We start from the raw sequence: 57,671 nt of genomic DNA on the forward strand, positions 1-57,671 counted from the left end.
GCAGGTGAAGCTAGAAGAGTTTATCCACTTCTACAACCACAACCGAACCCATCTTGCCCTCAACAAAGAAACACCCATCCCCTCACCAATCCTCCGCAAACCGCGAGATGGAAACTGCCACCTGGAATCCACTCCGGTGTTAGGTGGTTTCTACCACACCTACTCCTGGAAACAAGCGCTTAAGAGAGACTAATCTCTTTTACACTTCGATTTTCTCTCATTGTTTGCAACCTTTGCCTAAGAATCTTTTCTATACAAGAGAAGGATTCCTTATGCCCTAGCGATCAACGGAACACGAATTTTTGGAGCAATGTCTTTGGCTTGACTAGAAATCGATGACTTCCGTTTGTTTTTTGTCTTCAAAATTGTTCCCGTTTGCATCCAGCATCTAACTTAACGAACATTTTGTTCGCTATTATAGTTTTGGCGAGGCTCAGGATCAAAAAAATAAAATTACTCTATTCTGGAAAGTTCATGACGCAAATCCTTTTCGAAATCATCCATGTTTGGTATAACACCTTTATCTGATGGTGTATAAAATACTCCTATTAAAGTTTTTCGCTCTTTGAGACTTGGAAGTAAATCATCAAACAATGAATCCAGCTCTATTTTCTTAGGCTTAAACTCTAACCATTCATTTTTCGTACATATAGATGAATATTCATAAGCAGGCCATAATGGAAAAACATGCTGTCCATCATCTGTTCCTGCTAAAGCCCAACCTGCATTGTATAAACCCCACACGCATCTTTGATCAGCTGCGACTTTAATAAAATGCTCATAGCGTTTTGGGCCAGGTAGAGACGTAATAATATCGATTTGTTTTTGAGTTATTTTCATAAAGTAGACTTTTTATCTTGGACCTCTATCTTTGTTTTTTCTGCCATTATCATCGTATTTATGTTGTAGTTTATGTAAATCTCTATCTTGCAAATTTGAATACTCATAGTCATATCCCTTTGCAGCTTCTCTTCCTCTTTCATGTGCTAAGTCTTTACCAGGAGGATTTCTAATGGTATCCCTTTTGCCTTTATCGATAGCATTTTGTTCTTGCTTAATCCATCCTCGATCAGCAGAAGATACTTTCGGGTCATCACCAATTTCTCTAAGACGTTTCTGTCTACCTGTTCTTCCTGAATTACCACTATTTATAGAGCCTTTCGATTTAAGTCCAAATGGCCACGCAGCCAAACTGAGAACCCCTGATCTCACTGCTTCCTTATAGTCAGAATTTTCAAAGCTAGCCCCTGATTGAATAAATTGACTTATCCCAAAATTACTGAGTTCCCTATCGAGATTTGGTGACTCTTTTAAATAAGCATTCATCTCGGAAAACGGCTTAGGATATAGTAACCCTACTCCTGTAAGGGGTGCACAGGTTTGATTATGCACCCAAACCCCAACTTCGCCCACGAAGTAGGTATGATACTCATCCACCTCAAAGTTATAAACTGTTTCAACCCGTTCGTCAATGGTGATATCAGTTATAACCAGTTCCTTTCCATCCGCACCAAGAGCCACATCACCAGGATGTAAGTCTTTCGCCTCTACCCAATCAGTAGTTTCTATAGAGAACTTCTCTAAGGCATTGCCTTGTTTTTTCACACGGAACGGGTGATTCCAAGTGGTTTCGAGTACAGTTCCGTCTGCAAAGGAAACAGTGTAAATAGCATCCGTTTGGCGGATAAAGGTGTTCACTACCTTGCGGTAGGAGACTTCTCCTGTTTCGTCCGATTTGGATAGAACAACATCTCCAACTTGGATGTCTTCAATGTTCTTGAGTCCTACTCTGGTATGAACTTTGGTTCCAGCAACGAAGCAAGTCCTTGCTGTAAAGACTGTATTGCCTTTAGCATCTTTTTCCATCCAACCAGAATGGTCGCCGAATTTGCCTCCTAGTTGGTCTGCAAAATCGGTGATATTTCCCCAAAGTCGTTCATCCCACTCATCTCTGGTTTTATGTTTATCATTTCCTGTGGCATAATTTTGAACCTCTTTTTCTTTATCGAGCTTGTCCCATTCTTCATCTGTGTATTTTTGACCCCTTTTCGCTTCAAGGGAAAGACGCTTCGCACGGTCGACTTCCATTGCTTTACCGTAAACATTGTCCCCAATGCCTTCCATAGTACCCATTAGCGCTGATTGGTTGAGTGCAATCCCGTTTGTATAACCCTGGCTTACTTGTGAATACCCAAAGCCGTTCGTGCTGCTGTAATTTGCTTGGAAAAGATTTGTACCACCACTGACGTTGATTTCTCCATCTGGTGTCATTCCTAATGAAAAGGATCTACTGAAGTCCTTTGAACCATTCTTAAATGTTTCGCCTTCAAAGTTATAATCAAGGGATACCCCACCTCGTTGAGAAAGAGAGATTGTCCCCGATTCTGAACCTAATTGATTTCCTAAAAAGTTTTTACCGAACTCTTTGCTTGCTTGAACTCCAAATCCGTCTCTTTCGTTGAATGTGAGAGATGCAGAACCAGTCCTTTCATTGTTGTTATTATAATAACTTTTTGAAGCAAAGGCTCCATAACCTTCACTTTTAGAATAACTAACCCCCGTTGTATACCCGCTTTTGGTTGCAATGCCGACGCTTCCTGCAAATCCATCATTCTGCGACCATCCAACGCCCAGTGCCAAACCATATTGATTTTTGTAGCCTGCAGCCACACCAAAACCACCAGATTTACTATAATTCACGCCAACGGAAATATCATAACATATATCTCCACATGCTTCAGCAACGCCAGTTAAAGCATTCCCAGCACCGACTAACAGATCTCCGCCATATTCACTCCCAACGACAGAACCTGCAAGTTTCAGTAATTCCCCGGTAGATTTTGCATTGAGGTTCAGACTTGCTCCAAATCCATCTTTTTGTGAATAACTGACTGACTGGCCATAGGCCCCAACGCTTCCACCAAATCCTTCCGACTCGGAATAACTAAGATTTACGTTTAAGGCAGAACCGCTTCCAGCCATCAAACCTGTAACAAACCCACCAGCACCCGCTACAAGGGCAGACGCAATACTTCCCGAAGAACTATAGGCTTCCATCGCTTGCATTGCACCCAACACAAGACCAGCTGCCAATCCACCTGAAGCAAAAGTTGCCGCAAGAGCTACACCTGTTTTAATGATGTCTTTATTTTTATAAACCGTAGCGGCAACAGATGGACCAAACACTGCACCAGCACCTTGTGCCATCGCGTCATTGTTAAACGCCTCCCCCTCTGCCTTGATCTCGTTGTATTTTTCCTTCATTTTAAGGATAGGATAGAACTGGTTGAAGTGGTGAGTTCCGAAGGTTCCTCCCACAGTAGGCCCAACCAAATAACCTGAGTTCTTCGCTGATTCGATCATGGCTTCTTTGCCTTTTTCATCAGCTGAGTTAAACTCAAACATCTTTTGAGGATCTGTTGCAAGCTGACCTAAAGCAGATTGGGCAGCTTGGGCGACTCGTGCCATAGCCTTTGGATCAAACATGGTTACAGCAATTTCACGGTTTTCTGATTTTTCAGGATCAAAGGTTTGTTTGAAGTCCGTTTGCATTTGGTTACGAGCCAGTCTCACCATCATATTGAGTTCGGCACTTGCAGGACCACCTTTCCCTTGAAGAGCCTGGAAATCGGTCAGATCCCATTCCTTTCCATTGGAATCTTTGACCGTAGGCAATTTATCAGGTTTCATATAAAAGTAAGGAGCATAGGTAGGAAGAATCTGATAGGATGGATTTCCCATCTTATCGACAGCAGACCTCACATACCCTGATCCCATCTTGATAAAACTATCCTGCAATAATTGCATCGTTAACTGTTCATCAAGTGCTTTGTTTTGTTCCTTTATCGTTGCTTCAAAGGTAAGTGGCAATGACCAAAGGGAATCCAATGTTTGAAGGACTGCCATTTGTTTACTGCGATCCTCCATCTCCTTTGTCATCGACTTCATCTTCTCTACATTGGATTCGTCGTATTTGGATTTTTTCAGTTCATCCACAAAGAACTGAACATCGGCATACATCCCTTGTTCTAACATACGATTGTCTAGAACTTGGGGTTTGCTATTCATGATCGTGTTTAGGATTTTGTTAGCATTGTTTTGGAGAAGGACTGCGTTTGGTGCCTCTCCCATATTAGCGATGGTTTTTTGGATCTCAGCATATACCTGATCAATCTCAAACTGATCACCTTTTCTTGCTTGGTTCAGCAGGCTTACTTCCCAATCTGTTTTTTTCTTCAAAGCCTCTTCGATGCGAGCCATATGTTCGGCTTTGCCTTTGTCGGTTTCTTCTTTGAAGTCACGTCTCCACTGGTCCCAAGATTGGTTAAACGATGTCAACATATCGTTAAAACGAGCCGAACCAGTATTCATCAAATAATTTACGTTTTCAATCCAGTCTGCTTTTTTGGCTTGGAAGTCTTTTTCTTTATTGTCCCAAACTTTGATTTGGTATTCACGCTGCTGGCTTTCGTTTATTTCATAGAGTTGGTCTGCAACGTTACCTTGACCATAATAGTCCTCTACGAGCGTCTTATACATGTCGTATTCTATGTTTTTTCCAGTACCACCAGTTACTTTGTTTAATAGGTTGGTATAAAAACGATCACGATCGTCTAAAATTTCTCGTTTGTCTGCTTTAACACCGCGTACGATGGCTGCTTCTTGAACAGCATAATACTCTTCTTTTTCAATTGTGTATTGTGTTTTAGAAATGGAAGCAAGAGAGCCAACAAACTCGTCAGCCGAGGTCATAATATTGACCATACGACCATCATCTGCATAACCAACATTAGAGCTTGTGGAAGGAGAACCTGCGGTAACCACTCCGTCTCTTATATATAGACCATAAGAATCCTTAACGGCTCTTTTTTGGATGATAGGGTCACCGTTTTTACCAACAAGACGGTCTACCGATAGTGGTTCTTTCCCACCAGTCCAATTAATGGTTCCATTTTTCAACTGCCCACTAGCACCGGTTAAAAAGGCAATATCACTATCTTCCAGTCCGGTATCAATATAGCCGCCTTCACCTTTTAACATGTTAATAAGCTGTTCGCCGGTAGAAATATCGGTATATTTGTTGAGTTCTTCTTGGAGGGTTTTTAATGTATTGGCTTGTTCTCTGGCTGTGTTAACCCTATTATCAATTGCAATTTTGCTATCTATCCAAGTTTTGTTACGAGTGATTGCTTCCATTCCCGTAATCGGGTTCCCCAGAGATAAAAAGGCAAAAATTAACATGGCCCTGCCCATTACATTGCCAAGGGCATAATTCATTTTTGCCTCATATTCCCCATAGGAATAGGAAGTCATTCGGTGGTAAGCACTCTCCCCAGCAGCGTTAAAATCTAATACCCAAACACCATCAAATGCTCGTTGTGCGGCAACGGATTCTGTTCCATTTCCATAATTAGTTACGTAACCATTGATATTGATACTTGGGTGGATGTAGGCAAGTCCTCCTGAATAATTAGGTGGGTTTGTACCTCCCCTTCCTCCGTGGATAAAATCCCAACCACCTATTTTGTTCGTGGCAATTCCATCGGCAATTTTGTAAAACTCTCGGAGCCTAGTTTCTTCACTTTTATAGCCAGAATTGTTAAAATCCAAACGACCATCCAGGACGGCAGGGTTTAGACCAGTACCCACTAAAGAACTCATAGTGCCTTCTAAACTGGCACGAGCAGAATTGATCTGCCTTTGGAGTTCTTGCATTTTGTCTTTGATTTTAGTTTCTGCAATGCTAAAGCGCATCGCACGTTCTGCCCATTCTTCTGCTTCGGCTTTGTTTGCTGCCACTGCAGTGTCCGCTTGCAATTCGCTTAACTTCATGCGATCATCAGCGCGTTTTTGAAGCAGGGTGATTTCTGCAAGTTTGTCTGTGACAGCTTTTTCAGCGTCTTGGTAACGTTTGCGAACTAGTTCCAAAGGAGAGGTTAGCGCTGTTTGGCTTTCTCCAGAAATCCCATCGTGAGTTGAATAATCCTTGATGGTTACATAGTCGTAAACAGCAGAGAGTAAACTCATCTCATTAGAAGATTGTTCGAGTAAGTCGTAAGCTGTTTTTACTTGTTCTTGTTTATTATTATATTCGTTTTGTTTTGCTGTAACTACTGTTTGTTGTGTCTGGAATCCTAGTTCTGCGGTGTCAAAGTCAGCGAGTCTTTGTTCGTAGATATCTTTATATTTTTCTAATTCAGCAAGGTAATTGCCGTTTGCTTGTTGTTTGATGTTAAAAATAACACCAATTTCTTCCCCTGCGGTAACAATACTAGATGCATTGGAACTTACACTTCCCTTGGCTTGGTTTGTCAATGCATAAGGATCTTCATTGGCAAATCGACCTGGAAGGTTATTTTTTACATAATTATCTACAACTTTCCTTGCGTTATCAAATCCACCAAGGAACTCATATTCTAGATTTTCGTTTTTGGAATAAACGGCGTCACGAACGCTATAACCAGAATTTTTGATTTCTTTTAATAATACTTTGAGAGATGGGTTTTGATCTTCTTTGGTTGTATCATACGAATAACTGTTGTATTCTTCCACGATAGCCAAGAAATTTCCTAAACGATGTTCAGCTTGGAACTCTAGTTCTCTCAGTCGGTTGGAAACCTGCACACTTTCTGTTGGTGTAGCTTGTCCTTGTGGAGTAATCTGAGTATAACTTAAGTAAGATTCTACTTTTACTGCTTTGTTTGAAATATCCCAAGCTAGTTTTTTCTTATCTTCCTCGCCTTTATATCCAATACTTGCAACTGCAAGTTTGACACTTTCTTCTTTTAAAGAGTTTGCCAGGTCAGAAAAACCTGTTTTGTAAGAATAGGAATTCAAATACACTCCCTGCTGGATCACAAAGAACGGATCGATTCCATTGGCATGGGTTGGGTCATAAAGCCCAGCTTGGCTTAGCAAAATGGATTGTTTTTCTTCTTCTGTAACAGGGCTTCCCAGTTTACCACTAGCAGAGGTTATATATTCATCAATATTCTCGCCGGAATACGACCTAAGGAGATAGTTCATCCTTGTCGCTTTTGTAAGAGCGCCAATCAGATTCGACTCATATCCGTTAGTATTCAACCAATTAGCAAGACCCGCTGTGTCTTCAGGGGATAAATCCTCTGTCCAATTTTGATAATATGTATTTAATAAATGATATTCTTTGAGGGAATCAGGAAGGTAGGTAGATGGATTTTTGGATCCCCTCTCTCCTGCGTATGTCATCACAGTATCTCTATCAGAATCACTAAGGCGCATAAAACTTGCGAACTCATTGGCAAGAGTTTGGACCCCCATATCCACATTACGAGTTGCGTAATCTTCAAATGTTGCAGTTAGGATATAGTTTTTTAATTCTGCCGGATACTGTGCGAGATTTGGAATCGTTCCTTGGGCCAAGGAAGTTTGGATGCGGCTAAGAGATTGTCTTAATGCAAGTTCTTTACCTGCATCTCTTAGGTCTTCGTCGTATGTCAGTAATAGGCTATCTACTTGTGCTAAGTTGGATGTTCTTAATAATCTTGCTTGTAGATCATATGGTGTGATCAGTTCTTCGATTTCTGCGATTTGTTCTTCTGTTAAGGCTACTCCTAAAAAATTTGCTGTTCTTTCAAGTTTGCCACTCGGTCCCGGTAGAACAAATTTTCCACTTTTTACATCCGATAAAAATTTCTCTATAGTTCCATTGTTTGTTATGGTTCCTAAATATGCCTTGGCCAAAATGACTTTTTGGTTTTCCCAGGCAAAGGCCTTCAAGTTGTCCATTCCCGCAATGACAGAAGAATCCAAGTTATATCCCGATTGGTCTAACTTCGTTTTTAGTGTTTCAAATTTTGTAAGTGATGCACCAATTTGATCCAAAGACTGATCGAGAGGCATACCTTGTGCCTCTAATCCATCGATCATGGACCTTAACTCAGCAAATACTCTTGTTGCTTCTTCTGCTGTTTCTCTCGTTGTTTTGGACTCTTCGTAATCGGTTTTGAGTTTCGCTGTATCTGCTTTTTCTGCTGCTGATAAGTTTTGGTAGTATTTTAGCCCTGCCATTTCTTTCGTAAATGTTTCTGCATTCGCAAGAGATTCCCAAAGAGAAGCATTCACTTCTTCTCCGCGCGCGGCTTTTGCAGTCAAAAATTCACGAATCCCTTTAGTATAACTAATCAAGTTTTCTTGGCTGATTGTGTTTTGGTTTGCAGCAGATGCATACACCACAATCCTTTCATCTAAGTTTTCAAGATAATCTTCCCCAGCTTCTTCCGAATCTTTTCTTCGGGCATACAGAGCTAGATATTGGTCGGAAAAAGTAATTCCTTTATACATAGTTTCGGAAAAGGAATTTAATGTAGCGAGTTGTTCCAATTGATTAGAAACTGAAGTTTTTTGAAACATTGCCTCAGCTTCCAAATCTGCCAATTTTTCTTGGATATTCACGCTGATACCTAATGGCCCATCTTGAAAAACAAAATGATACTTTGGTCTTCCTTCCGCTGAATTAAAATAATCGTAAAAACCTGGTAAGGCGGAATTGATTTTACCAAAACTTGATATAGTCAAAAGAGTTTTGTCTGCAATTCCAATGGAAGATTTATATTCTGCGAGTAAACTTTGTGACTTTTCAGTTGCCTCTTCCAATTGGATGGTGAGTTCACGTACATAGTCTGTGGCTTGCATTTGTTTTGCAGAAAAGTCTTTTAATTTTTCTGATACATCTTCTGCAAGTTCTGCATATTCTTCAGTTCCAGGAGTCGCCGCTCTCCAAGTAGCCAATATTTGCATGTAATCCGCATGTGTTGATTCCAATTCCGACTTGATCGTTCCCCAATTAGTAATCATTCCATCTAGGGAAGTTTTTATCGTTTCTAGTTCTGAATAATCCAATCCAGCAAATGGTTTTTCATATCCAGTGAGCTGCAAATTTGAATCTAGGATAGGTTGGGATGTATCTTCAAAATCTTTTAATGTTAGATACTGTTCCAGTTTTTGAATCTCAGCAGCGTACCCTGTTCTTTTTGTATCATTAAAGAAGTCCAAATAACTAGGATATTCACTTTCTATTGCCACATGTCTCGGGTTCAAGAGTTGAGATTTTTCAATGATTTCTGCAGCACTGTTGTCTATGTTTAAGATTTTGTTAGTAATTTCTGTGTGGATTGCGAGCCCTTCTTTTTCTCCGAAGATCTCAATGAGTTTACCAACATCAAGTAATGAACTCAACTGTGCACGAGGAGTTCCTGGATTGTTTGCTAAATGCCCAGATAATAAATTCGCACGACGAGTCTCTTCGCTAGAGTCTCTGTCTGTTGAATTGCCAATTCGGAAGGAATCGCTGAGTAATCTGGATGCAGTGATATCATCAAGTCCAGATACAGCATCATGTAGTTCTTTTAATAAACCTGTAGCTTTGTTTTCTTGTCTTTTGAAGTATTCTTCTTTCAGTATACTCAATACTTCTCCGGATCGAACTCGGGAAACAAAATCATCAACTTTTTGAGATACTGCAATTTCACGAGCCACTTGTCCATTGGCTGCTTGGAAGAAAAAGGATTCTCCATATGAAAAACTCTCTTTTAAGAATTTCTTTTCGTTGGCAGATCCGTTCCATCGAATTTCTTCCCTTTCTGTGGCAGTATATTCTTTACCACTTTCATAGAAGGACAACAATGCATCTGCATAATCTTTTTGTCTTCCCATGTCTTCAATAAAATCATCGTATCCTGAACCTGCTATATAATTGGCAAATGCACCACGACTACTTCTAAAAAACTCAAGAACTGTCGCCATCGCTCTTCTTTCTAATATAGAACTAGCATCTGTTTTTGTGTCTTGGCTAATTACCTCAGAGTCCTTCAACATACGAAGGTAAATGGATTCAACATTCCTATCCCCTTCGCCTAAATTATCCAAATAACCTAAAAGCATTTCCATAGCTTTTGCATTTACTTCCGCACCAGCTACTTTCTTCTTTTGTTCTGCTTGTTTTTGAAGAGCTGTTAATTTAGCTTCATCACCATTTTCATCTAACAAAAATGTTAATTCTACTTCTTTAGCTCTATATTCTAACTCAAATCCATCAAAGAGGGATACAAGACCATCAGAAACTTGTTTTGTTTTATTGTTTCTATCTTCCAAAGCGTTTCGGAAAACTAAATTCATCTGTCCATAATGGCCCATTGCCTGAATAGAATCGGAAAACAAAGTTCCAACTCCATTTAAAGAAGCAAGCATACCACCAGATAGCGTCGACTCATCACCACGAAGTGTTCGGAAATTTTCCTTCGTTGTTGCTCTTTCCGAACCCGTCAAGGTTGCATCCACAATAGCATCTGTTTTGGACAAAGCATCCAATACATTTACATTCAAATACTGAACTGTTTTGCCAACTTCAGCTATATATTGGTTGTATAGGTCAATTTTGTTTACCGCAGCGCCTATCGCCTGTTCCAGTTCCACAATTTTCGCAGAATATGCAAGACTTCCTTGGTTCCCGGCATTGGCAGAAACATAGGACTGATAGTTTGCCATTGCTGTTTTTAATTCGTTAATTCCCTCTTTGCCAAGTGATAAGGCATCCCCAGAAGAAGATGTTAGACTTTGTAAATATTCATAAGTAGGAATGATGGATTCTGCATTTAGATAAGAAGCATCTAAACGAGAATCTGCATATAATCTTGAAATAATGGTTTCATATTGATTTACAAAAGTTGGAATTTGATTCGTAGCGGTTTCCAACTGAGTGACATCAAGTAAGTTGATCTTTGTAATTAAATTAGTGATACTATTATCATGAGAAGTTACAGCTGTGACAACAGAACTATCTAAGCCTGTCAAACTTGCCTTCCATGTTTCTAAACTTTGTTTTACTTGAACAGAAACTTGATTTCCATATAGCTGAACTAACTTGTCACCAGATAATAATGAATCAATTTTTTCTTCTAATGTCCCCTCTCCATCAAGTACGGCGACAAGCAATGTTCGATTTTCTTTTAGTTTCTCAAACTCTAATACCCTTTGGTTGATCTCTGCATAAAAAGATTGGGAACGAAATGCATTTTCTCTCTCATATTGGAGTTCATACATCTTTCTTTCTTGCTGGCGTAGAACTTCCCTTTGACGCTCTAGCTCTTCTTGGGCTTGGACAATTTCTCCTCTAAGTCCAGTATTCCCTTGGATGGCACTCGAATCTGAAGTTAAATCCCCTATTTGACCAAGCATTTCTGGGTTACGAATTAATACCTGGATCTTTAGAGCAGCTTCATAAGCAACCGAAGCATCACCCATACTTGCTCTTGCAAGCTCTAAAGCCTTTCTTTTCTCTTCTAAAATTCTATTTTGTTCTGTAAGTTGATTGAGAATGGTATCTGGATTTGTTACTGCGGATCCTGTTTCCACACTTGAATTTGAATCCATACCCGGTGTTCCAAATACACTACTTCCACTGCCATTTAACTCAGATAGAAGAGATAAATATGCTGCTTCTTTTGCTTTGAAGTTTTGTCGAATGGTGTCCAACTCTGCTGCAATTTGAGCTGCCGTTTTTTGACCCACATTCCCAACCGCATAATCATATACAGCTTTAGCGCGATCTCGTTTTGCTTCCAATAACTTCAATTCTTCGCGAGCGAGTTTGAGTTCAAACTCTTGGACACTCAATACATAAGGATCGCTTCCACCAGCATTTACCAAAAGCCCTTGTCCTACACCTGTCCCTCGAATGTCTTGGTCATGGATTTGATTTTGTGTAGCAGCAACTAAGTTTCTGTATCTTGTTTCTAAACCTTTCCAATAATCTCGTTGTTGGCGGTACTCGGCAACAATACTAGAATTATATCCACTTCCAGGTGCCTCTGCGCGTGTCAATGCATCTTCAAACCAGTCCAAATTGGATGCGATTGTAGATAAGGTGTCGGCACCCACTGTAATTACATCAGTGATCCCTCTAACATGTGCATCCCAACTAGATTTATTTGTAGCAAGTGTGCGATCCAATTCCTCGATTGCCTTAGCTTTGTTTTGGACCATTGTGGCTTCGCTTGCATCCCATTGTTTCAAACCCTCTTGGATTTGTTTTTGGACTGTTGCAACCCACTCTTCTCTCGCTTTTACTAATTGGCCATAAGCATTGGTCCAATCTGCTTCCCCAGATCGCCATTGCATCTCTACATCTCGGTCGTAACGGAGTTTGCCGAGAATCATTTCATCAATTGCTTTTTGCCAGAGGCCTTGTCCCTCTTCCAATGCTTTTAAAACTTTTTCTTGGTAAGCTTCATCTCCATTTTGGAAATTCAAAGCGACTTGGTTGGGAAGTGTGTTCTCCCCGTAAACAAATACTCCTCCATTTTGAGCTATCTGTTGTTTCGTTCTCTCCACTAGAAGTTTTGCTAACTCAGAAGGATTTGTCTCTTGTGCCAATCGATTGGCCATGTCTTCATTTTGATTTTGTTGCGAAACAAAATACATCCTCTTCGAAGAGAGCAAAGAAGATTCTTCATATTCGTAATCTGCGCGATATTGTTCTTTTAGTCTCGCCAATTCACTTTCAAAAGCAAGTCTCTCTACTTCGGAAGAAAAAGAAAGGCCTCCTTGAACTTCTAAAAATACTTCTTCGAGAGATTGCTCCCAATTTGTTTGGATATTGGTTGAAATAGCATTGATTGTTTCGTCCCAAATTTTTACCTTATCAACGGCAGTGGCTCCATCCTTTGCCGCAGCATCTGCTTGTGCCATACCAAGTACAAGACCGGCACGATCCACCAAGTTCCAGACACGTTCTAATTGTGGACTTTGTAAATAGACTTTCCAGAACCCGCGTCTTTCATCTATTTCGCGTTGGACTTCCTCTTCCCATTCTTCTTTGGCAAGTCCCTTCTCAACTTCTAACTTTTCACGTTCCCTTTTTTTCTCCTCTGGGTCCGCAAAGGCTCGCAATTCCTTTTCTAATTCTGCTTCCGCACGAGCTTCCCAGTCTCCTCGCACAACACCAAGACCACGACCAACTAACTTATTAAATTCTTCTTCGGATGTCGCGTGGTTTGCTTGATCGAACTGACGATCCATTTGACCATCCGTTCCCTTTCTCCAAAGGTCACGAAATCGGTTCTCTTGCCCGATAAGACCCAAAACAAAAGAACCAAAGGTCATTTCAAATATGATGATTGATAATATGGCAGATTTTAGTCCTTTAAAAAGGGCGTGTTTTGTCTTTTTTAACTGGCGTTTTTGGGTCTTTGTCATTTAATTTCGCTTCCTAACAACCGTTCTGTCAGAATTGTGCTTTAACCTAACCTCTGCCTCCTAATCGTCTACAAGATTTTATAGAAAGAATATCAACTTTTACGAATGCGACATAACTTAATTCGTAATACAATTTACTATAATGTTTGTTACGTCTCCCCCACTCACCTTACCAAACCCATTACTAATTGTACATGTCTGGCCAGGAGGCTGTGTCGAGACGGTAATTACATAGTTGGTGCCATCTGGGTAACTTTTTGGAAGATAAAACCTCCCGCTTATATTAAACGGTGCTTGTTCTGCGGCGTTATTTTGTAAAAAAATGATTCCACCAAGGCCAGTAATATTACCTCCGACACGGAAATTTTTGCCAGATCCAGCTGCTTCACGAGCAGAGGATGCGGAAGATGTAGCATAATCAGAAACCAGAGTTCTTAACAATTGGTCATCTGTTTGGTCGTCCTGTTTTAACGTACAACTTACAATCATAAAGACCATTGCTGTAACATAAATTAAAGTGCGCATAACGCTTATATCCTCGGCAGATAATTTTATTTCATAAAGTACGGAAGTTAGCCGATAAATAATTCAGGTATTTAACCCAATGGGCCAAAGACTAAAAATTCTTTCAACTGTACTATTATTTTCTGTTTTATTTTCCGCACACTGCTCAACTATTCGCAAAAATTATCGGACTATTAGAACTGATGTCCAAATTACAGATTTTAGCAACGGAAAATTTGGTAAAACCCAAAAGTTCATTTTAAGGCGAATCAACCAGAAGCCAACCACTTATATTAGTGCATCCAGAGACAATTTGACCGAAAATTTAAGATACTTTTTAGTTAAAAAGGGTGCAAGTGTAGAAATTGCAAAAGAAGATCCAACTTCCCAATTAACAAACTCAGCAATTAAACCAGAAGTTAATATCTTTACACCAGAAAAATCAAGTGAACTCTCTAGAGAAACTATCAGAGAGCTTTTATCGCAACAACAAGGTGAGCTCTTAATTGATGGATATATCTATGAAAAAGATCTTGGGAATGTGATCGATCCTGATTTTACAACAGGAATCATAATCAAGATTTATTCAATAGATGGAACAATGGTAGGTGAATGTATCATTGGTTCGTTTTATTCAACTAGCGATTTTGAAGTAAATCAAATTTACGCTTCACTTATCGCAGATAAAATTGCGCAAAACTATCTCTCTTATTCTGAGAAATGGTTAGGCCTCTTTAAAAAGTAACATTAGTTTTTCATGTTAAGAAGAATAATCTGTATAATGGTAATTCCGATTTTTACAGTTCGTTCTCAATCAACAGAAAAACTATATCTTGATGTTAAAAAATCTGAAGACGTTGCGATCGAAAATTCTCCAGAGTTACGGTTACTGGGAAGTCAACAAAGAATTAAAGGTCTCATAGTAAATGAAAATTGGAGAAATTATTTTCCAACAGCTTCCGTTTCTTGGTTTCGGAACTCTAACGTTGTTGAAAATGAAGCTGACAGTAGATCTCAACGTGTTTCGTTAAACCTTGACCAAGTTATATATGATGGTGGACGAAGGAAATTGGCCTTACAAGCTGCTATGCATGATTTGGATCTTTCTAAGTACGATCTATTGCTATCGATTAATGATTTGAAATTCAAAACTCGTAATGCATATTATACGATTCTCAGTAATAAGGCACAACTAGAGTTACAAGAAAGATCGATTGAGCGACAAAAAGAACAGCTAAAGTTTGCTCAGAGAGAACTAAAATTGGGTGATACAACAGAAGTTCAAGTTCTGCAAATATCAAACCGGTTAAATGAAATTCAACTTCAACACAAACGTACAGAAATTGCGTATAATACAGGGTTGGAAGAGTTCAAAATTTTGCTCAGGTTACCTAGCATTTCTGAGGTTATTTTAAAAGATAGAATTGAAGATGGTTACGATTTTAATTTTAAAACAATTTCCGAAAAAGACTTAGTTGATTTGGCATTCCGCTCAAGAGTTGAATTTGATAGAACGAAAGCAGCAGAATTACAAGCTCTGTCTGAACATGAAATTGCAAAATCTTATTACATACCAACATTTTCCGTTGGGAGTTATTACGCTTCTGCTGGTGATAGATACGAACCCAGACAAAGAGAATATGGATTTAACTTCAAAATGAGTATGGCTTTGGGTCCCAATACTGTCCAAGACACTTCAAACTATATTGCAAGAAACCAGGATACAGATCGTGCACTCACCTCCTCTACTACTGTAGGGATCTATGACAATTTACAATATAAACGAAAAATAGCGCAATCAGGTATTGCTGCAGAACAAGCCAAAATTACTAGAAGGCAATTGGATGATATTATCCGAATAGAAGTTCATAAAGCGTTACATAATTATAGTGTTTCCTGGGAATCTATGCTTTTAGCCGACGAAAATGCAGAATCCTTTGATAAACGATTAAAGATTAAACAACGTCAAGTTGAGATTGGCGAAGTTAGACGAGTAGATTTAGCGGAAACAGAAATATTTTATCTTGAGGCGCAAAAGGCTAAGATTAATACTAGAGTACAATTTTTACTTTCTGTGTCCCAATTAGAAATGGCAGTGGGAGCCAGTTTAGACTCATTAAATTTGATTACGCAAAAAAAAGGGAAAGATGAAGAATAACTTAAAGATTGTTTTAGTGTTTAGTTTAATTATATTAAATTTTTGTTCTGACAATAAAAATGAGGCTTCTAAAAAAAAGAAAGTTACCAATAGGTCTGTTTACGTTCTAGAACAGTCTGACAAGGAACTAACAATAAACTTATTAGGGACAGTATCTCATAAAAATAAAGCTGAAGTCAGTTCTAAAGTTATAGGAAGAATTGAAAAGATTTTTAAAGAACAAGGACAAAAAGTAAGCAAAGGTGAAGCTTTAGCCAAAGTTGAAACATTGAATCTTGAATTGCAGTTGAAAAAAGATGAAGCCTCGGTTGAAATCCAAAATAAACAAATAGATCTTACTAGAGCAAAGTATATTCAAGCAAGACAGAGAATTGAAAAAGAAGTCGCAAATATAGAAAAGGCTAAAGCCGAAGAAGCCGAAGCAAAAGCAAATCTAGAAAATTTAAAAAGGACTTTAAATAATAAAAAAGATCTCTTTGAAATCGGCGGAGTCTCTGAAACTGAACTCAAGGGTGTTGAAACAGCAATGGTTTCTGCTGAAACTGCATATTTTAAAGCGCAAAAGAATTTAATTTCGATTCAAGTGGGTTACCGACCGGAAGACCTTAAAAAAAACGGCTTCAATGTTCCAACAAATCCTGAAGCACTCCGAGAAGCATATGTCGATTACAATACTATCGTCGAAAAAGCAGAACTCGATATGGCTATTGCCAATCTAAAGGCTACTCAGGCAAATATTGAAACTACTAAATTATTAATCAAAGAGTCTACACTACTCTCTCCATTAGATGGTAAGATAGCCGTTCGTAGTTTATATGTTGGTGAGACTACAAAAGAAGGTACTCCCGTATTTGTTTTAGTTGACGATTCAGAAGTCTTTTTAACTTTTCCAGTGAGTGAAGCTGACATACCTAAATTCCAAGAAGGTAAATATATCGAATTTTCAATTGATGCCCTTGGAAAAGAAAAAAAGTTTAAAGGGAAAATTGCAATTGTGTCACCAATTCTTGATGCTCAAAGTCGGACAGCTGAAATCAAAGTTGAATTTAAAAATGAAGGAAAAAAATTAAAACCTGGTATGTTCGCAAGAGGAGAATTTCATTATACCCTACCAGATGAAGGTTTTCTTATTCCAAACAATGGTTTACTTCTTTCAGAAGATAAAAAAACAGGAAAAGTCTATATCGTAAGCAAAGACAAACTTGCCTTCAGTAAAGAGGTATCAGTCATTTCAAATGAAGGTGATAAGTTCTTGATTTCCGGTCCTTTAAATGAAGGAGACAGTATCATTCTTGGAAATTTAAACGGACTTTCTGATGGCCAACCTTGGGACCAATAACTTAGAATTTATAAAAAAGTTGGCTAACGAAGGAAAAATTTCAATCGCTGATACATAACTAAAACTCATACCAAAAATTACAGCTAATGACATTGGACGCCAGAATTCTGAGCCTTCACTAGAGCCGAATATTCCTGGAATCAATGCAAAGATAGTTGTCAAAGTGGTCATCCGCATTGCTCTTTTTCTATTGATTACCGCAATTCTCATTTTTTCTGGGAACGGAATATTGTCTTCATTCCTTATCGCATTTTCAATTATCATAATAGAATTGTTAATTGATAAACCAGCTAAAAGAATAAAACCTATGTAAGTTGAAACATTATAAGTCTGGCCAAAAATAAATAGGAAGAAAGTTGTAGCAGATATGTTAATAGGAACCATCAACATTATTGGGAAACTAATTTTTAAGGACTGGAATAAAATCGCTAGTGTTCCATATATCAATCCAATGGCAAATAGAATGAACCCAAACATTTCAATTTGATTTTTCCTAAGTTTTTTTACAGCATCTCCTAAGTCATAATAATAATTTTGAGGAAAAGTAAAAGCTTTCAACTTTGCCTCAGCTTTTTCTGCGTATTCTGATAAGCTGGTATCTTTAAAATTTGCTGTTATAGTAACCATTCTTCTTTTATTCTTTCGATTAATACGTGTATCTGCTTTTGTTCGCTTAATCTCTAATAAATCGATCAAAGAAACTTTCGAATCATTAACGGGTATCAAAGAATAAGTAAGGTCATCAACAGACTTTCTATCATCGGCTCGGAATCGTACGCGAATGTCAACTTCCCTATCCCGGTCAAAAATTTTCGTTGGGATTGAACCTTGTAAGGCAGTCCGCGCAAAATCCGAAATAAATTGATTAGTTAATCCAGCTAAAGCTACTTTGTCTTGACGTAAATTTAACTGTAGCTCTTCTTTGCCTTCTCTGAATCGGAAAACGACTTGATCTGTTTCCTTAAGCTCTTTAATAGATTCGGCTATTTCTCTCGAAAGTTTTTTTAACTCTTCAAGATCGTCTCCAATAATGTCAATATCAAGTTCCTTATTGGAACCAAAAGCATTTGCATCTATATAATAAACAAATACTCCTTTAATATCATCTGTAGTATTTCTTAACTGTGTTTTAATATCTTCAGGAGAATTCCCGTTAAGGTCTTTTTTTAGTTTAATTGATAAGTCTGCATGCCATTTTTCTACCTTTGTAGAAACCTTTTCTACAAATGGATTTTTCGAAATTAATTCTTCGATTAACTTAACACTTTTGCTAGTTGCTTCAAGATTTGTCCCTGTAGGCAATTCTACACTTCCCACAATTTCTCTACTTCCTGCAAAATCGATATACTCTTTCCGGACAAAAAACATAAAAACAAAACCGAAAAAAATAATTGTAACTAACACGATTATCTTCGGAGAAATTTGTTTAATACTCAAAGAAGAAAGGAATTCATACCTTTTTTTAATGGATGCAATAAACTTCGAATAATCAATTCTTATCTTTACAAAATCTGCCTTAACAAAATTCCATTCGTTAGGAACAACACTACACAACATTGGAACAAAGATTAGCGATAAAAAGTAAGCAATTAAGATACAGGCAGTAATTGAAGTAGCCAGATCCAAGAAATTATTTTTGAAATCTGCAGAGGCGTATAATAATGGAATAAAAACAATAATGTTAGTTAAGGAAGATGCTAATAATTCCTTCCAAAGTTCATCTATCGAAATAAAAATTGGGTCAACAATTCCTTTAGAAATATTTGAATTAATACGTTCAATAACAACAATTGAACTATCAATAAGAACCCCTACTCCTAGGGCAAGACCTGCTAACGTCATTATATTTAATGATTTTTGAAGTGAGTCAAGAATAACAAAGGACAAGACAACTGCAATTGGTATGGTAATAGAAATGATAATTGTATATCTAAGATCCTTTAAAAATAGAAATACGATAATACTGCAAGCTAAAGCTCCAACTAATCCAGACATTGAAACCGAGTCTAAAGCTGCAGATATATATTTAGATTGATTATAAGCTATATCGAAGGAAATATTAGGGTATTCAAAATTTGAAACCTCTTGCTCAAGAAGTTTGCATACTTCTAAAATATTTGCACTACTATTTTTTTTTATCTGTATACTGACATTTTCGAATCCCTTTTCTCTACTTAAGTCGGACAAATCCCTTTCCCCGTCATAAATATCACTGACGTCCGTTATACGAACTACTTTCCGAGATTTCCCAACAACAAAATTTATATTTCGTAAATCCTGTATGGACTCTATTCTATTTTTCAGCCTCAACTCGCTTTCAATCTCAGGCGAATTAATTAACTTCCCCAAATAAATATCACGATTAATATTCCTGATTTCATCCATTACTTGGTTAGGTGTTAAGCCTGTTGATAACAATCTCCCTTTATCTACATCTACTCTTATTTCCCTATACCTTCCACCTATTACTATAACTTCACCTACGCCCGGAACTCTCTCAAGTATCGTTTTCAGTTTTTTTTCAGAAATTTCCCGAAGTTCCTTAAGGCTTAATAGCTTAGAAGTTAATCTGATTGTAAATACAGGCTTATCTTCTGGATTAAATCTTACGACATAGGGTTCTTCTACTTCTCTCGGAAAATTATAACGTATTAATTCAACTTTTGATTTTAATTCGACTGATTTGTACTTTAGTGGCTCCTGCGAATTGAAAAAAATAGTAATTTTAGATTCACCTTCTTCAGAACTAGATAAAATTTTTTCGACACCACCAACTCCGATAATTTGTTTCTCAATTGGTTTTGTAATTAGTTCTTCAATTCTGCTCGGGGAATTACCTGGATAACGAGTAATAATCGAAAGAATATTAGATTCTTTTTTAGGCATCAACTCATACTTCAAATTTCGAAAAGAAGCAATTCCAAAGCCGACAGCCGCAACAACAAACATCGTTACAGTTATTTTTCTTTTAACTATTGTTACGAGAAGGTTATCCAACTATTTTTCCATTAATCCTTTTTCAATCATAACCTTACTTATAATAGGTATAAAAAATAAACTGATAACAGTTGAAAATATGAGACCTCCAAAAATTGATGCCGCAAGGGATCGTTGCGATGTGGAGCCACTAATAGAAAACAACAGAGGCAAAAGTCCAAGTATTGAGGTTAGTGTTGTCGTAAGTATGGGGATTAAACGATCTTTTGCACCTTCAATAATTAATTTTTCGGTATTTTTATATTTTGCTTTTTCATCTCTATAAAACTCAACAATTAGAATTGCATTGTTTACAACGATTCCAGCCAACAAAATGGAACCAAGTAAAGACATCATATTTATAGATTCGTTAAAGATGAATAGAGAGCCAACAACACCAAATGCCGCAAGAAAAATTGAAAATATGATGAGCAATGGAAGTAAAAAACTCTCCATTGCAGCAGCAAGAGTCATGTAGACTAAAATGATCGAAAAAAACAATGCAATACCTAGTCCATTAACTGCTACATCTAAAATCTTCTTATTTTCACCAAAAGAAATTGAGGTCCCGTTTTCATTCAAGTTACCTACTCCAACAATGTTTCCAACCTGGTTATAAACACTAGAAATACTCTGGTCTTCAATTTCCATGGCCAAATATCCAATTCTTTTACCGTTCTGACGATTCAGAATACGGCTAGATTTTCTGGACTCAATAAAGGCAAAGTCTTTCAATGGAACGAATTTGTTCTCATCAACTTCAAAATTGATATCTCTTATCTTGTCGACACCAGTTCTACCTTCTTGCCCGGACCGTATTAGGATTGGAATTTCTTCATCTTTAACTTTATAAAATATAGTTTCATCACCTTTAACTATAGTTTTTAGTGAGTCACCAACGTCAGAACTTCTGAGCCCAAAGGAAGCTAATCTATTTCTATCAAAAGTGATTCTAACTTCATTCAATTCTTGATCGAAAGAAGTCTGTATGTCTTTTGATTTAAAAGTATCCTTTAGTTTGTTTTTTAGTTTTAGGATTTCAGAATTGATATCTACATAATTTCCGCCAGTAACAACAATGGAGACTTGTTCAAATGAAAATGGTAATACTTCAGATAAAATGTCTGATGATGAAATAATCTTTATCTTTTGCATTTCGTCATCCATCTCTTTCAGTTTTTCGATGAATTTGTCTTTCTTTGAAAAGCTACTAAATCTGAAGAAAATTTCTGCCCGGTTTATCCCAAACTCCGAAGTTGGGAATAATGTTAGTTCCTTTTCTTCAAACCCTAGCTTTGAGAGCATGTCTACGTTTTCATCTACGAGTGTAGCCATTTTTTCAATGTTCAAAACAACTTCAGAAGTTTTCTTTATGCGTGTACCATTTGGTAAAGTGAGTTTGATGTTAAGATCCAAACGCTGAACTTTTGGCATAAGATTTACAGCGATTAAGGAAGCAAGAATTGCAGCAAACAAAAGTGAGCCGAAAGCAACCATTAATACAAATTTTGGTTTCTCTAAAAATTTTTTTAAGAAAAAGACATAAGTTGATTCAATTTTAATAATCAAATTCTTGCTAATGTTCACCAAATAATCGTTACTCTTAAATTTTGATGAGATCATTTTGTTAAAAAAAGGAAGGAACACTAAGGAAACCATTAGAGATGAGGCCAAACAAATACAAACGCTGAGTGCAAAATCTTTAAAGATTATCCCTTCTAACCCATTCAAGTAAAAATTGGGAAGAAAAACTACAATTGAAGTTAAATTCGAAATCACTAATGCAAAAGCAATTTTAGAAGCCCCGATTTCGATTGCCAAATGTTCATCTTTAGCATTCTTTTTTTCTTTGTGAATAGATTCTAAAACAACGATTGATGAATCGACCATTAAACCAACGCCAACAGCAAGACCACCCAAAGACATCAAATTCAATGACTGTCCAATAAAGTGCATACAAATAAAAGAAACGAGGATTGATGTTGGGACTGAAAAAGTTATTAAAATTGCCTCTACCCAAGACCCGGTAAAAATTGTAAGTATAATGAAGCAAATTACAATGGATAATACTATCGAACTTCCTACATCATTCACTGAAGATAAAATTAAATCTGACCTGTCTTCAACGATTTCTAATTCTAAAATATCAGAGAACCGATCATTTAACTCACCCACAACTCCTTCAATATTTCTTGCTACCTCAACAGTGTTTTTCCCTGATTCTTTCCGAATATCCACTAATATGCATTCTGAAAAGTTTCTACGGCAAATGCTTGTTTGGTCCTTGAAAGAGTCCTTAACGTTTGCTACGCTATTAAGATAAACTGGAGCTCCACCTTCAGATGTTTTTAAAATAAGATTTTCTATTTCGCCAACGTTTGAGAAAGCACCCATTGTCCGAACAGTAACTTCATCTTCGCCTCTAATAATATTTCCTGATGGAATATTTTCATTGTTCGAAGCAATTTGTCTTTGAATCTCATTCGGAGTGATTGAATAAGATTTCATACGATTTGCATCTAGTTCAACTAATATCCGTTTTTCTAATCCGCCAGATAGGGTGATGGTTGCAACACCGTCGGTTTTTTCAAAGATAGGAATCAGATTTTTTTTGATAAAATTACGGAGACTTTTGAAGTCACTAGATTTGGAAAAAGCTGCGATTCGAACGATAGGTTTATCATTTGGATCAAATTTTAAAACAATTGGTTTTTTTACATCAATTGGCAAGGAGCCTTTCACTAAGTCCAATTTTTCTCGAATTAACACCGTTGCCAAATCAACATCTGTACCCCAACGGAACCGCACTTTAACGATGGACATCCCTTCTAAAGTTTCGGAAAAAGTTTCATCCACGCCTTCTGCAGAAGCAACTACCTCCTCAATCGGCTTTGAAACTAGAAGTTCCATTTCCTCAATAGAAGCATTAGGATATGTAGTTAAAATGGTAATAGTTGGAATCGTAATATTAGGAAATAACTCAATTTTTAATTTGGAAAAACTTATGGCGCCAATCCCAAGTATAAAAACCAGGCAAACAGTGGTCGTTACGGTTTTGCGAAGAAAGTACTTTACCATTATTGAGGGAATCTAATCAATACGGTTCGATCTGAATCCATTATATTTCCAAAGTTATCTTTGATGCCAGTACTCCCACCTCTTACGGTTATGGAATATGTCGAACCTTTGTCTAAACATTTTGCTACAGTGCCAAACACAGTGATACTAGGAGCCAACGGAGCTGGAGTTGCATTAATTGGATTATCAAAATACTCTTGGCAAGCCCCTATTGCTTGTCCAAATTCCCGACTTACAGTGAGACGTAACGAAGTCAATAAGATCTGACTGTTCACTGGTAAAGAGAGATTACAAGTGCCTAAATTTTCACCATAACAAAATCTAAAGTATAAATTCTGATCACATTCATTTGATAATGTAGGACAAGTTGTCAGTTGTGGTGTTGTAACATTGATTCGATCCTCATAAAGTTTATTTGCGAATGCTGGATCAGAATAGATACCCATAAGAAATATTTTTTGTGTTGAATCACCGAATGTATTAATATTAAAATTATATGATTTCCTGAGTCGATTATTCTGAAAATCGACAACGCCATCACTGACAGTTAAATTATAAATTGTTACTGGATCCAGAGGTTCCAAAAACCGAACCTCAAAATTTGTTGGAGATATTTGAATTAGATTATAATTCTTAGAAGGTGTGATCCTAATAGCGCCAGCCAATGGAATTGGTTGAACAGGTTCGTTAAATACTAAAGTAAAAACATCATTTCGATTGAAGCCGTCTATCACAGTTATTTCGTCAGCGATGAAATTTGGAACGGAAGGAGTCGAAATAGAAACTAAATCGGGTGACACTAAGTCATCTCCAACTGTGAAAACGACGTTTTGTGCAGTCGCTAGGTCATTCCCATTTTTATCACGTGCAGTATTCGCAACATTCAGTGAATACACAGTTCCAAAATTTAAAGGATATTTGGGAATAAATTGAAATGATTGGTCATTATCGGAAATCACTGTATTTGGAATATCGAACTCTACAGAAGGACTTAGTGAAACTGCACCAAACACTGATAACTTGTCCATTGGTTTATCAAACTTAATTGTGATTAATGAATTGGGAGATACTCCAACATCCCCATTTGCAGGAATAGTTTGGGTCACTTTTGGTTTATTTAAGTCAATTGAGTAACTGAACCTAGATCGATAGTCATCAAGTAAATTCACCCCACCTACAGATTCCGCTTTTGCTTTTCCAACACTAAAAATATACATACCCGGATCTGATAGTTTATCGTTGGGAGAAAATACCATTAGATTTCCAAGCCATGAAAAAGTTCCACCGACAGCCGAACCATCACGAATTAAACTAAAAGCAGACTGGGTGAATTCCTTGTTCATCGCTTCAGAGAATAAAATTGTAATTTTTGTATCAGGCGAAATACCAACTGAACCATCTGCTGGATCCGCTAAAAGAATCTTTGGCGGATTGGACGCAGGTAAAAGTGATGCAGTCGGTAAAAAATCGAGAGGCCCCTCCGCATTATCTAATAATTGACTACAAGATAGACTAAAAACAAATATAGAAACAAAAAAGAGTTTAGTTACCATAAAAAACAAACTCCAAATCATTCGAGAGGCTATTTTCATTTATATCGTGAAGACCACTGGTTCCTCCAGCGACTTTAAATACATATCTTGCTAAGTTTCCGGAAATGCCGCCTAATCTAACTTTAACTCTTTGTGGATTTGCGCTCGGTAAATAATCAACACTTTGAATAAAAATACTAGAAGTTACAGGACCACCAGAGAGATAATTAACGCTAATAGCATCAAATAAATTATTATCACCAGTCAATTTTAACCTTGCACTTCCTGCAGTTTGGAAAAGCAATTCTATCTCATATTGCTCTGGGCAAGTATATCTTGGCCTAAACTCGTAAGCAATGTATGGATCTATTGGGAAATTTATTGTTTGGTCAATTGGTGTTACAATCAAGTTGCAAGCTGGAGATGCAGTAAAAGATTTTCCTAAAATTTGGACCGGCGAAATATTTACACTGGTCGTAGGTTCGTCGACCAAAAAATCAATAGTATAAGATTGATTCATCCCTACACCACTAGCACTAGTAAAATCACGACCTATTGATAAACGATATTGTTGTCCCGTGGTCAATGGAGAAGAAGGTATAAATCTTAAAAGTTGATTACCTGTCCATTCGAAATGTCCATTAATACCTGGTGAAAATTTTATTTCCCCATTTATGTTTTTTATGGTCATAGGTGTGGAAAAATTAAACGTAAAATTATCAAACTTCGAAGCACCAGTAAAAGTGTTAATAAATGGATCAGGATTTATAGTCCCCCAAGCAGGGCTTACTGTAACATCTGCGATGACTGTTGGTATTTCAAGTGTCGTTGCTGTGGAAAAAGCAATTAGGTATTCTTTATCGAGAGGAATGCCCAATGCACTTTTTGCGTTTACATTAACTCGCAATCGATAAGTTGCACCTAAATTCAAAGGTGATTTTAGCCTCAATGTCAATTCGCGAAAGCTTGAATCCCAAATCGGAGTGAATAAGGCACTTGCTCCCTCAATAGTAACTGCATTATTTGTGGTAACCGGATCCATTGGTTGTGAGAATTTTACCAATAGATCTGACCCTACAGGCCAACCCAATTGTAGCTCTCCGCTAAGTGGTGGGTTTGTTGCAACTACTGTCGGGGCTCCTCCAACACCTATTGTATAAAAACTAGAAATAAAGTTTTTTGCCATTCTATTTCCGTCTTTATCTTTTGTGCTGCTTGCGTTTAAGTTAATTTCATATTTCTTTCCTTGAGTTAAGCCCGCAGAAAAATTCAATATCAATCGACTGTCAAAAACCCAAGATGGATTGAAAGAAGTATTGCCACCTGGTGCTGATATGCTAATCGCCGATTCAACCAACGAACGATCCATTGGTTTCGAAAAATCTATAATGATAGGAGAGTCAATTGGAACTTGGGTGGCTTCTGAAGAAGGATTAACAAAAAGTATCTTAGGATAAACAAAACCGTCCTCAATTCTTGCTCCCAGTAAACCTAATATATCTCCTTCATTTGGGATTTTACTACATCCCAAAAAAAGGAGAACAAAGCTGAAAACAAAAATGATTGTTGTTTTCATTATTTTCTTTTTGCTTTTTTCGTTAATTCGGGAGTTGGTTCATTTGACTCCGCTACATTACTTAAACCAGCGTTACGATATATCTCGTTAAGATCTCTTTTAATTTTGTCAGATCTTTTTGCGATTTCAATCCCATGAGAATATTGAATCAAGGCATCTTTCACATTTCCTTCTTGCTCAAACAACTTTCCAAGGTAATAATGTGCGTCTATTTGATTATCATCTAACTGTATAGCTTGTGATAATTTTTGTTTAGCATCATCTCGTTTGGATGAATCCAACATATATATTTTCCCAAGCCAGGTAAGAGAAGATGCGTTACCAGGGAAGTCATCGAGTATGTCTTGAAATGTTTCAGTTGCATTCTCGTGTTTTCCAAGATAATATTCTGTTTTCCCTTTCATTAACCTGGCGGAAACAAAACTGCTATCAGCTTTTACAGCATTTGAAAATTCTACTAATGCCTTTTCCAAACTCTTCTTTGCATAAAAATCAACGCCTTTTGCATATGAAGAAACTGCATCCTCGCGGTTTTTGCAGTTTAACACCAAAAACAATAAAGCAAAAAGTAACAGATATTTTTTATTACTCATCAGGGAATTATTGTGACCTTATTTCTTTCTTTAATTTTAGCTAAAATAACCTTTGCTTCTTCTGCTCTATTTTTTGCAGATAACTCTAGCTTTCTCCAATAAATAAATTCTTTCAGAACTAATTTCTCGGACTCAGAGAGGTTTTCTTTTTTTAAAATTCCTGCTTCCTTCAATTTTGCGACTATTTCAGTTTCGTTTGCAACTTCATCTGAAACTTTTAACCCACCAGTTTTCTCAAATATATAAAAATCTAATATACCTTTTACTAAATAAGGCTTTATATATTCTTTAAAAGACTGACTGGAAAAATCAATATCAGCAATAGCTTCCGATAATAAAATAGACTCATTGATATAATTTTCAAGATAGAGCCTTGCTTCCTCTGGATTAAAAAGAGGGGGTTTTTTTTCAAAATAAAGACGCAAGTGTCGAACATACTCTTTATATGCTTCCTTTGAAAACTTTTTATCTCCTATCAAAAACAAAGCTGGTTCACCAATTCTTTCATCAAGAATGTGCTCGGCAACACCTTGTATATTCTTGCTGCCTTTACAAGAATATACAGCCATCAAAAACAAAAGAAGAGATAAAAAAATTCTTAATTTCATTTACTCAGCTCTGAAATTCTAACTTTTGCATCTTGAACTGGTTGTTTCATCTCAGGGGATGCAATTTTAATAAAAATTTCAAAGGATTCGATCGCTTTCTTTTTATCTCCCTTTCTCATATACATTAATGCTAAATTATATCTAGCCTCGGGGAAATTTGGGTTATTCTCAGTTGCTGTTTTATAATATTCCAATGCTTTTGAGACATTCTCTTTTTTCTGATACAAAACTCCCAAATTATAGTGTGCCCTAAAAAAGTCCGGATCAATTTCCAATGACTTTTTAAAAAATAACTCAGCTTTTTCCTCATCCTTTAACAACAGATAAGTAAAACCAATATTATTCGGGTATTCAGGTGACAAAGGATCTTTGTCATGCGCTGATTCAAACTTTTTTCTAGCATCAAGTACTTCACTCTTTTGTAGTAAACCAATTCCCTCAGAGTTTAGTTTCGCTGCCTCAGATACATCCTTCAATTTACCTTCCTCGCTTTGTGCGCACACACTAGTGAATGACAACACGATCAAAGAAACAAGAACAAGCGTTATAACTTTCAAATTCTTTACCTTTTCCATTTTGGCCACGCTAACCTATTCATCGTATTACGAAAGTATTAATCTTTAATTTTATTTGACATTAAGAAATATAATTACAACTTAACCCAAAATGAAACGCTTCAAGCTCCCTCTTAATAGAAGACACCTAATTTTTGCTACATTAGGTATCGCTGCAACTTTAGTTATACTCATACTTTATGTCACTTACAACCGAGCAAAGTGTACATCCGGCGATTGTGATACTGGTTTTGGAGTTTTAGAGTTAAAAGATGGAACTTATTATGCTGGTGGCTTCCTAAACCATAGATTTCACGATTACGGAATTCTGAAACATATTAGTGGTGAAAAATATGAGGGATACTGGCATAGAGGGGAAAAAAGTGGGAAAGGCAAAATCTATTATGCTGATGGCGCTTTTTACGAAGGCAACTTCAGAAGAAATATAAAACATGGTGAAGGATATTATGTCTGGTCCGATGGAACAAAAATAGCAGGTTTTTTTGTTGATGGAGAACCACAGGGTAAGTGTACGTTAACTCTACCTAATAAATTAACTTTAATCGGAGAATACAACCGAGGGATTGTAATCAACGGAGAAGGAATTTACATTTACGATGACCAATCACGTTATATTGGGAATTGGAAAAATGGGAAAAGAAACGGCAAAGGAACCTTACTTTCTCCCACTGGTGAAATAGTAAACTCTGGGACCTGGAAAAATGACGCCTTTCAAGGAAATTAGTTTTTTTTAGATTTTGATTCAAAGTTTAAATGTTCTTTTTCCATTAGTCTTTAAATGAAAAATTTAGCATTCTCTTTTAGGTTGCAAACTGAAAATACGGCAAACTTGCCTCTGGTTCGCGTATTCTTTGTTTGACGAGGAAGGTTTTAATTTTTCCTTTCCCTTTCACTTCAATTTCTCCCCGGTCTTCCAATACAAAGTCGGATTGAATCAGGTTTGCAGTAGATTCTGTAATTTGAATTTCATTTGGTAGACCATGTGATTCCATACGCGACGCAAGGTTTACAGCATCGCCCCAAATATCGTAAATAAATTTTTTGGTCCCAATGACTCCTGCCACCACTGGACCTGTATTGATACCAATACGCATACTGAGTCTAGATCCACTTTTACCAAGTTTTAATCTCGACAATAAAGATTTCATATCCCAAGCCATGTGAGTCGCAAGTAAAGAATGATACGGGTCAGGTGCTGGTAAACCTGCCACTGCCATATAAGCATCACCAATAGTTTTAATTTTTTCCAAACGATACTTTTCAGCTAATACATCGAAATAAGAAAAAATTTCATTTAGGATGCGAACCACTGCTTCAGGTTTCATACCAGAGGAAATTTGTGTAAAGCCAACTATATCGGCAAACAATACAGATACTTCTGGATAACTATTTGCAATTAAACCTTGTTTTTCTTTCAACTCTTCTGCAATTGCCTTAGGAAGAACATTTAACAAAAGTTTTTCAGCGCGTTCTTGTTCATTTCGTACTTTTTCATAGGCATTGGCAATTTCAATTCGAGAGTCTTCATTTTCTTTTAGAGTAGTACGCACCTTTCCCAAAACTAAGTTGTATCTCTCTGCAATTTGTCCCACTTCCGTAAAAGGTTCTACAGGTACATCGAGTGCTAAATCACCCGTTTTATGTTGATAATCCATAGATAAAAATAGATCAATCAATTCGGTTGTTGCCTTATGTTCTGAAATATTCAATCCTATTCTTTCTTCAGTTTCATCAACTCGTAAACGATAAATACGGTTGATACCGTTAAAAATGATAAAAGCCACAACAAATGCAAATAGACCTATAACAACAGCTCCAAAAAGTTGGATTAGAATCAAATCCCCTCTTCCATTGGTCGCACCCAGTTTTTCAATATCTCCAAAAATCCCTACGGCAATGGTACCCCACAGCCCTCCCACTAAATGGACAGGAACGGCGCCCACAGCGTCATCGATCTTCCATCTTTCTAATATTTTCTCTGCAGGGATAGTGAGCCCACCGGATATCATTCCAATGATGGCTGCTTGCGCAGGCTCTACACAGTCAGCACTGGCAGTAATCGCAACAAGTCCCGCCAAAGATCCGTTTAATGGTGAAATTGCCTCGGGGTATCCTTTTACAAACCAAGTTAAAAATAATGCTACCATCATTGAAAAACCAGAGGCAATAATTGTATTTAGAATAACAATTGGTACAGATCCATTAAATGCTAGCGTACTTCCTCCGTTAAATCCCATCCAACCAAACCACAGAATAATACCACCTAACATCGCAAGAGGCAAGTTACTGCCAGTCACTGATTTAGAAGGTTCCCCCTCAGTAAATCTGCCAAGCCTTGGACCAACAACTAGAAGGAGCGCTAAAGAAACCCAACCTCCGACACTATGAACTTGAGTAGAACCGGCAAAGTCATGGAATCCAAGTTTCTCTAACCAACCTCTCGAAGTCTCAATGAATGTGCCTCCCCAAACCCAGTGACCTACAATGGGATAAATGATTCCTGAAATAAGAGCTGTTGCCAAAAGATAGGAAGGAAATTTTAATCGTTCTGCCACTGCACCAGAAACGATAGTAGATGCCGTTCCACAAAACATAAGTTGAAACAAAAAGAAAGTGGGAGGCCAGGCATTGTCTTTGGGGAAAGTCGGTAAAAATAAATTTGTTCCTAAAATTCCATAGAAGGAAGAACCAAACATAATACCAAATCCAAACAAATAGAATAAAAGTGTCGCAACACCAAAATCGGCGATGTTTTTAATTGCTACGTTAATCGAATTTTTTGCCCGAGTTAAACCAGACTCTAAAACTAAAAACCCACCTTGCATCATCAGCACAAGACCCGAACAAACGAGTACCCATAAAATATCTAATAGATTCTTTTGAACCGACATCCCTACCCTCAAAACTAAATTGATCCTGGTTAAATTACCTATTTCAATTGGATTCTAAGTGATAGTTACTTATATTTTCAGATCGGCAAGCCGAATTCTATGCTCAATCACCTAACAATAATTTTAATGAATTAACAAGACGTACAGAAGATACATGAATTGTTCATAATATGGGCAACTTGCTTCAACTTTAGTCCCTGCGCCACCGATCGCAGCGAAAATCCTTTCCTGAAAGGAAAGATTGTAGCGTAGAGCGGGATCGTTATGAGAACAAATTTACATCACCAAACTAATTCGAGGCGCCAAACAAAAAAAGAAAAACTATCTTTTTGGTTTATAATTTCTGAATATACGAAGGCGTTCTTTATAAAAAACATAAACGAGTTCTAATGAAATAATGGGAAATACAAAGGCACCGCCTAATGCAGCGAAAACATTTTTAATTTCTTCATGGATATGATTCTAAATCCCTGCTACATTATAAATCGCATCTTCTTATTTCTTATCCGATACTTAAAAACTTCGATCATCCGAATCTTCTACGAAATTGGTAAGATGAATAGACAAGGTTGCTTTAAATAATAAGCATTAAAAAATGTAAAAAACATGAAATTAACTGTAAAGGTAAAACCGAATAACAAAAAACCAGGATTAGAATTTATATCTGAAACAGATTGTATCGCGCGAATAAAATCTCCACCTGTAGATGGGCAGGCGAATGAGGAACTGATTTTATTACTTTCCAAACACTTTCATGTTCCAAAAAAAAATATAACGATTCTCTCTGGACTTTCATCCAAAACAAAGTTGGTTTCAGTTCTTCCAAAAGACCTAGGTTGATCATAAGATTCGAACCAGATTCATTTAATTTTAAGTTCACAGATTCTAATCCAAATCTTAAATTTGTAAATTAAGAGTTCTTTCTGCACTCATGGTATTTTTAGAATGAAAAAACCCAATATTCTTCTGGAAACGAAAAACCTTGGGAAAACGTACCAAGTAGGGGAAGTCCCTTTGGTGGCTCTCCATTCCGTTAATCTTAAATTCAATCAGGGGGAACTAACAGTAATGTTAGGTGCTTCCGGATCAGGGAAATCGACACTCCTAAATATCTTAGGGGGACTAGACACAGCAACTACTGGCGAAGTATTATTTCATGGGAAAACATTAGCATTAGAAAATGATGAAGGATTAACTAAATACCGAAGAAACCATGTAGGATTTGTATTTCAATTCTATAATTTAATTCCAAGCCTCACAGCGGAAGAAAACGTGCGTTTGGTGACAGATCTCTCAGATAAATCCATGGCACCTCTCGAAGCCCTTACGTTAGTTAAATTAGCGGATAGAAAAAACCATTTCCCTGCTCAACTTTCGGGAGGTGAACAACAGCGAGTTGCCATCGCAAGAGCCATCGCAAAAAGGCCAGAGTTACTTCTTTGCGATGAACCTACAGGCGCATTAGATTTTAAAACCGGTAGAATTGTTTTAGAAGCAATTACAGGGATCAATCAAAACTTAGGAACGACTACTGTTGTCATTACACATAATGAGTCCATTGCACAAATTGCTGACCGTATTATTTTAGTAAAAGATGGAACGATTGTTTCCGACTCAGTAAATCATCATAAAAAACCTGTATCTGAGGTTAGCTGGTGATCGGCAAAACCTTAAATATAAAATTACTTCGAGACTTAAAATCCATGTCGATTCAGGGATTAACCGTTGGTCTTGTCATCGCAGCCGGAATCAGTTATTTTTCTGCCTCCTGGGCTGCCTATTTTTCGCTGATGGATGCAAAATTAAATTTTTATAGCAAACATAACTTATGCGAAGGTTTTGTTTATTTAAACCGTGCACCAACTTACATTGAAACTAAAATAGCGGAACTACAGGGTATTTCAGACTTTGAAACAAGAATCTCGAAAGAAATTGTTTTAGATTTTCCAAATGAAGTATATCCTTCCGCAGCTCAGTTGATATCGTTGCCAGAACATACAAACACCTTATATTTAAAAAAAGGTTTTTTACCAAAACAAAATCAAGATGTAGTCATAAGTGAAAACTTTGCCAACGCCAATCAATTAGAGCCAGGATCTATTTTATCATCAATCATTGGTGGCAAACGTGTATTCTTGCATGTAACAGGCGTTGGTTTGTCTCCGGAATTTGTTTATGTATTCCGACCCGGGAACCCAATGCCTGACGACAAACACTACGGTATTATTTGGATGAAACGAGAAGCAATGGAAGCAAATTTTAACTTCGAAGGTGCATTCAATCAAATTATTTTTCATTTTGCTTCAGAAGGGCAAGAGAGGTTACGAATGATGCGTGATCTCGACGCATTATTAGATGAGTTTGGTGGAATGGGATCGAAAGAGAGAAAATCTTTACCTTCTGATTCTTTTTTGAATGATGAGTTTAGGCAACTAAGGACCACTGCTGTTTTTTTACCTGGAATTTTTTTAGCCATAGCAGCGTTTTTATTGCATATTATTTCTAATCGAATGATTTCAAAAGAAAGAGAGCAAATTGCAACCTTACGAGCGCTTGGTTATACTTCCAGAGACGTTGCTATTCATTATCTAAAACTTATTAGTTTTATCACTGCCATCAGTAGTGTTCTGGGTGTCATTGTTGGATATTTTTTAGGTAATGCAATGACAGACTTGTATGGCAGATTCTATAAATTTCCACAATTGGTTTCAATCTTTCCGGCGTCACTTGCACTGTTTAGCTTTAGTTTTGGAATCCTCATTGGAGGACTCGGTACAGTCATATCATTGCGGAGCATCATTCAATTAGATCCGGCACAAGCTATGCGCCCTGCTCCCCCTGGCACTTATACAATTTCTTTTTGGGAAACCTGGATTACCAATCTTAGAACGATACAAAGAATGGTTCTAAGGAATCTTTTCAAACGTCCTACACGAACTGCACTTACAATCCTAGGATTGTCTACTTCGATCATGATTATGATCATTGGAAATTTTATACAAGACACCGTAGGTACTTTGTTAGATCTTCAATTTAATACGATTCAAAGAGAAACACTCACACTCGTTTTTAGAATTCCTGTTGAAGATTCTATATTATTTGAATTAAAAGAGAAAAAGGGAGTTTTTTTAGCAGAAGGACAACGATCCATTCCCATTAAAATTTCTAAGAACCGGAAATCCAAAGACACAATTTTAACAGGAATTTCAGAAGGTTCTGGTTTAAGAAGAATCTTAAACCACGATTTACATCCAATCGATATACCCGTTTATGGAATTATGATGAATACCGATTTAGCAACTAGAATGGGAATTCAAAAAGGGGAATCCATTATTATTGAAACTCTTGATGGAGAAAAAAGAAAAATAGAAGTTACAGTTTCTGCATTTGCTAATGAAATTTTAGGCCAGGGAGTTTTTATCAATCGTAATAATCTAAATCGAATGTTAGATGAAGGGAGTTTGATAAATCTCGCACTTTTAAAAACGGACCCTTTAGAAGATAAAAATTTAATTGAAGAATTTAAAGACAATCCTCTAGTCATTGGTTTATTTTCCAAATCTGCCATTCTTACAGGATTTAAAGAAGTTATGCAGAGATCCCTTCAGTCAACATCCATTGTGATTTTAATATTTACAATTATCATTTCAATTGGCGTCATCTACAATACCGCAATGATCACTTTATCTGAACGTATATATGAATTAGGTAGTTTAAGAATCCTTGGATTTAGTTTAAAGGAAGTTTTTGAGATTATTGCCTGGGAACTAACTTGGCAAATACTCATTGCCATTCCTATTGGATGTTTATTAGGAAATAAAGTTGCTAATCTAATACTAAATGTCAACGAAACAGAAGGATTTAAAATTCCAGTTGTCATTTACCCTTCTACTTATTACTATTCAATCCTTCTGGCAGTATTCACTGCAGGAATCAGTTTTATCATAGTATATCAAAAATTAAAAACAATGGACTTATTAAGCGTACTCAAGGTGAGAGAATGATATGACAAAAGAAAATATCTTAGAGTTTATTAAAACAAAAAATGCAAAAGTTACAATAGGTGTAATTTTGTTTTTCGGTTTTACCTTTTTAATTTTAAAAAAAGATCCAAAACCAGTGGAAATAGCCATTACCAAACAAGATGTTTATAAACAAATTTTGTCTGTTCAAGGTAAAACAAAAGTCAAAGAACTTTACACTGCATATGCTCCAGTAAATGGCGTGATGCGTAGAGTAGAATTACACGCTGGAGACAAAGTTTCTAAAGGTATGACACTTCTTACTGTAGATTGGGACATCGTGAAAACTGTAAAAGCAAGTTCCAATGGTCAAATTCTAAAAGTATACCGAGAAAGTGCAGGGCCTGTTACTATGGGTGAACGCATATTAGACTATGGCGATGTATCAAAAATTGCTGTATCTGCATTTGTTTTATCTGAGGATATGCCTGACTTAGATTTAAAAGATAAAGTCTTACTCACTGGATTTGGAGAACATATATTGGAAGGACAAGTTTCTATTATTGAACCTTCTGCTATCACTAAAATATCATCACTTGGTGTAGAAGAACAACGTGTTCCTATATTGATTGAATTTATTCCCCCTCCAGGAATTGGCGATGGTTACGAATTAGAATGCAAAATTGTATTATTTGAAAAACCAAATGCCATAATAATTCCAACATCTGCTTTATTTCGAGAAGATGGGAAATGGGCAGTGTTTACTGTTGAGAAGAAAAAAGCAAAATTACGTTTTGTAGAAGTAGAACATCAAAGTGAGGGTGTTAGTATGATAAAGAATGGGCTTTCTGTTGGAGAATCCGTCATATTATATCCAGGTGATACAGTTGTGAATGGAACAAAAGTTATACCCGAATAAGTACGCTTGATTCCTTTGGTAAGGTGAAATAAAACTTGGATCCATTACCTATTTCACTATTAACCCAAATTGATCCTCCATGTTTTTCAATAAACTCTTTACATAAAATTAAACCTAAAGCAGTTCCTCTTTCACCTAATGTGCCGGGCATACTGGTTTGTTTTGCGTCGATACGAAACAATTTATTCTGAATTTCTTCTGAAATACCAGTTCCAGTATCTGCTATACAAATTTCTAAATCATCACCTAGCGATTTCGAAAAGATCTGAATTTCACCTCCAACGTGGGAGTATTTTATGGCATTAGAAATTAAGTTTCGAAGAACCGTTTCTACCATCTTTTCATCAGCATAAACTTTTGAATTTGAATCCACGAAGTTCTTCACAATTATAGATTTGTTTTGGATCGAAAAAGATATAGAAGCAATGGCAGATTCGATGGAATGATACAATGATATTTCTTCTGGAAAAAACGCCATCTCTCCTGTTTGTGATCTGGCCCAAGTGAGAAGATTTTCCAAAAGTACATATATTTCACCAGAAGACTGAAAAAGTATACTCAGATCATTTTTAGTACGTTTTATGGGTCGCGTATCTAAGTCCTCTAAAATCATACCGGCAAAAGTATTCATACCTCCAATTGGACCTTTCAAATCATGTGCAATAATTGAGAAGAATTTATCTTTAGTGTGATTTAATAACTGCAATTCGGAATAAAATTTATCTTTTTGGATTTCAGCATTTTTCCTTTTATCTATATTTCTAGAAACTCCTAATATATTAATAGTGCCATTAGGGTTCCATTGAAACACAGTATTGGCTTCTATCCATATTGTGGACCCATCCTTACAATATTGTTCCACTTCGTCACTGAATGGCTTTTTTTCTCCAGTAACTTTGAATTCTTGAATTCGATCAGGTAAAATTTCCAAAATGTATTTTAATGAACTTGGTGTAAAAGAGTCTTTTAAAGAATTGCGGATGGTTTCTTCAGAAGTAAAACCGGTAATATTTAAAACCGATTGACTAACATATGAATATTTTTGTTCATCATAATTTAAAACCCAAATAACATCTGTGGTGTTTTCGGCTAATAATCGATACTTTTGTTCACTCTCTTCTTGGCTTTTGATAAAAATATCTATACACATCATTAAGAAACCGAATGTCATCATAACTGAAGTTATATAAAAAAACAAATAAGTGAAATCTTGAATGGGTCCTTTTCCGAAGGCTACTTGCGATATAGATACATCGGCAACTGTGTAATAAACAAATCGAAAGAATAAAATTATCCCACAAGATAAGTAAAAGATAGCAGTAAAACGACTGGATAATCGGGATTTTTGATTTGCATATAAAATGTTTTTACCAGAAGATAAAAGTTGTGAACTGGCTGCCAATGATATCAAAGATATTCTATACTTTGGCGCAATATCGGAAAATTGGTGCATCACAAGCAAAATAAAAACAACCGCAACTAAAAAAACTCCTGAATTCCACATTTGTTTTCTATCAAACATAGATAAAATTATATTATTATAATATACTAATGACAAAAGAATAAGCGAATTCCCGGCACTAATTGAGATCCAATCAGGAATAACTCCTCTTAAAGCTCCCAGAACAATCCAACCTAAGGCTTGTAATAAAGTGGCAACTGACCAATCTTTAACGAAGCTGAGCTTTTGAAAATAACCCCTTGCCGCAAACCAAAGTCCTCCTGACATTAATAAACATCCAATGATGTTGATAAATACGACTGTTCGGGGATCAATGTTCATTTTGATTAGGGAAATCCGAGAATCCTGTTAAATAGTTTTTTTGGATGTAATTTAATCAACTACAAATGGTAATTTGTTAAAGAATTTTACTAGGAAGAAATTATCCCAAAACTATAATTAGGTGGCGAACTCTCAAATACCCTGGTCTTCCTCCTGAAAGATCGCGTGATTTTTTCAATATAGAAAATAGGTGCACTGGCGTGACCCATTAGGTTTTTGAAAGTTGGTCCAAAAGGAAAGACAAAGAGCTTTCAAATTCTTTCTGATTCATACGAATCTTTGTTTCTTTACTTTTGTTTTTGGACAATATCGTTGTGGAGGACAAGGCATTCCCGTGCACAAAATCAATTAATACGTTCAAAGTTTTATCGGGATCAGAATTCGGATAGGATCGCATAAGAAAAAAAAGAAGTTTTTGGTTCAGCGACACAACAGAGGGAAATGCTTCATAAGAATTTTTAATTAAATATAAGGACATACCTGGATATTCGACAAATAAACTCCAATAGTCGATTAAAACTCTCTTAATATTTGTCTTTGGATTTCGATCGGAGACTAAAATATCATCATGAAATCGTTGGAATATTTGTTCCACCATTGCCTTAGTTAGTTCCGCCTTATTATCAAAATAATGGTAAATTGCCATTGGGTCTAAATTTAATTTCGCTGCTAATTTACGCATACTAAAGGATTCGTACCCTTCTTTTTCACAAATTTTCAAAGCAGTTTGTATAATTTTTTCTTTCATTTTAATAAGCACAATTCTACGCTGTAGAATATTGAATTCTACAGCGTAGAGTAAGATTGTTTTATGATAAAATACAGAGCATTTATTGCAAGCAGTTTAGACGGATTTATTGCCAGAACGAATGGATCCATTGACTGGCTAATATCAGAAAACTATAAGATCGAAAATAATGATTTAGGTTATTCTTCATTTATGAAAAATATCGATTGTATAGTAATGGGCAGAGTTACATTTGAAACGGTATTGAGTTTTGAATCCTATCCATTTGCAGATATTCCTGTTTATGTTCTAACTCGCAATCGTGATTATAAATTTGAGTCGAATTTTCCGATTACTATATTTCATGAAACTCTAGAAGATTTAACTTTTGAACTTGAAAAAAGATTATTTAAATCTGCCTACGTTGATGGCGGACAAATGATTCAATCTTTTATCGAAAACCAGTTATTATACGAGATTACCATCACAAGAATTCCTGTTTTACTTGGATCGGGACTACCTCTTTTTGGTTACTTAGTTCAAGATCAAAATTTGAAACACATGGAAACGAAAACTTACGTAAATGGATTTGTCCAATCAGAGTATCAGTTTTGCTAACATGAACTTTTTAAAAGAATCTTTCCGGAAATGCATTCTTTTCTTGAAGAGATGAAAAGTTTGTGTTAGAGGTTTTAGGACAAACCCACAAGCCCGCCTCCACCACCCTATTCAGGGCGGGGGCTCTTCAGGGGCAATGAGACATAATGCAAATTATACATTCCGCACAGGATCCTAGACTTTCCGCTTACCAACTGCTCAAAGCTAAGGAAGAACCTTCCGACAAATTCGTTGCGGATCACGAAAAAACAGTCGTTAGGTTACTCATGTCTAACCTTGAGGTTGAATCTGTTTTTTGTATGCCAAAGTATTGGGAAAAACATAAAGACCTAATCCGATCCAAACTATTGAATATTAACAAATGTTTTGTTGCTGAGAAATCAATATTTGAGGAAACCATTGGGTTTTCTGTGCACCAAGGATTCATGGCAATCGGTTATCAAAAGTGGAGTTCCTTATCTGAAGTGGAATCTCCTATTTTAGCAGTAAACTATATAGTCGACAGCGAAAACATTGGATCCATCTTAAGGACAGCCGCAGCATTTGGAATCCGAACAGTCATTGTTGATGGTAAATCTGCTTCGCCATATCTCAGGCGTAGTGTCAGAGTTTCAATGGGTTCTTTATTTCAAATTCAATTAGTTCGTGATAACAATCTAACCGAAACATTAAATTATTTGAAAGTCTCAGGACATACCATTTTATCACTTAGCCTTCCGCGTGAAGGCGAACATTTATTATCGAAAACGAAACCGGTTTACGAAATTGAAAAACAAAATAATATCGTATTAATAGTTGGTAATGAATCAGAAGGAATATCTCCAGATGTTCTAAATATTTCAGACCAACTTGTCTTCATTCCGATGAAAAACCAGATTGATTCTTTAAATGTCTCACATGCGCTTGCAGTCGCTTTGTCACATCTGCTAGTTTAATAATTTTAGTTTTCCCAATCCCAAAAAAAATCTTTATTTGTCATTTCAGATTCGGTTTCTATCGGGTTAGGATTATCGTCATAAGATTGTTCTTCTAGATCTTTTTTTGCAGATTCTAAATCAACCGTTTCTTTCAACCAAAATTCTTCTGATCCAAAATGTGGAAATAACGATGGGAAAGAAGGATCTTCCCATCGTTTCGCAATCCATGCGGCATAATGAATGTATCTAATGATACGTAGAGGTTCTACCAATTTTAACCAATTTTCATCAAACTCAGCAAACATAGTATAACCTTGTAAAAATTGAAACAAATCATTTCTTCGGTCAGATTCACCTAGCGGAAGTAACATCCAAAAATCTTGTACGATGGGACCTGTTAAAAAATCATCAAAATCTAAGATACTGTAACCTTCTTGCGAAACTAACAAATTCCCTTTGTGACAATCTCCATGAATGCGTTGGAATGGAATTTGGTATTCCTTTACTAAAGTTTCAAATATTTCAAAAGACCTTAAAGCAGTTGTCTTATATCTTTCCGCCAAAGCACTGTTTGGTATTAGATGTTTATCTAGAATAAAGTTTAACGATTCCAATCCATAAGAAGGAATATCCAAAATAGGACGATGGGTGGAGTTGGACCTTTTTCCAACTGCGTGAATCCTTCCAAGCAGTGCACCGACTCTTTCTAAATCTGGGCCAGCGATTTCTTCTACAATCCTACCATTCCTAAGTGGCCAAATTGCAAAGAAAATTCCTGACCACTCAAATAAAGTATTCCCTTCTATTGTAATTGGCGTCAGCACAGGAATTTCTTCCGAAATGAGTTCTTGTAAAAACTTATGCTCTTCTAGAATTTCATCTCTAGTCCATTTTCCAGGACGGTAAAACTTTACAACGATACGCCCAGAATTTGAAGTTTCTATATCATAAACACGATTTTCAACGCTATTTAATGGATAAAACCTACCGGTAAGTTCGTAACCCAATGACTCAAGTGCATTTAAAATAGAGTCAGGTGTTAGCTGATAGAATGAATGATTAAGATCCAATTTACTAATTTAACTTATGATACGATTTCGACCCGAGGACTTTGCTTCATATAAGAGTTTGTCTGCAATTCTAAGTAATTCAACTGGATTTTCTATTTCTGTAATGTCACCACCGGCAACTCCGCCACTAAAGGAAACTTTGAAAATCTGTCCTGCATCTGATTTTAAATCCATACCAGAAACCGATTCTCTAATTTTATCTAGAACCATAGCGGCGTCAGAAACTCCAGTTTCCGGAAATACAATGACAAACTCTTCACCACCAAATCGAGAAATAATATCTGATTTCCTTAGTGAGGTTTTTAATTCAAAGGAGATCCTTTTTAAGACTAAATCGCCTGTTTCATGACCGTAGGTATCGTTTACTTTTTTAAAGAAATCAATATCTATCATAGCAAGTGATAAATTATGTTTATGCCTTTTACATCTTTGAAACTCTTGATCTATTCTTTCTTCCATGTAACGACGGTTATATAAACCTGTCATCACATCTCGAATTGCAGTTTCACGTAATTGATCGTGTAATGATTTCATCCTCAAAGCACTGAAAATCCTAGCCAAAAGTTCAATCTCTTTTGCGGGTTTTGTTATGTAATCAGTAGCGCCGGCTTCAATAGCAAGTTTTAAGTTCTCTGGCTCTGTATGACCAGTGACCATTATGATCGGTAGCCAACCGATAGGAGAAGAAGAGAATATTTCCGATATCAACTCAATCCCAGAACCATCTGGTAGTTCCCAATCAAGGAGTACAACATCAACTTGGTCATTACTAATAATCTCCCTGGCTTCAGAAAGAGAAACTGCATCCAAAGGAGTGTATCCATGATTTGAAATCCACCGGTTGAGAAGTTTTCTTTGTAATTCGGAATCCTCAATGATGAGAATTTTTTTTCTTACTTTCTCCATTCTCCAACGGTTTCATTTTTTCTTTTTTTTACCTAGTATTTTTTCAACTTCTCCCTCTTCTAAAGGAACTTTTACTACAGTTCCCCCTTCTTTTCGGATCTGGTCCATATCAACGACGGCTCCAGACAATAATCTAGATGCTTTTTTGGAAGTATCTTTGACTCCATATACCACCCATTTACCTCCTTCAAGGGATAACACTAAATATGTACAATCGGCTACGGCAAGGACCGAATGTGCCGACATATGGGATACAAATTCATAACTGAGTACAATCCCTGATCCAATGACGACACCAGAAGGTACTCCAACTGCTTTTGTTAATTGATAAACACCGTAGGTTGTTCCTGTACCAAAGGAGGCGGCAGTTCCAACCACTCCGACAGTTCCAGCAGCCACCTTTGTAGAAGCATATGTGACTGTTTGTGCCGTTGCTGAAGTTCCTGCAAATGAAGCTCCGACGACAGTTCCAGAAACAGCAAGACCTCCGCCAAGAACGGTTTGTCCTGAAGTAACTCCAACTAGGCTCATTGGTGCCAAAATATATTTACCAGAAGATTCTGTAACAACAGCCGCAGATTTAACCGAATAGGCAGACGTTTTTCTAGCAACAGCAGAGGTGACCTTTGCACCTTTTTCCACAGACTGAACTGATTCATTTAATACTAGTTCTGTACTATTTAAAATAGCTCCTAAGGCCAGCTCAACACTCGGTGCGGTAATATAAACTACCCCTTTTCCTGCCAATGTAAAAGTTTCCACCAAACAATAGAGACCTGTTCCTGCAGAATTTGTCACCACTGCCGCAGGGTAAATAATTCCATTCCAAGTAATATAACCAACAGAAAGTAATGTAAATTTCCCAATAGGTTTGATAATACCATCATAAAACAAAGCTTTGGTGGTTCGCGAGAATGCTTTTAGGAGTGCCAAAGGAACGCCTTCACCATCTGCAATGGATTCAATATCTGCTTTAGCTCGACTCAGTTCGTTAGAAGTATCTTTTCCAATCGAAAATATAGTTTCTTTCCAATTGCCAAATATCTTTTGAGAAACGGAGGATCGAAAATCTTCAATCTCAGAAAACCGACGTTTCCAACTTCCAGATTTTAAATCGTCATACGTTTCATCATAAGATGACTTCAAAACATCATCTAAATCCACATATCCATATACCGTTGATTCAAAAACTTTTTGAAATTCTTGTTTATACTGATTGAATCTTTTTTTAGTAGATGGTGAATAATCCGGCTTTTCTTTTTGGTTCAGTTGCATATCTGCCCATTCATCCCATTCTTTGCGGATGGCCTCTGAGTTTGCCACAACCGCTTTATGAGTATCTAACCCTCGGTCCCAAGAAGATCCGACAAGCCCATAAGATTCCGCAACTGATGTATACATTACAAATAACCCTGGTTTGGTGGCATTTTCACTCAAATATTGAACTACTTCATTACCTTTCGCATTTACCTTACCTGCGGTAGCCCAACTCATTTTTGTTCCATCTTTAACGATGACAACGGATTCTTTTGCCTTCAAGACAGATCTAGAAAATTCTTCACCCGCAAAACCAAATCTTTGTCCCATAACGAATACAGTTGATTCATGAAATGGAGGAATGAACTTGATACTTGTTCCTTTTACTGGGAGAGCTCCTTGGTAGTAAAGAGAAGTGTGGCCTTCAATAGCTAACTTTTTAGTATTCTTTAAAGGATCTTCTGTTTTTTTATCAGAGCCGGAACAGTTAAAAAAGAATAGAGTTGGAAAAACAGAAATTATTGTAACTAAGTAGATGTTTGATTTCATTTTTTTTCAGAAGCCTTTGCATTTGCACGTTTTGATTGTTCTGCGATTTCTGCATCTAAAACTTTCTTGATGATTTTTGGATCATCGGTTAAGATTTTAACTTTCCCCGCTTTTTTTGCTTCTTCTAAATTGATAACTGAACCTGTAGGTGCATCGTCAAACCCTGCGTAATTGCCTTTCACAACTGCTATAACAACACGAGGTCCATCATAGGTGATTAGTATGGGACCATCCACAGCTGTTAAAATCAATTGAGATGGTAACACTGTAAGTGCAGTGTAACCTAAAATCATTCCTGAACTCATTGCATAAAATCCTGACTCTGCCGTTCCTTTTGACAAATCATAGACCATGCCTGTTGCATAAGCGCCTGTATCGATGGTCGCTCCTCCAACTGCACCAATTGTCCCCCCGGTAGTAATGGCTGCAACAGATGTTACTTGATTAAATGCGGCAAGTGTAGTTCCTCCCGTATATGTTGGGATCGTAGCAGAGGCAGAAAGTAACCCGATGGAACTAAAAAGACCAGCCTCTAAGGTAGGAGAAATTACCCGATAACCAGACTTAGTCGAATAATAAAAAACAACTCCGGTCGATATCAATGCATTAGAAGAAAAGTTCATCGTTTGGGATAACGGAACATATACCCCGTTAACTACCAGAATCTCGCCAGTATTTTTTCCTGTTTTTGCAATAGGAGAGACCAATACTTCTTTAATAGCAATAGAATACCCTTGAAATATATCGACAAGAGCTAAAAGTGAATTGCCACTTTCACCCGACTCTTCATAGTTTTTGGTAAATTCATCGGATGCTTTTGAAAAGGAATCGCTCCAAGCTGAGATTATATTCTTCGAATTTTGATTTAAAGTAGATACGAATAAATCATTCAACTTATCAGTAGTTTTTCCGCGTTCACTACCAATGTTTTTCAAAGTGGAAAACATTTTTTCTGTATCTGATTCCACTCTTGGTACTAAGTAAATATAACCTAATAAAAATCTAGAGCCTGCTTCCTTAAAACTTTCTTTGGAAGTTTTCCATTCCGTTTGACTCAATTGCCAACCGGCATCATATATATCTCCAGTTCTACTGGAAGAATCTTTATATCCATCACCAGTCCAAGATAAAACTGCCTCCATCGTTTTGCCTAGTTTGCCAGGAAAATCAGCACTGCGTTTTTTCATATGCACGAGTACCATTGCCTTAGCGACACGAGCACTCATTCCCCCATTTTCATATACCAAATCTATACTCTTTGTTCCCGAAGGAATGACAGCCCAACCATTTTCAAAGAGATTTTTCCTGGAGCCAAGTGAGTTTGCAGTAAGTGGAGCAATTTTTTTGAATGATTGTGGTTTATTAGAATTAATTACAGATTCACCAAGGATCTTATCTGTTTTTTGAGAACCAGAACATTGCAGAAATAAGGCGACGGCTAACATGGGGAAAAAAATTATCGAAACACGTTTCATAAGATGAGGGAACAATATAGAAACGTTTGAATTATGCAATAGAAAAAAAATACTTACTTGCTTAATCCATGTTTAGTGAGACAAAAACGCCACAATAGATTATTTACGTGACCCTGTAGATTCAATAATAATCATTACAACTATGAAGAAACTGAACATATATCTTGCACTCATTGCCTTGGTATTGTGTGTCGTCATCATCATTAGGAAAAACGATCTGACGTTAAATCAATTGGCTACCTTAATGGCAATTTCCACTCCCAATGAGTTATTCGACTTCAACACTGTGGATTCAATTGCTAAACTAAAATTGAAATCAAAATATACTCCCACTCCTGAATTTAAAATTCCTGGTCTAGATGGAATTAGCTACGATGATTATAGACAAATCGAATACAAACCTGATGTTGCTATTTGGAAAAATCTTGCTTTACCCTACCAACTTCATTTCTTTCATCCAGGCCATATTTACAGCAACGGAATTCAAATTTATGAAGTGATTAATGAGAAACCTATAGAAATACCTTATGATGCATCACGTTTTAATTTTGGTGACTTACCACTCACTGATTCTTTCACAGAACTTACAAAAAATCTTCACTATACGGGCTTTCGCGTTCATTATCCTATCAATCAAAAAGAAATCTTGGAAGAATTTTTAGTCTTTCAAGGCTCATCCTATTTCCGAGCCATATCAAAAGGCCAAGTCTACGGGTTATCAGGCAGAGGGCTTGCCATCAACACAGGACCCCAAGAAAAAGAAGAATTCCCGATCTTCGAAAGTTTTTATATCAAACGCCCACAAAAAACAGACTCTGCCATTACGATATACGCAATCATGAATAGTGAATCAGTAGTTGGTTCTTATGAATTTTTGATTAAACCAGGCGAAGTAACAACCATTGATGTTAAGACAAAAATTTACCTACGTAAAAAAATCAAACGACTTGGTTTTGCCCCTATCACTTCCATGTATTTATACGGAGAATCTGATAACCCTATCTTGGGAAACATACATCCTGAAGTACACGACTCTGATGGTCTTCTCATCCAAAACAAAATCGGTGATTGGGAATGGAGACCTTTAATCAACCCCAAAAAAACCCAACTAACAAGAATTTCTCTCGATTCACCAAAAGGTTATGGACTAATCCAAAGAGACCGTAAGTTCAAAAGTTACCAAGATGAAAAACTAAAATACCATTTGCGTCCAAGTGTTTGGGTTGAACCCAAAGGAGATTGGGGTAAAGGAAATTTATATTTACTGGAGTTCACAACCAATTTGGATTCAGATGATAATATCACCACTTTTTGGGAACCTTCCATCCCACCGAACCTAAATGAAGGTTACGAATTTCAATACACACTTCATTACACTGAAAGATCACCCCTAAAACATACACTAGGAAAAGCATCCGCATTTTACAGAGGAGTTGATCCCCTCTTCCCAAAGGAGAAAGTATTTACCTTGTATTTTACAGGTGACTATTTAAAATCTTTGGACAAAAAAACTATAATCAACGCCAACATCCAAAACGATAAAATTCCTCCTGAACAAATTCGTTATAAAATTGAAAAAATATCTGAGTTGGATCAGTGGCGTTTGCAAATCTGGTATCCTTCTTTTGTAAATGAGTCCAATTGGTTAATTTTCCTTGAAAGTCAAAACCAAAGAATCACCGAAACTTGGATCTATAGAGACGGATTATCCAAATAACATGGAATATATGAACGAGTTTAGCGAGAGGATTCGAACCTACTTGATTTTAATTGGAATTCAAAGTGAATATAAAATTGCAGAAATAATAAGTGACTTTTTTAAATCCACTGATCTGAAAAAAGAATTTCAAATAGACTGGGAACTATGGCAAAGTTACCTAACAACAAAAGAGATAGAACCAAAAAATCTTTTACCAATTGCAAGCCGATCTTGGCAATTCGGCTCAATGATTCCGCAATCTGCGGACTGGAAACGTGATACAAAATTATATAAACAATCCATCATTAGTTCTTTAAAACCATTATTCGTTATTGCTTCTATCTTTCTTTGGAGCCTTCTATATTATTTAATTATCTTTAGGTTGTTATGATACATATCCATCGCAGTTTATTTTTCCTAATTTTCATCACTCCCGTTTTAATAGGATTTAGTTTATTCATAGAAATTATTTCCTTCCGGGGTATCGAAATCGCAGAATATTACCAATTCATAACTTTCATGTTCCTCTTACCTATGTTGTCGTATGGAGCAAGCACTTCTCTATTTGGGTTTTTAATTTCCCTAAAAAAGAATGCTGACACTCTCTTAAAAGCAAAACAGATCCCAAAAAGCGAATTAGATTTCGCCTTATTAGAGTCTATCGACGTTGCCGTTGTTATGCCTGTATATGAAGAAAATGAAATTTCAATATTTTCCAGAATCAAAGTAATCTATGAGTCAGTAGAAAAAATTCATAAACTACCAAAACTAGACTTTTTCATTCTTAGTGATACAAGAACACCCGAAAAGTGGATCAAAGAAGAAGCAGCCTATTTAGAGTTATGCGAATCTACAAACAACTTTTTTAACTTCCACTACCGCAGACGTAAAAGTAATCTCAACGGGAAAAGTGGCAACATTGCAGATTTTTGCAGAAGATGGGGGAAAAAATACAAATACATGGTCATTCTAGATGCAGACAGCCTTGTATCCGGAGAACTTATCATACAACTCATCGCAAATATGGAAAAAAACCCAAAGGCAGGAATCATACAAACCGGAACAAAAATATTCCGAACTACTACCTTATTCCAAAAATTAACCGAATTCTCTTCCTACTTATTTAGCCCTTTTTTCTTAAAAGGTGCTAACTTCTGGCAAATTAATTCTTCTGGATACTGGGGACACAACGCTATCTTAAGAGTCAAACCGTTTATGGAGCATTGTGCTCTTCCCCACTTACCAGAATATGGTGGTCTTGGTGGAAAAATTTTGAGCCACGATACCGTCGAAGCTGCGTTAATGAGAAAGGCTGGTTTTGAAGTTTTGTGTGCTTATGAATTGGAAGGTAGTTATGAGGAAAATCCACCTAATATAATTGATACACTCAAACGCGACCAACGTTGGTGCCAAGGGAACTTACAACATTTCTGGTTCCTTTTCGGCAAAAAAATCCCAACTATAAACCGAATCCATATTCTTAATGGAATTTTATCCTATCTGAACTCACCGATTTGGATGTTTTATATCATTTTAAGTTTATGGAACTATTTGGAAGACAGCAAATATTTAAATTATTCCATGTTACCTGAAGAATATGAATTCTTCAAATCACAAATATATGATCCGCTCTACATAAAGTTATTATATCTTTCTTTATTATTACTTTTTTTGCCAAGGATACTCAGTTTCATAAGTCTCCCTGCCTTAGAAATCCTTAGAAAATTTCCAGCCTTTCTTCTTGAAACCACATTTTCAATTTTGATAGCACCAATTTATATGATCTATCATAGTATCTTCGTTTTTTCTATTTTATTAAACAAAAGAATTAGTTGGGGTCCACAAAACCGTGACGCCAATTCAGAATACAATATATCTTATATAGTTTCCTCCTTTTTCGGAGTGACCATTCTCGGCTTTGCTTGTGCTTATATCAGTTATACGCATTCCACAATGTTATTTATATTAACAATGCCAATATGGATTGGCTGGATTTCTGCCATCCCTTTGGTAATCCTTACGGGAAAAGAATTTAAAACTTTAAACAAAATCCTAAGTATATCTTTTTGGAAACCCGATACCCATTTAATCGGTCGTTTGGAAGAAGAGCTAAAAACGCATAAAAACTGTTACCTCGAAGGTCGCGAATTATTTTTTGCCTTAGTTCATCCGATCTTTCACAATAGACATAAACAACTCCAAGGGAACAAACTCTATTCTTCCAAACTTCCCAAATCAATAGAAAACGATTTTTTAACTCTACTGAACCAAGGACCAGATTATTTAGAAAAAAAATCTCTGCTAAAAATTTTATCCAATAGAGAATTATTGGATTCTTTTTTTGGGAAATTTTGGACTTCAAAAAAAACAGACTGGGGGAATTACTGGAAAACCATTTGGGAAGAAATCAACCCATCTTTTTTTCCATCAATTTCCAATAATAAGAAGAACGATTCAAATCTTCAATAAATCCACAATGCCCACCTTTTGATTCGATCACTACTTCAAGATACGAAGAAGGTGGAATGTCGGCAAATTCTTTCCAGGGAATGACGGGGTCATCCATTGAAGTAAGAATTGTCGTCGGAATCCTTACTGACTTAAAAAACAAATCATTCAATGTATACGAATTAAAATACTCATCTACAGATAAAAACTGCGAGAACTCTTTCACCATTTTTTCTGTTAAATGCATTACTGATTGATAATCATCTAAATCATGAAAAGAATATAAATGCGGAAATAAATTAGCCTTCTTTACGAGCGACGATTTCCATGAATTCAAAAAATACTTTCTCAAAAAAGGGTGTTCATCCATTTTTATCGTCGCACTTTTGGGATCCAACGCTGGACTAAACGCAAAACAATGTTTCAATCCAGGAATTTGATCTCCGATTTTTGAAAGGGAGTGGCGCGCTGCCATTCGCAAAACAAAATTCCCACCTAACGAAAATCCTGCCAAATAAACTGGGCCTTGTTTCCCAAAAATTTTCACTAGTTCTCTCACGGCTTCATAAGTTTCAGGAAGCAGACTCCCATTAAAGATACCTTCATTTAAATGATGAGTATCACCGTGATCTCGTAAATTAAACCGGTATACAGAAAATCCTTTCTTCAAAAAATGCTTAGTCGTTCTGACAATATAACTGGAGTGAATACTTCCCTCCCAACCGTGAACCAATATCACCAGACCTTTCGGCTCGGACACCTCATGAATGCGAGCAAGAAGCGTAGTTCCATCTTTTGATTTCACTGACCTCCATTCACCCGCAATAGAGTGAGCATATCTTTTATCTGACTTAGATTTAAATGAAGCCATAAAAGACTGAACCAAGGGACCAGAAAAAATAGGTAAGGGTTTAAAGAGGCTCATGAACTATCCCAACAATGATCGAATTACTATAATTTTCAATAAAATATCCTAGGAGCTCCCTATCAATTCCAACATAGATTGACAAAGCAAAAAACTAACTTAAAATTCAAGTATGAAAAATTTAATACCCTATTTTCTTCTTTTTTTCACCGCCTGCCAAAGTTATACGCCCTGGAGATCAGAATGGAGAAATAAGAATGGAGTCGAAGTTTTTTATGCTGCCGTCTCTGCAAAGGCGAGTCCCCAGGCCATTGAATCCGGAAGTTTAGCTATGAGAAGGAGCACTTGCGTCAATGCAACAAACCTACTTTCCACTTCTCCAAGACTTACTTCCATACTCTTGGAACAAGAATCCATCCAACTAAACGAAATCGAAACTAAAGACCTTGCTCGCCTTATCTCCTCACACAAAATCAAACCCAAACAAGATTCTTGCCAGTCCGAAGATATCGGTTATATTTTTGTAAGCCATGCATGGGAAACTTGCCAATGCCTATACACCATCGAATACCCAGGCGGCAGAAATCAATTTCGACAAGATCTAACCCAAGTTAAATAAAGTCAAAGTTTCTGTTTTTTCGATTCCTTTTCCACTAGTATGAATATTAAACTTTCACCTTGGGTTTCCCTTAAAACGCTTCCAATAGGAAAGTTGCCATCCAGTCAACACTTCTGGACCGGCAAGTCTCGAAAGAGCCAAACTAGTAGAAAAGGAAAGTTGTTTTTCGCTCCAGGTTAAAAACTCTTTCCAATCCTTATCTTTAGCATTTTTTAAAAAATTTTTATGTATGTTTTTATTTACTTTGTATTTAAGATTAGACATGGCATTCAAAGAAGGATCTGCCTCGGATTCCATTCCCATTCGGGTTGTTATCTCTTGACCAGAAGAAGACTTACTCGCCGTACCAAAATCCAACTCCGAATTCAAACCGGTAATTACTGGTTTCAAAAAACGTCTCCTTCCATCAAACCCAGTTTGTTTTAATAGTCCTTTTTTCTTCAAAGCGGAGACCAAACGTGAAATCGTATCTCTCTTTAATTTTAAAACTTTTCCCAAATATTCATTTGATGCAAAACATCCGCCTTTGGCATCTAATGAATATATTTCGGCAAATAACTTTGTTTGGTTTGGAGTAAGGCCCAAATCTTCCATCCATTGGGCAACCCATACGCCCGTTCTTTTGAATTCACTCATAACAACCCCTTGTTTCCAACACAGGCCTTCGGCGCTAAGAAAAGGAATCCTTCTCTTAGAATCACAACACTAAAAGATACACCTTCGGTGTTGTTATTTATCTCTTGGAGGTTCTTTCAAACGTCCGATTTGGAATTCATTTGAATTCCAGGTGATGTATTTAAGCGGTAAAAATTGTGGAAGACCGCTTTCAGGTATGAGGACACCTCCCCTACCTTGAATCTATTAGTACCAAATTCAAATTTCTGTCAAGTTTTAATGAGACATAATCTGAAAACAAAACGATCAGACAATAATCCTGGAAGTAAGTGTTTTTTGGGGGAGGGTAGGGGCTACTAGGATAATTAAAAAGGAGAGAAGTCTCTCTGAACTGCTTCCACACAATTCAGAGAGTTTACATCACCCGGTTAAAGGGGTTATTAACAAAATACCAATCCACAAAAATAGTACAAGAATTTTTTCTATAATCTTCAAGAAAAACCAAAACAAAGATTGGGGCGCATCGAATCGCTCCTACACCCTCATACTATTAAAAACGACCAGGCTCTCCGCTCCAATCTTTCCCCTTGGGAAAGGATTTCCGCTTCGATCCTTTGCGCACGAATTCTATACTAAAAAACTCACAACAAAATCCATCAAACTTTAATCTTGATTTAAGATGTATCAAGGTACGCCGGCGTACTTTCTTAAAAAATATATCAAATTTTTAATTTTTATTGCACCAAGAATGAGCTATCACAAACTCACTATGCAATGAAGATCATAACTGTTGCCAATATCAAAGGTGGAACATCTAAATCCACAACTGCCATCCATTTAGCGCTAGCACTATCAAAAAGAGGTACAACACTAGCAATAGATATGGACCCTCAAGCCGACCTTTCGGACTTTTTCTTTCCTGAAGAACCTGTCGAGTTTTTCGATTCCGGAAATACCCTCTCCGTATTAAACGCAGAAACAACACTAGCAGAGTCAGTAAAATCATCAAACAACATCGACGTATTACCATCGATCATTGAACTATCTGATTTAAGTTACCTAGCATCAAAAGATTTTTCTATGATACCTCGCCTTAAAAACATCCTTCTAAAAGCAGACTACGATTACGTAGTAATAGACACACCTGGGTCAGGTTCTTCTGAAAATATTGCATCCTATCTCCCCGCTTCCACTATTCTAATTCCAGTCACGCCTTCCAAATGGGCTGTCAGAACCGTCGCCCAAGTATTAAAAAAAGTAGATGAAGCAGAAAGGTTCGACGAACAATCCAAAAAAAAATCAGTAATGATCCTTCCATCTCAATGGGGAACATCGCAAAAACAAATGGATCTTCTTCAAAAATTAAACACAATCAAATCGTTAAAAATTTTAGAACCTATACCAAAAAATGACAGCATCCGGGACCGTACGGAAACTGGCAAACCTCTACAAGAAGGAAGTGCACCCTGGAAAGCTTTCGAAACTTTAGCGGAGAAATTAAAGTAAGGTACGCCGGCGTACTTTATCAAACCCATGAAAAACAAAGCAAATTATAACCCAGCCGATATCCTTTCAAGGGCATCGGCAAGAACCTCATCCTTAAACCCATTCCTTAAAGAAGAAGGAACCACTCAACAGAATGCAACAGAAATCCCTGTTGATGAAATCTTAATAGAAAGTAACCCCCGAAAAACTTTTAACGAATCTACAATCAAAGAACTTGCTGAATCCATTTCCCAATATGGACTATTACAACCTGTTGTTGTAAGAAAAAAAGCAGGTAAATATGAACTTATCAACGGAGAGAGAAGGTTTCGTGCCCACAAACTTCTAAAGAAAAAAACCATTTTAGCCATCGTCAAAAATGTGGAACAAATCGACATTTCCAAATTGCCAGAAATCAAATTAGTGGAAAATCTACAAAGAGAAGATCTGTCAGAATCTGATTTGGCTCTTTCTCTCCAGGAACTTAAAAACAGACACAAAGAAACCAACGACCAGCTAGCTAAACGTATCAACAAATCAGGCCAGTGGGTAAAAACAAAAATTGCACATGCGGAAATATTAAAAGAAACAAACATCAATTCTAATTCCGACAAAAGTCATCCTATCTTTCAAATCCCAACAAGTTTATTTACAGAAATTGCACCTCTTGACGTATCCAATAGAAAAAAGGCAATTGACTACCTTCTTAAAGGTTTAGAAAAAAAAGGTGACTTCCCATCTCGCAATGATCTTAGAGAATTTGTTCGTCCCTTAAAACCAAGTAAACTAAAACAATCGAAACCAAAAAATAACAATCTAGAGCTAAAAGACCTAAAAAACAAACTGCTCAAAATAAAAGAAAAAATTTCCCAACTCCAAAACGAAAAATCAATCGTGGAAGAGGCAATTCGAAAGTTTAAAAAATAACCTTTCGAATTTTCCCAGGACAAAGAGTAGTTACTATTTTTTCCACATTCTAATAGAAAAAAACTTGTACTCTATTCGAATGCATTATAGATTGTTCTTAATCCTTAACCGGGTTGAACAATAAAAGCCCTAGGAAGTGTGGTAGCGACCTGGGGCCTATTTCTCTCTCCCATCATTCCCCAATATTTATGACTCACGAAATAAACCTCCCAATGAGACAGCCAAGGAATTATGTCTCATTTTTCTCTTGACAAAATTTCAGAATCTGTACATCTAGGGAACGTTCGGGTCACACAACCGAACACGGCTCTACCACAATGCCGTTGTTGTTCAAACCGGAATTTCTAAAAAAGTTCCGAAAGGACGTTCGAAAGAACTTCCAATCTTTCTTAACTCTAATTTGACCGAAGGTTTGTATAAAACAAAAAACAAATTTTCCTTAGTAGAGTAGGGAAGTTATACCATAAAGGTGTATTGGCAAAAACCTACCAAACGCTCGTAGCCGGAGAAGTGTTAGTTTGGCGGAAGGAACCTATATGAAAACAAGTCGAACAGGAATTTGGATTCCCGTTTGGATAGAGAAATTGAACCTTTCTCATAGCCAAACTAAGTTATATGCAGAAATTGTATCTCTCCACGAAAAAGGAGGATGTTTCGCCTCTAACCGTTATTTTGGAGAATTACTGGGCCTTAAAATGGACACAGTTTCAAGACTCATTACCTCACTAAAGAAACTGGGTCTTTTGGAACAAACAGGATTTGATGGTAGAAAACGATTTTTAAGACCAATATTTTCGCAACCAACTGTGAAAGAATTACAAACATTCACTAAACCCTTGGAAAAAAATCCAATAGTAAAAACAGAGACAGACCGAATTTCATTCCCGAGCAGGTTCCCGAAAAAATCCAATGCAGGTTTGGAAAAAATTCAGCCTTCTTATACTAGTACAATAAAGGTACATACAAATGTACAAAATAAACCGTCATGGGAAGAATTTAAAAGTTGGAGCGAAAAGTCGTTATCAATTTCTACTTATACTCAAATTTCTAGACTAACTTCACCAGACTTTTTACAAGGGACTTTAAGTTTGATTTGGAAAAACTGGATGGAAACGCAAAACAAAAACTTTCAATGGAAAGAAGCAGGTAAATGCGTTTAATCAATTATTTGATTTAGGAAAACCAATGTTGATTTATAAACATACAAAAACAGGAAATTTATACCTTAAACTGGATGAGGCTAAAAATTGTACCAACGCCAATGATGGCCAACAAATGGTTTTTTATTGTGAATATGGAAAAGAAAACCCAATGAAATTTGTTAGAGAGAAGTCCGAATTTTTAGAAAAATTTGAAGTAATGAATCTTCAAAACTAATGGTTTATTTTTAAATAGCAAACCTTAGGATATCTTCAGCCATTTCTAGTTTTGTTTTTTTCAGTGTTTTACTTTCTGTTTCTGGAAAATCAGTTTCAATGGATAGATTACTGTAACCGTGAACAAGGGACCAGGCCATAAGGGAAAAACTTCGATGGTTTTCTTTTCTACGTTTAGTTTTTAAATAAAATCTACATCCACGAACCAAAATTGCATAAGACTTCAATTTGGATCGTTTCAAAATTGAAGTCTCATTGGATCGTTTCGTCTGAAACATCAATCTGTAATAATTTGGGTTTTTAATTGCAAATTGAATGTAAACTAAACCTAATTTCACAAAATATTCATCTGGGTTTTTGGGATTTTGAGACACTTTTTTTTGTAGAGATCCAAGTTTATCAAATCCTATAGAAGATAAAATTTCTAAAACTTCTTCCTTATCTTGGAAATGCCTATACACAGCAGCATGAGAAACTCCAGATAAGTTTGCTACTTCTCGTAGAGAAAAATCGGCAGCACCTTTCTTTTGTAATAATTTATGGCAAGTTTTGATAATGGTATTTTTCAGATCACCGTGATGGTAGGAGGTACGTTTCACAAAATAAATTTGTCAAATAAGTTACCAATGGCAACATTTTTCTTGAAAAAAAATCAATAAATGTTACTATTGGTAACATAGGAAGGTTGTTTTATGCATACTCATACCAAAGAAGAAACGCAAAAGATTTTAGATGATATGACAATCAATTTTAATAATGGGGGAAGGAAAATTACTGTTCCACCTCCTATTTTTGTAGCTATGAAGGCTGAAATTTTGTCTTATACAAAAGGAAAAAGTATAACTGTTGCCTTTCCTGTTTCAGAAGACCAAACAAACCCAATGGGGATGATGCAAGGTGGGGTAATTGCCGCTGCATTTGATAATGCCTTTGGGCCTCTAAGTTATCTGGTGGCAAAACGACCCACAACTACAATTGATATGAATATACAATACATTCGCGGTGTGGCAGTAGGGCAAAAAGTAATCGTAAAGGCAACTGTGGAGGCAAAAGGATTTTCCACAATACATATGGTAGGTGAAATGCGAACAGAAAAGGATAAACTTTTGGCAACCGCTACAACAAATCTTCTTATTCTGAAAATTCCCGGTGGGTTAGGGGAGTAAAAATTCTAGTCTTTGTAATCGTACCTTTCTAATACCATTTCAATGATCGTAGGTGTACAGATAGTTGTGTCATTGAAATGTTGGCTCATAATTACACCATGAAGAAAGGTTTTGATAAGTATCATTTCTTTGTCAGGGTCTTTGATTCCGTAGGATCTGAATCTTTCTTTCATCGCCTCTTTAAAAGGAGCAAATCGTTTCTCCACATTTTCAACCATCTTTTTCGATAGAGAAACCGAACCAGGTTGGAAAAGACAAACGGATATCAAAATCATCGTTTTTCTCTCTTCCTTTGCAAATTGGATGGATCGATTAAAAAATTCTCTTACATACTCTTTTGCAGAAAGGTTGGGAGGGATATTGTTATAAAATTTCTCTTGTTTGGCGAGGTGAGAATCAATGATTTGTTCAAAAATCTGGTTTTTACTCTTAAAATAATTATAAGCTAGGCCCTTGGAAATTTTTGCATGGTTGGCAATCATCTCCATTGTTGTTTGTGAGAACCCGTGTTTTGCAAATAAAGCAATCGCAGAGGCAAGAATCCTTTCGATAGATTTTTCCCGGGCCTGCTGCTTTTTGTTCTCTGATTTCTGTGAGGTCTTTATGGGCACTGGCTTCACCGTTCTGGTATTTCCTAATTTCGCAAACACTTTTTAATGCCAAATCGACGAGATTGAAGTTTTAGAATTCACTTGGAAGTCTCGAACCTATCTATTTTTTGGTCTTTATGAGTTCATTTGAATCCGTAACAGTACTAAAGCAAGCCAACATTTACTTCAACGGGAATGTCACCAGCAGGACCGTTTTGTTTCCGAATGGGGAAAAGAAAACTTTGGGAATTATGATGCCCGGAGATTATGAGTTTGGTACCAACCAAAAAGAAATAATGGAAATCCAATCAGGAAAATTATCTGTACTTTTACCAGGATCCGAAACATGGCTTCAAATTGACGGTCAGTCAGTATTTGAAGTCCCTGCAGGATCCAAGTTTAAACTAAAAATTCAAACAGTAACAGACTATTGTTGTTCTTATGTTTGATCGTCGATTTCCGCTGAGCTCGCATTGTTTTTAACGGAAGCAATTCCGTTTTCACATGCTTGTTTAGAAGAATACCCTTCGCTTGATGCAATGATTTCTCCATTAGATGCTTTGAGGCGGAAGCGGAATTCTCCTGCTTTGTCTTTATAAATTTCGAATTTTGCAGCCATAAAACTAACTCCTTGG

Annotated in this window: 43 protein-coding genes; 21 read left to right on the forward strand and 22 right to left on the reverse strand. The window is 36.6% G+C overall.

The features are described 5' to 3' along the window. On the forward strand, positions 1 to 193 hold a 193-nt coding region (locus EHQ31_RS18900; protein ID WP_244247481.1), incomplete at its 5' end, for a hypothetical protein. Positions 194 to 453: 260 nt separating this feature from the next. On the opposite strand, the gene EHQ31_RS18330 is transcribed toward EHQ31_RS18900, so the two are convergent. The 3 genes from EHQ31_RS18330 to EHQ31_RS18340 form a co-directional block, all read right to left on the reverse strand. After that, the gene (locus EHQ31_RS18330; protein ID WP_135568570.1) at positions 454 to 840 is read right to left on the reverse strand and encodes a DUF2750 domain-containing protein; all 387 of its coding nucleotides are present in this window, start codon (positions 838 to 840) and stop codon (positions 454 to 456) included. A 12-nt stretch (positions 841 to 852) separates the two neighbouring features. Next, the gene (locus tag EHQ31_RS18335; RefSeq protein ID WP_135568571.1) at positions 853 to 13,233 is read right to left on the reverse strand and encodes a polymorphic toxin-type HINT domain-containing protein; all 12,381 of its coding nucleotides are present in this window, start codon (positions 13,231 to 13,233) and stop codon (positions 853 to 855) included. A 117-nt stretch (positions 13,234 to 13,350) separates the two neighbouring features. After that, a complete protein-coding gene (locus EHQ31_RS18340) occupies positions 13,351 to 13,758 on the reverse strand; it encodes a hypothetical protein (RefSeq protein ID WP_135568572.1) in 408 nt (135 codons plus the stop codon). A 292-nt stretch (positions 13,759 to 14,050) separates the two neighbouring features. On the opposite strand from EHQ31_RS18340, the gene EHQ31_RS18345 reads away from it, so the two are divergent. Genes EHQ31_RS18345 through EHQ31_RS18355 form a run of 3 tightly spaced genes read left to right on the forward strand, consistent with a single transcriptional unit; the run spans position 14,051 to position 17,234 of the window. Next, entirely contained in the window at positions 14,051 to 14,482 is a 432-nt protein-coding gene (locus EHQ31_RS18345; protein WP_135568573.1) for a hypothetical protein, read from the forward strand. A gap of 36 nt (positions 14,483 to 14,518) precedes the next feature. Next, on the forward strand, positions 14,519 to 15,895 hold the full coding sequence (locus EHQ31_RS18350; RefSeq protein ID WP_208652813.1) for a TolC family protein: 1,377 nt from the start codon (positions 14,519 to 14,521) through the stop codon (positions 15,893 to 15,895). Continuing rightward, complete coding sequence (locus EHQ31_RS18355) at positions 15,885 to 17,234, forward strand: efflux RND transporter periplasmic adaptor subunit (protein ID WP_135568575.1); 1,350 nt, start codon at positions 15,885 to 15,887, stop codon at positions 17,232 to 17,234. Before EHQ31_RS18350 ends, EHQ31_RS18355 begins: the two co-directional genes overlap by 11 nt. Here EHQ31_RS18355 and EHQ31_RS18360 read toward each other — a convergent pair. From EHQ31_RS18360 to EHQ31_RS18390, 7 genes are read right to left on the reverse strand one after another with little or no spacing between them, the layout of a single operon-like run. Further along, positions 17,196 to 20,231: an efflux RND transporter permease subunit gene (locus EHQ31_RS18360; RefSeq protein ID WP_135568576.1), complete on the reverse strand. Its 3,036-nt coding sequence runs from the start codon at positions 20,229 to 20,231 to the stop codon at positions 17,196 to 17,198. The genes EHQ31_RS18355 and EHQ31_RS18360 overlap by 39 nt on opposite strands. Beyond that, entirely contained in the window at positions 20,232 to 23,288 is a 3,057-nt protein-coding gene (locus EHQ31_RS18365; protein ID WP_135568577.1) for an efflux RND transporter permease subunit, read from the reverse strand. Next, positions 23,288 to 24,880: an Ig-like domain-containing domain gene (locus tag EHQ31_RS18370; RefSeq protein WP_135568578.1), complete on the reverse strand. Its 1,593-nt coding sequence runs from the start codon at positions 24,878 to 24,880 to the stop codon at positions 23,288 to 23,290. Before EHQ31_RS18370 ends, EHQ31_RS18365 begins: the two co-directional genes overlap by 1 nt. Then, positions 24,831 to 26,396, reverse strand: a complete 1,566-nt coding sequence (locus tag EHQ31_RS18375) for an Ig-like domain-containing domain (RefSeq protein ID WP_135568579.1) — start codon at positions 26,394 to 26,396, stop codon at positions 24,831 to 24,833. The genes EHQ31_RS18370 and EHQ31_RS18375 overlap by 50 nt, the downstream gene beginning before the upstream one ends. Then, complete coding sequence (locus tag EHQ31_RS18380) at positions 26,396 to 26,989, reverse strand: tetratricopeptide repeat protein (protein WP_135568580.1); 594 nt, start codon at positions 26,987 to 26,989, stop codon at positions 26,396 to 26,398. The genes EHQ31_RS18375 and EHQ31_RS18380 overlap by 1 nt, the downstream gene beginning before the upstream one ends. Further along, positions 26,989 to 27,597, reverse strand: coding sequence for a hypothetical protein (locus tag EHQ31_RS18385; protein ID WP_135568581.1), 609 nt, complete (start codon positions 27,595 to 27,597; stop codon positions 26,989 to 26,991). The genes EHQ31_RS18380 and EHQ31_RS18385 overlap by 1 nt, the downstream gene beginning before the upstream one ends. Then, positions 27,594 to 28,172: a tetratricopeptide repeat protein gene (locus EHQ31_RS18390; RefSeq protein ID WP_135568582.1), complete on the reverse strand. Its 579-nt coding sequence runs from the start codon at positions 28,170 to 28,172 to the stop codon at positions 27,594 to 27,596. The genes EHQ31_RS18385 and EHQ31_RS18390 overlap by 4 nt, the downstream gene beginning before the upstream one ends. A 91-nt stretch (positions 28,173 to 28,263) precedes the next feature. On the opposite strand from EHQ31_RS18390, the gene EHQ31_RS18395 reads away from it, so the two are divergent. Further along, complete coding sequence (locus tag EHQ31_RS18395; protein ID WP_135568583.1) at positions 28,264 to 28,896, forward strand: MORN repeat-containing protein; 633 nt, start codon at positions 28,264 to 28,266, stop codon at positions 28,894 to 28,896. A 76-nt stretch (positions 28,897 to 28,972) separates the two neighbouring features. Here the strand turns inward: EHQ31_RS18395 and amt are convergent, their stop codons facing one another. Next, positions 28,973 to 31,063 (reverse strand): ammonium transporter, encoded by a 2,091-nt coding sequence (amt, locus tag EHQ31_RS18400; RefSeq protein WP_135568584.1) that lies wholly within the window; start codon positions 31,061 to 31,063, stop codon positions 28,973 to 28,975. A gap of 606 nt (positions 31,064 to 31,669) precedes the next feature. Between amt and EHQ31_RS18405 the strand changes: the two genes are divergently transcribed. The 4 genes from EHQ31_RS18405 (at position 31,670) to EHQ31_RS18420 (ending at position 35,944) form a co-directional block, all read left to right on the forward strand. Beyond that, positions 31,670 to 31,903, forward strand: coding sequence for a DUF167 domain-containing protein (locus EHQ31_RS18405; protein ID WP_135568585.1), 234 nt, complete (start codon positions 31,670 to 31,672; stop codon positions 31,901 to 31,903). A gap of 105 nt (positions 31,904 to 32,008) precedes the next feature. Next, entirely contained in the window at positions 32,009 to 32,722 is a 714-nt protein-coding gene (locus EHQ31_RS18410) for an ABC transporter ATP-binding protein (protein WP_135568586.1), read from the forward strand. Between the two features lie 44 nt (positions 32,723 to 32,766). After that, positions 32,767 to 35,067: an ABC transporter permease gene (locus EHQ31_RS18415; protein ID WP_135568630.1), complete on the forward strand. Its 2,301-nt coding sequence runs from the start codon at positions 32,767 to 32,769 to the stop codon at positions 35,065 to 35,067. A gap of 1 nt (position 35,068) precedes the next feature. Beyond that, the gene (locus EHQ31_RS18420) at positions 35,069 to 35,944 is read left to right on the forward strand and encodes an efflux RND transporter periplasmic adaptor subunit (RefSeq protein ID WP_135568587.1); all 876 of its coding nucleotides are present in this window, start codon (positions 35,069 to 35,071) and stop codon (positions 35,942 to 35,944) included. Here EHQ31_RS18420 and EHQ31_RS18425 read toward each other — a convergent pair. Then, complete coding sequence (locus tag EHQ31_RS18425; protein ID WP_135568632.1) at positions 35,931 to 37,673, reverse strand: PAS domain-containing sensor histidine kinase; 1,743 nt, start codon at positions 37,671 to 37,673, stop codon at positions 35,931 to 35,933. The two genes, EHQ31_RS18420 and EHQ31_RS18425, sit on opposite strands and share 14 nt — an antisense overlap. Positions 37,674 to 37,935: 262 nt before the next feature. Further along, positions 37,936 to 38,475, reverse strand: a complete 540-nt coding sequence (locus EHQ31_RS18430; protein ID WP_135568588.1) for a TetR/AcrR family transcriptional regulator — start codon at positions 38,473 to 38,475, stop codon at positions 37,936 to 37,938. A 63-nt stretch (positions 38,476 to 38,538) separates the two neighbouring features. Here EHQ31_RS18430 and EHQ31_RS18435 point away from each other — a divergent pair, with 63 nt between their 5' ends. Continuing rightward, the gene (locus tag EHQ31_RS18435; protein ID WP_135568589.1) at positions 38,539 to 39,072 is read left to right on the forward strand and encodes a dihydrofolate reductase family protein; all 534 of its coding nucleotides are present in this window, start codon (positions 38,539 to 38,541) and stop codon (positions 39,070 to 39,072) included. 146 nt (positions 39,073 to 39,218) lie between these two features. Continuing rightward, positions 39,219 to 40,007, forward strand: coding sequence for a TrmH family RNA methyltransferase (locus EHQ31_RS18440; RefSeq protein WP_135568590.1), 789 nt, complete (start codon positions 39,219 to 39,221; stop codon positions 40,005 to 40,007). A gap of 5 nt (positions 40,008 to 40,012) precedes the next feature. On the opposite strand, the gene EHQ31_RS18445 is transcribed toward EHQ31_RS18440, so the two are convergent. From EHQ31_RS18445 to EHQ31_RS18460, 4 genes are read right to left on the reverse strand one after another with little or no spacing between them, the layout of a single operon-like run. Then, positions 40,013 to 41,059: a serine/threonine protein kinase gene (locus EHQ31_RS18445; RefSeq protein ID WP_135568591.1), complete on the reverse strand. Its 1,047-nt coding sequence runs from the start codon at positions 41,057 to 41,059 to the stop codon at positions 40,013 to 40,015. Positions 41,060 to 41,068: 9 nt separating this feature from the next. Continuing rightward, the gene (gene dgcR, locus EHQ31_RS18450; RefSeq protein ID WP_135568592.1) at positions 41,069 to 41,965 is read right to left on the reverse strand and encodes a diguanylate cyclase DgcR; all 897 of its coding nucleotides are present in this window, start codon (positions 41,963 to 41,965) and stop codon (positions 41,069 to 41,071) included. 12 nt (positions 41,966 to 41,977) lie between these two features. Continuing rightward, positions 41,978 to 43,771 (reverse strand): hypothetical protein, encoded by a 1,794-nt coding sequence (locus EHQ31_RS18455; RefSeq protein WP_135568593.1) that lies wholly within the window; start codon positions 43,769 to 43,771, stop codon positions 41,978 to 41,980. Continuing rightward, positions 43,768 to 45,246: a hypothetical protein gene (locus EHQ31_RS18460; protein WP_135568594.1), complete on the reverse strand. Its 1,479-nt coding sequence runs from the start codon at positions 45,244 to 45,246 to the stop codon at positions 43,768 to 43,770. The genes EHQ31_RS18455 and EHQ31_RS18460 overlap by 4 nt, the downstream gene beginning before the upstream one ends. A 142-nt stretch (positions 45,247 to 45,388) precedes the next feature. Here EHQ31_RS18460 and EHQ31_RS18465 point away from each other — a divergent pair, with 142 nt between their 5' ends. From EHQ31_RS18465 to mdoH, 3 genes are read left to right on the forward strand one after another with little or no spacing between them, the layout of a single operon-like run. Then, positions 45,389 to 46,963 carry an OpgD/OpgG family glucan biosynthesis protein gene (locus EHQ31_RS18465; protein ID WP_135568595.1) on the forward strand — a complete coding sequence of 525 codons (1,575 nt, stop codon included), beginning with the start codon at positions 45,389 to 45,391 and terminating at the stop codon, positions 46,961 to 46,963. 10 nt (positions 46,964 to 46,973) lie between these two features. Further along, positions 46,974 to 47,336: a hypothetical protein gene (locus EHQ31_RS18470; RefSeq protein WP_244247483.1), complete on the forward strand. Its 363-nt coding sequence runs from the start codon at positions 46,974 to 46,976 to the stop codon at positions 47,334 to 47,336. Beyond that, complete coding sequence (mdoH, locus tag EHQ31_RS18475; protein ID WP_135568597.1) at positions 47,333 to 49,414, forward strand: glucans biosynthesis glucosyltransferase MdoH; 2,082 nt, start codon at positions 47,333 to 47,335, stop codon at positions 49,412 to 49,414. Before EHQ31_RS18470 ends, mdoH begins: the two co-directional genes overlap by 4 nt. Here mdoH and EHQ31_RS18480 read toward each other — a convergent pair. Continuing rightward, the gene (locus EHQ31_RS18480) at positions 49,353 to 50,318 is read right to left on the reverse strand and encodes a YheT family hydrolase (RefSeq protein ID WP_135568598.1); all 966 of its coding nucleotides are present in this window, start codon (positions 50,316 to 50,318) and stop codon (positions 49,353 to 49,355) included. The genes mdoH and EHQ31_RS18480 overlap by 62 nt on opposite strands. Before the next feature lie 112 nt (positions 50,319 to 50,430). Between EHQ31_RS18480 and EHQ31_RS18485 the strand changes: the two genes are divergently transcribed. Next, a complete protein-coding gene (locus EHQ31_RS18485; RefSeq protein ID WP_135568599.1) occupies positions 50,431 to 50,877 on the forward strand; it encodes a hypothetical protein in 447 nt (148 codons plus the stop codon). A 54-nt stretch (positions 50,878 to 50,931) separates the two neighbouring features. Here EHQ31_RS18485 and EHQ31_RS18490 read toward each other — a convergent pair whose 3' ends face one another. Further along, the gene (locus EHQ31_RS18490) at positions 50,932 to 51,513 is read right to left on the reverse strand and encodes a helix-turn-helix domain-containing protein (RefSeq protein ID WP_135568600.1); all 582 of its coding nucleotides are present in this window, start codon (positions 51,511 to 51,513) and stop codon (positions 50,932 to 50,934) included. Positions 51,514 to 52,266: 753 nt separating this feature from the next. On the opposite strand from EHQ31_RS18490, the gene EHQ31_RS18495 reads away from it, so the two are divergent. From EHQ31_RS18495 to EHQ31_RS18510, 4 genes are all read left to right on the forward strand, one after another. Then, on the forward strand, positions 52,267 to 52,998 hold the full coding sequence (locus EHQ31_RS18495) for a ParA family protein (RefSeq protein WP_135568601.1): 732 nt from the start codon (positions 52,267 to 52,269) through the stop codon (positions 52,996 to 52,998). 27 nt (positions 52,999 to 53,025) lie between these two features. Next, positions 53,026 to 53,904 (forward strand): ParB/RepB/Spo0J family partition protein, encoded by an 879-nt coding sequence (locus EHQ31_RS18500; RefSeq protein ID WP_135568602.1) that lies wholly within the window; start codon positions 53,026 to 53,028, stop codon positions 53,902 to 53,904. A gap of 536 nt (positions 53,905 to 54,440) precedes the next feature. Beyond that, positions 54,441 to 55,064, forward strand: coding sequence for a helix-turn-helix domain-containing protein (locus tag EHQ31_RS18505; protein WP_135568603.1), 624 nt, complete (start codon positions 54,441 to 54,443; stop codon positions 55,062 to 55,064). A 25-nt stretch (positions 55,065 to 55,089) separates the two neighbouring features. Further along, a complete protein-coding gene (locus EHQ31_RS18510; RefSeq protein WP_135568604.1) occupies positions 55,090 to 55,281 on the forward strand; it encodes a hypothetical protein in 192 nt (63 codons plus the stop codon). 10 nt (positions 55,282 to 55,291) lie between these two features. On the opposite strand, the gene EHQ31_RS18515 is transcribed toward EHQ31_RS18510, so the two are convergent. Beyond that, positions 55,292 to 55,879: a TetR/AcrR family transcriptional regulator gene (locus EHQ31_RS18515; RefSeq protein ID WP_135568605.1), complete on the reverse strand. Its 588-nt coding sequence runs from the start codon at positions 55,877 to 55,879 to the stop codon at positions 55,292 to 55,294. 93 nt (positions 55,880 to 55,972) lie between these two features. Between EHQ31_RS18515 and EHQ31_RS18520 the strand changes: the two genes are divergently transcribed. Further along, the gene (locus tag EHQ31_RS18520; protein ID WP_135568606.1) at positions 55,973 to 56,446 is read left to right on the forward strand and encodes a PaaI family thioesterase; all 474 of its coding nucleotides are present in this window, start codon (positions 55,973 to 55,975) and stop codon (positions 56,444 to 56,446) included. A 5-nt stretch (positions 56,447 to 56,451) separates the two neighbouring features. Here EHQ31_RS18520 and EHQ31_RS18525 read toward each other — a convergent pair whose 3' ends face one another. Next, a complete protein-coding gene (locus EHQ31_RS18525; protein WP_135568607.1) occupies positions 56,452 to 57,057 on the reverse strand; it encodes a TetR/AcrR family transcriptional regulator in 606 nt (201 codons plus the stop codon). Between the two features lie 116 nt (positions 57,058 to 57,173). Here EHQ31_RS18525 and ppnP point away from each other — a divergent pair, with 116 nt between their 5' ends. Continuing rightward, the gene (ppnP, locus tag EHQ31_RS18530; RefSeq protein ID WP_135568608.1) at positions 57,174 to 57,485 is read left to right on the forward strand and encodes a pyrimidine/purine nucleoside phosphorylase; all 312 of its coding nucleotides are present in this window, start codon (positions 57,174 to 57,176) and stop codon (positions 57,483 to 57,485) included. On the opposite strand, the gene EHQ31_RS18535 is transcribed toward ppnP, so the two are convergent. Beyond that, the gene (locus tag EHQ31_RS18535; RefSeq protein ID WP_135568609.1) at positions 57,476 to 57,655 is read right to left on the reverse strand and encodes a YegP family protein; all 180 of its coding nucleotides are present in this window, start codon (positions 57,653 to 57,655) and stop codon (positions 57,476 to 57,478) included. The genes ppnP and EHQ31_RS18535 overlap by 10 nt on opposite strands. Between the last annotated feature and the right edge of the window lie 16 nt (positions 57,656 to 57,671).

The organism is Leptospira montravelensis, from assembly GCF_004770045.1.
Classification (GTDB): Bacteria; Spirochaetota; Leptospiria; order Leptospirales; family Leptospiraceae; genus Leptospira_A; species Leptospira_A montravelensis.

Bases quoted from the DNA above. Each gene is read 5' to 3' on its own strand.
- EHQ31_RS18375 (WP_135568579.1), bottom strand. From the start codon at position 26,396: ATGAAAACAACAATCATTTTTGTTTTCAGCTTTGTTCTCCTTTTTTTG.
- EHQ31_RS18440 (WP_135568590.1), top strand. From the start codon at position 39,219: ATGCAAATTATACATTCCGCACAGGATCCTAGACTTTCCGCTTACCAA.
- EHQ31_RS18425 (WP_135568632.1), bottom strand. From the start codon at position 37,673: ATGTCAGGAGGACTTTGGTTTGCGGCAAGGGGTTATTTTCAAAAGCTC.
- EHQ31_RS18535 (WP_135568609.1), bottom strand. From the start codon at position 57,655: ATGGCTGCAAAATTCGAAATTTATAAAGACAAAGCAGGAGAATTCCGC.
- EHQ31_RS18435 (WP_135568589.1), top strand. From the start codon at position 38,539: ATGATAAAATACAGAGCATTTATTGCAAGCAGTTTAGACGGATTTATT.
- EHQ31_RS18410 (WP_135568586.1), top strand. From the start codon at position 32,009: ATGAAAAAACCCAATATTCTTCTGGAAACGAAAAACCTTGGGAAAACG.
- EHQ31_RS18380 (WP_135568580.1), bottom strand. From the start codon at position 26,989: ATGAGTAATAAAAAATATCTGTTACTTTTTGCTTTATTGTTTTTGGTG.
- EHQ31_RS18460 (WP_135568594.1), bottom strand. From the start codon at position 45,246: ATGAAACGTGTTTCGATAATTTTTTTCCCCATGTTAGCCGTCGCCTTA.
- EHQ31_RS18405 (WP_135568585.1), top strand. From the start codon at position 31,670: ATGAAATTAACTGTAAAGGTAAAACCGAATAACAAAAAACCAGGATTA.
- ppnP (WP_135568608.1), top strand. From the start codon at position 57,174: ATGAGTTCATTTGAATCCGTAACAGTACTAAAGCAAGCCAACATTTAC.
- EHQ31_RS18500 (WP_135568602.1), top strand. From the start codon at position 53,026: ATGAAAAACAAAGCAAATTATAACCCAGCCGATATCCTTTCAAGGGCA.
- mdoH (WP_135568597.1), top strand. From the start codon at position 47,333: ATGATACATATCCATCGCAGTTTATTTTTCCTAATTTTCATCACTCCC.
- EHQ31_RS18385 (WP_135568581.1), bottom strand. From the start codon at position 27,597: ATGAAATTAAGAATTTTTTTATCTCTTCTTTTGTTTTTGATGGCTGTA.
- EHQ31_RS18510 (WP_135568604.1), top strand. From the start codon at position 55,090: ATGTTGATTTATAAACATACAAAAACAGGAAATTTATACCTTAAACTG.
- EHQ31_RS18390 (WP_135568582.1), bottom strand. From the start codon at position 28,172: ATGGAAAAGGTAAAGAATTTGAAAGTTATAACGCTTGTTCTTGTTTCT.
- EHQ31_RS18420 (WP_135568587.1), top strand. From the start codon at position 35,069: ATGACAAAAGAAAATATCTTAGAGTTTATTAAAACAAAAAATGCAAAA.
- EHQ31_RS18455 (WP_135568593.1), bottom strand. From the start codon at position 43,771: ATGAAATCAAACATCTACTTAGTTACAATAATTTCTGTTTTTCCAACT.
- EHQ31_RS18330 (WP_135568570.1), bottom strand. From the start codon at position 840: ATGAAAATAACTCAAAAACAAATCGATATTATTACGTCTCTACCTGGC.
- EHQ31_RS18350 (WP_208652813.1), top strand. From the start codon at position 14,519: ATGGTAATTCCGATTTTTACAGTTCGTTCTCAATCAACAGAAAAACTA.
- EHQ31_RS18470 (WP_244247483.1), top strand. From the start codon at position 46,974: ATGAACGAGTTTAGCGAGAGGATTCGAACCTACTTGATTTTAATTGGA.
- EHQ31_RS18485 (WP_135568599.1), top strand. From the start codon at position 50,431: ATGAAAAATTTAATACCCTATTTTCTTCTTTTTTTCACCGCCTGCCAA.
- EHQ31_RS18395 (WP_135568583.1), top strand. From the start codon at position 28,264: ATGAAACGCTTCAAGCTCCCTCTTAATAGAAGACACCTAATTTTTGCT.
- EHQ31_RS18430 (WP_135568588.1), bottom strand. From the start codon at position 38,475: ATGAAAGAAAAAATTATACAAACTGCTTTGAAAATTTGTGAAAAAGAA.
- EHQ31_RS18495 (WP_135568601.1), top strand. From the start codon at position 52,267: ATGAAGATCATAACTGTTGCCAATATCAAAGGTGGAACATCTAAATCC.
- EHQ31_RS18335 (WP_135568571.1), bottom strand. From the start codon at position 13,233: ATGACAAAGACCCAAAAACGCCAGTTAAAAAAGACAAAACACGCCCTT.
- amt (WP_135568584.1), bottom strand. From the start codon at position 31,063: ATGTCGGTTCAAAAGAATCTATTAGATATTTTATGGGTACTCGTTTGT.
- EHQ31_RS18355 (WP_135568575.1), top strand. From the start codon at position 15,885: ATGAAGAATAACTTAAAGATTGTTTTAGTGTTTAGTTTAATTATATTA.
- EHQ31_RS18490 (WP_135568600.1), bottom strand. From the start codon at position 51,513: ATGAGTGAATTCAAAAGAACGGGCGTATGGGTTGCCCAATGGATGGAA.
- dgcR (WP_135568592.1), bottom strand. From the start codon at position 41,965: ATGGAGAAAGTAAGAAAAAAAATTCTCATCATTGAGGATTCCGAATTA.
- EHQ31_RS18370 (WP_135568578.1), bottom strand. From the start codon at position 24,880: ATGAAAATAGCCTCTCGAATGATTTGGAGTTTGTTTTTTATGGTAACT.
- EHQ31_RS18365 (WP_135568577.1), bottom strand. From the start codon at position 23,288: ATGGTAAAGTACTTTCTTCGCAAAACCGTAACGACCACTGTTTGCCTG.
- EHQ31_RS18415 (WP_135568630.1), top strand. From the start codon at position 32,767: ATGTCGATTCAGGGATTAACCGTTGGTCTTGTCATCGCAGCCGGAATC.
- EHQ31_RS18505 (WP_135568603.1), top strand. From the start codon at position 54,441: ATGAAAACAAGTCGAACAGGAATTTGGATTCCCGTTTGGATAGAGAAA.
- EHQ31_RS18520 (WP_135568606.1), top strand. From the start codon at position 55,973: ATGCATACTCATACCAAAGAAGAAACGCAAAAGATTTTAGATGATATG.
- EHQ31_RS18340 (WP_135568572.1), bottom strand. From the start codon at position 13,758: ATGCGCACTTTAATTTATGTTACAGCAATGGTCTTTATGATTGTAAGT.
- EHQ31_RS18465 (WP_135568595.1), top strand. From the start codon at position 45,389: ATGAAGAAACTGAACATATATCTTGCACTCATTGCCTTGGTATTGTGT.
- EHQ31_RS18480 (WP_135568598.1), bottom strand. From the start codon at position 50,318: ATGAGCCTCTTTAAACCCTTACCTATTTTTTCTGGTCCCTTGGTTCAG.